The organism is Hymenobacter lapidarius (assembly GCF_001816145.1).
Lineage (GTDB): Bacteria > Bacteroidota > Bacteroidia > Cytophagales > Hymenobacteraceae > Hymenobacter > Hymenobacter lapidarius.
The window spans coordinates 1-57,671 of record NZ_MDZB01000068.1 but is presented as its reverse complement, the minus strand read 5'-3'; the positions used below and the strand labels follow the sequence as shown (position 1 = coordinate 57,671).

Below are 57,671 nucleotides of genomic sequence, written 5' to 3'. Positions count from 1 at the left end.
GGGCAAGTACTAGCCGAAGCGCGTGCGCTGCTGCACTGGGGCCGTGCCGAGGCCCGCCGGCAGGCAGAGGCGGGCGTGAGCGATTTGCTGCATACTTGGGAAGTGCTGGCGGCTACCCGAGAAGGCCTGCCCCTTGAGCAAGGCGGCGAAGTCAGCGCTGCCCTGGAGCTACTCACAGCCCACAGTGCCAAGGGCCTGGAATGGGAGCACGTGTGGGTACTGGGCTGCCAGCAAACCGCTTGGCGGCGCAAAGCCGCTGACCGGGGCTTCCGCCTGCCTCCCGTATTGGCACCAGCCACCGGCGACGCAGCCGACTGCGAAGAAGCCCGCCGCCTGTTTTTCGTGGCCCTGACTAGGGCGCAAGTGCAGCTAACCGTCTGCTGGGCCGCCCACGACGAGGCGGGCAAGGAACTGGTGCCATGCGAATTCGTGGCCGAGTTGGAGCAGGATGGACTGGTGGCAGCCGACGTAGTGGTAAGCCCTTCGGTACTGGACACTGCCCGTCGCACCCAGCTGGCCCCGCCGCCCCCGCCGGCCCCCGTGCCCGACTCGGTGCTGCTGGATGAGCTGCTGCTGGATTTTCGCCTCAGTGCCACTGTGCTCAATTCCTACCTGGCTTGCCCGCTGGCCTGCTACTACGAGCAGATTCTGCGGGTGCCCACGGCACACAACGAGGAGCTGCTGTTCGGCTCGGCCATACACCTGGCGCTGGAAGAATTTTTTCGGCAGGCCCAGCAGCCGGCCGCGGCTTTCGGCCCGGCCGAGGAACTGGTAGAGCTGTTTCGGCGGCACTTCAGCCGCGCCCGCTTTGAACTGCCTGGGCGGGTGTATCAGCGCCTGGCCCACGCGGGCCCCGAGTTGCTGCGCGACTGGTGGGCGCAGGCGCAGGCCTGCACCCGCCCCACGGCCGTGGTCGAGTACCGGGTGCGGGCCGAGCTGCCCGGTGGCCCGCGCCTGGTGGGGATGCTTGACCGCCTCGACCTGCACGACGATGGCCGTACCTGCGACGTGCTCGACTATAAAACCGGCAGCCCGGCCACCGCCAGCGAAAAGCTCGCCCGGCCCTCTCTGGTGCCGCTACAGCTACCCTAGCCGAATGGCAGGCCAACCCGGCCCTCCGGGGGGGCGACTACTGGCGGCAAGGCGTTTTCTACCGCCTGTTGCTGGCCCACGACCCCGACTACCGCTACGAGGTCGCCTCGGTCAGCTTCGACTACCTGCGGGCCGTGCGCGAGGCTGGCAAGCCGCCCCGCTTCGTGCGTCGCAAAATAGTAGCTTCTCCTGCTGATGAAGCCACTGTAGTGGCCCAAATCCGCGCCGTAGATGCGGCTATCCGCCGCCATGAGTTTGGCCCTGGCTGCGGCGAGTGCACGTGGTGCCGGCTGCGTGTTGGTAATTAGTTCAAGTTATTGAATCGCAGTTAATTGATTGACAAATGCCTTGTTTCTCAAGCGGGCGTTTGTTGCCCGGCTGCATGATGTTTAGCTTCATTCCTTCCTCTTTTTTATTTATGCCAGCTCGCTCAACCTCTTCTCATGCCACCTCACCGCCGGGCCCCACTCTGCTGGCTGACCCCGACGATGTGGCCGCACGGGTGGCACTAGCGTTGCGGCTGCTCGCCAAAGGGGTTTTGGAGCAGTTTCGGCGCAGCAGCCGAGAGGCCGCAGTGGTGGGGGTAGTGCGTCCCGAAGTCGGTGAGGATGTGCCGCTGGCGCTGCGCCAGGCCCAGGCGCATCTGGCAAGGCTGGCACTTGAAGCTGGCGAGGCCGACACGTTCAGTAGCGTGCATTTGCTGCTAACCAACTGCCAACGCCCACTTGCGGCGTGGGCGCCCACGGCGGTACGCACCTATGCGCCTGAAATAGAGCTTGTGCTTATCGACCCTGACTATCGGGTGCCTACTACCGAGTGCGAGATGTTAGCCGCTGCCTCTTTCGGCGGCATGGCCGACCTGGTAGAAAACCAATTGTATGCTGACTTGCGCGACGGGTTGGCCGAGTTGCCGGACGGGCTAGCGCAGGACCGCGCTTACACATTGGTGCGGCAGTTCATCGCTGAGCATCCGATGGCCACACGGGCCGAGCATAAGGAGTTGCGGCGAAGCCAGTGGCTGGGCGATGCGCTAGCTCGGCTGCTGGAGGTTGCTTACGAGCCGGCCCATGCCGCGGAGGCGGAGTCCGGCAGCCCGCGCTTGGTACCCCGCTGCGCCCACTGCAACGCCCGGTTAAGTCTGGCCGGCGAGTGCACGCTGGTTTCGTGCCGCTACCTGCACCCATTGCCCCGTGCCGGTACCCCAGTGCCTTTGGATTTGGCACTCATTGCCCGGCCTGCTCTGCTGAAATTTTGGGTTGACCCCGCCCAAGAAGAGCTGTATCTCTACCGTGCACTGCAACCGCTCTTCGCAGCCGGGCAGGTGCTGCTTTATCCTCACCAGGACCGCTGCGACGTTGCCGTAGGCGAGGAGTGGGGCATTGACGTGAAAGACCATCGCGACCCACTGCGGTTGGCGGCCTTGCTCAACGTCAGCATCGGCGGGCTGACTTATTATCCGGCCGGCCAACGCGTGCTGGCAATTGCCACCCGCCGAGCCGATACCCCCGGGTACCTACGCCGGTTGCGCCAGGCCCTGCGTCCCGATGTGCGGGCGCTGCTTCGAGTGCTCAGCATCAAGCAAACCATTACACTACTAAAGCGCTACGCCCGTGCCTGAACTGCTTTTCACTGCTGCCGCTATTGAAGGCGTCTCGCCGCAGCCTAGTTTGTGGCCTGGTCACCAGCGCATTCAGTGGGGCTGTGCCTTGGCTATGCTGTTAGGTGAAGCTACTCTGGCGCACCTGCCGCTATTGCTCAGCGGAGCACACGCGCCCCTGACTAGTGCTGCTGTGGTTGCCCATGCTGGGGCTGTGCGCCGGGCACGGGAGCTTGTAGGTGGCCTCGCGACCCGCCGGGCTGTGCAACGGGCAGCCTTTGCCCTCGCTCAGCACGCAGAAGACCTGGGCTACGATCCCTGCTTTCGGATTGATGCCGACACGCTGGCTTTTGAATTGGTAGAAGGACAGCAGGCCCGTGTGGTGCAAGCCTGGGCTACACTGCAAGCCCCGGCTACTCGTCCACTGCACGGCCTGACTAACGCTACCGGTCCCGACCTAGTAGCTCGCCCCGGCTCGGGGACCGAGGCGCCACCAATCCGTTTGCGACTGCCACGCCTGCCCCTTGCCGCCCCGCCGCAATACGACCTGATGCGCCAGCCCGCTCAAAACTTGCGCGTAACAATAGCTGGACTGGAGGCTACCGCTCGCATCCTCGATGAGTTGGACGCGGCCCCCGCAGCTACCTGGCCTCGCGAGCGCTGGCTGAGTAGGCTTCAGAATGTTATCCGCCTGCAAGCTTGCGAACCTGGCGGCCTCGTAGATACTGATACATTGGACCTGAGTGGCTTGCACCATCTCATCGGGTTGCCGGGGGCTGGTAAAACTACGCTCATTACCCTGTTGTGCGCTCACTTGGCTCGCGAGGATAAGCGGGTAGCCGTCTTCTTTACGAGTATCGAAACGGCCCGTGAGTACCTCGAGAAACTGCTGCGTTATGAAGTATCGGCAGCGTTGTTGATGGGGCGCTCTTCCGAAACCCACCAGCGCCATGCCAACCGCTTGGCTGAATTAATCGGGGCAGATAACCGGGACCGGGGTTTTGCCCGCACCCGGCCCGGAGCCGAATTGCTAGCTCAGACCTGCCCGCTGCCCGCCTTTGCTATCGATGAGGATACTGCTTGGCCTGCCTGGCCCAGCACTGCTGCCCCCTGCGAGCGGTTATTTGAAGCGGGTGATATGCAAACGCCCCACCTTTGTCCGCTTTGGAGCAATTGCGGACGGGTGCGTAATCAGCGCGAGTTGGTTACAGCACAGGTATGGTTGGGGCACGTGCGCAGCGCCGATACTCAGGTGCCCGCTCATGCCTGCGCCGAGAAGCTGACTTATTTCGAGCTAATCGGACAAACCTTTGACTTGGTGGTATTCGATGAGGTCGACGAGGCTCAGAAGTCGCTGGACGAGGTAGGCTCTCACCGCCTGCATCTGAGCGGCACTGATAACAGCGAGCACGTTCGCAGTCAAGCTGTAACTGGGCAGGTGCTGACCGGTCGCCGGTCGCTGCGTGACAGCCGCCAACTCATGCCCTACCAATCAATTAGTAATCTGTTTGAGCGGCATTTGCTGCGCTTTTATGACGAGGTGGGACGGCTATTGCCGCCGGTCGGTACTGAGCGTGGCCGACACGACGACCAAGCTGCTGCGCTGTTTGAACTATTAGAAAACCGGCCGCTGACGACAAACTACCTGGTGCGTTTGGCCTTGAGGCGGACACCCGAGCGAGTGAACAGCGCCGGGCGAAGTGCTCGTTATGCCTTTTGGGACAGTGCGCTCTATGCGGCGTTTTACAACGAGTCAGCTACCGGCTGGCTACGGGCTGCCGAGCTGGCCACCGACCTGCCCTTTGAATCAGTAGCTGACACCCAAAGCGCGTGGCTGGAGCTGCGGCAGGCGTTTGCCGATTATCTGCACGCTTTCCCGACGAATATTTACCTCACCGACGAGCTGACCCAGCTAACGGCTTGTTTTGCCCGGCTGGTAGCCCCGGCCCCGGCCGCCGAGCTAGATTCACTAGCGCGGGTGCTGGTGGCCGTAGGCTTTACGGTAGCTACTTACCAGCAGCTTAGTGGCATTACGCGTCCTCTAGTATTCGCGGGGCTACTGCCCCCGGAGGCCAGTCGCCACGAAGCCAGCGCCGCCCTGCAGCTGGCCGTGCCGCAGAGCCTGCTGGGCATATTCAGCAGCGTGCGTTTCGGCCGCTTGCCTGACGACAACGGCATTGTGCTGGACTACCTCATCCTCAACAGCGCTCCGCGTTTGCTGCTACACCGGTTGCAGGAGGGTCTGGCCAACCAAACAACGGCGCGGGCTAACGTGCTGCTGGCGTCGGCTACGTCATGGTTACCTGCCAGTCCGGCCTATCATGTGGCCGTGCCGCCAAGCTACGTGCTGCTGCCCCGGCAGCAGCAACAGGTGCAGCTACGGCTGCGCTGCCTGCCGCTGCAGGCACCAGGGCAGGTAAGCGCGGGGCAGGATACCCCGCCGGCCCTGACATTCAGCGGGGCCGGGCGCAACCAGTTGCCCAACCTGCGGGCGATGGTGCGCCAACTGGCCATCCGGCCCGCACCCGACCGATTTTCACTGCTGGAAAAAGCCACTGAGGCCCGGCGAACCCCAGCCCCTGGCCGCCGCTTGCGCAAATGCGCTTTAGTGGTGAATTCCTACGAGCAGGTGCTGGAAGTACTGCGCGAGCTGCGCCGGGCTAATTCACCATTGAGCAAGCAAACGCGAGGCGTGGTGCGCCACTGGCCCGAGGAGGCCGAGCTGCGCCAGCTGTGCGTATTGCGCGGCCAGGTAGAAGCGCTGGGCCACGAGGAAGATGTACTGGTAGTTGTATTTCCGCTACCCGCGCTGGGGAGGGGCATCAACATCGTCTTTCACCCAACCGACCCACAGGATGCCGATAGTGGCACCGCTGCCTTGGGCAGCGTGTACTTCCTGACCCGGCCGCACCCGGTGCTCAACGACCTTACTTTGATGCTCTCGCGAGTAGCCGAACAAACCCAGCAGTTTGATGCGCTGCGCTTTGAAGGGCAGCCGCTGGCTGACGTGGCCACCGCCTATGCGCAGCACCGCCGCGACCTGTTTCAAGATACCATGCAACTGCTTTCTCAGCCCATGCAGGCGAGTCGGTTGCCAGCCGCTTACCGCAAGGCCTTCGCTGCCAACCTTCTCATTCCGGTGCTTCAGACCATTGGGCGGGCCATCCGAGGCAGCCGGCCCGCCGACATCTACTTCGTGGATGCGGCCTGGGCTCCCAACAGTGCCAAGGGCCAGCCCGATACGGCCGGCAGCAGCGTGCTGGTAACCATGCGCGAGTTGCTGCGCGAATACATGCAAACTCCTGACCCACTAGCTCGCCAGATTCTGCACGCGCTATACGCCCCCTTTGCCGAGGCCTTCGAGCACCTGGATGGCCTGCTCTGCGGCCCGCCCGAAACTGACGCAGGCGATTCGGACAACTCGACTTATTTCTTCCTGGAAGACCAGGGCGATTTGGACTGATTATTCACCTTCATCCTCTTTTTCACCATGCCAACCCAATTTGCTACTCCCCCCGCTCGCGGAGGCAAGCCCACCGTGCGCTCGCCCTATCTGCTGGCGCTTACTTTTCCTGGGGCGTCGGCGCTCGATGCCCAGGCCCCCGTGTACCACGCCACCCGCGTGGAATGGACCCGCGAAGGCCGGGCGCAGTTGCTGCTGCTGCGCGATGGCATAGCCCGCCACGGCGAAGCTCGCCTGCCGCTGCGCGACCTGCGCCTGCGGTTGCAAGTGAACGACGCGCAGGTGCGACGCCTCGACCGGCGGCTTGGCTCAGGTGGCTCGGTACAGTATCAGCCCACGCTGCCACTGCTTTTTACTACCACAACTGCCGCAGCCGCCGCGGCCGCCGCCAATGCGGCTGTGCAGGTATGGGTGCGCGACACGGTGCGCCCCATGGGCGGGGCCAGTGACACCGTCTGCCAGGAGCTGCAGCGCCTGGCCGAGCTGGGCCAGGCCCTCACGGCCGTAGCGCACCCTGCCCGCGTTTTTGCCTGGGAGCACCACCCGCAAACCTTCGCGGCGTGGCCGCGCGAAAACTCGACTCAGTTTGCCGACTTAGCCGACTATGTGGCCGGATTGCTGGCCGGACGCGAGCTGTTTCCAGGGGCTGGCCCGCTACGGCAGGAATCTAGCGCGTCGCTCACTGCCAATACGGCGCGGCTGTTTACGGGTCCCATTCGCTTGGCGGCCGGGGCCAAGCGGGTGGAATGCTTCAGCCTGGGGCTGACAATAAGTGTGGAAACTTACCCCGGCCGACCGCTGCCGGTAGTGCAGATTAGGCCCGAAAAGCGGGTGTGGGCGACAAAGCCACGGGCGCACTTTAAGCGGGCCCTGAGTGGCTACGTGCTGCCGGTGGGGGAGAACCGGGCCCTGCGGTTTAGCGTGGAGAAGGACCTTGGGTTAGGGACGGACTACGCGGCCATCGCGCGACGCTACGGCCTGCCCCAGCACGGCCTGACGGCCGCTGAGCTGGCCCGCGACGGAGACTCGGGCACGGGCAGCTATGAGGAGGCCGAAGTGGTCATCACCCACCGCCACGGTCAAGGCGAGAGCTTTCCGGCGCAGGCTGGTCTGCCCGACCAAGACCGGGCCGACTGCTTCGCTAACGTGGTGCAGCAACTGGCAGCGGTTGGGTTTTCGCCTTGGACGGCCGTGACTGAAGTTCCTACCCCCAGCCGGGGCCAGGCCGATGCCGATGGCGCGTGGCGATTCTTCGACCCCAACCACACCAAGTCAAAAGGCTACGCAAAGAAACCGCTCGCTGACCAGCAGTTAGAGGACTTTCTGAATCGCAACAAGGCCGAAGCCTGGCAGCATCGGATGCGGGCGTCGACGGCCACTTATTACGGCGGCGTTTATCGACTCGTGTTGGGCTACCAAAGCGGGCAGCATCGTGCCGCCAACTACGTGCGTGAATTTTTGACGGTGGTGCTGGGAGCGGACACCGTAGACATCACGCTGCTGGCCCTGCCTGACGGCGTACACGGCCCTCGGGCTGTACTCGCCGAAAAGGATGCCAAAGCGGAGCAACGCGCTGCCGCTCGTGCCGAACACTGGCAACCGTTTATACAAGCGGTGCGGCAGCTTATGCCGGCTAGTCAACGGGCTGGCCACGCCAGCACACCAGCCACCGCGGGCGATTACCTGGACGGACTGCTTATCGTAGCCGCCGCCGAGTACCCCACGCCAACGGCCCCCGGCAAAGCCCCTAAAATCTTCCCTGATGACCGGGTGAACAAACGAGCAGCCCGCGTTACGCTCAACCGCGAGTTGGGCTTGCCAGTGCAATACTTGCTGCCCCCATTGCCGGCCAAACCGGCCGAAGAGGTAGATTGGATGGAGTTTCAGCAGCGGCTGGTGAATGCTTGGCGCGACGTGGCATGGAAGTTCATCGGCTACGTGCCCGAGCTGCGCACCAAGCTGCCCCAAACCCTGGTGGCAGCCGGCCCCAACCCATCCCCTGTGCTGTTGGGATTCGGGGTCGTGCGGGCTAATCGTACCGGCCTGCGGCAGAACGCTACCAGCTTCATCCCCTACGCTATTGAGTTGAATCCGTCGACAGGCGTTACTAGGGCCGCACTGCTGCTTACTAGTAACGGCCGGCCCCAGCCCGCCCAGTTGGAAGCACTGCCGCAAGCCATTCACCGCCTGACGGCCAACGGGGCCAGCTACCTCCAGGAAAAGGACAACTTCGACTCGGCGGCTCAGCAGCGCAAGCAGTACACGCAGCTTTTTATGCACGATATTATAGACCAAGCAGCCCGCGAGCACCCGGCATTGGTGGCGTTTTTCGACCAGCGTACCCTGGTGGGGGCCTGGGACTGGCTGAGCGACAAGCGCCTTGACCCTAGCGACGTGCTATTCCGGGAGAAGCTGGGTGGCCCAGCGATGCAGACCCAGCTCAACTGGCCCAACGTGGCGCTGGTACGCCTGCGGGGCGAACTGGCCCCCAAGGCGTTGCGCGAAGCCCCACAAACCCGACTGCTCGATGAAACGGGAGAAGCCCGCTTCGCTGCACGGCACTGCGAGGCTCAACTGCTGCATCTCACAGACACTGCCCACCCGCAACTGCATACCTACCTGTCATTTGGCAGTGACATGGATACAAGCCGCAAACGGGGAGCTAGTTGCTACCGCGAATTACGGGCCGAAAGTGGGACGGCCATCCGGCTGCACCGTAAGCGTTGGGGTACCCCCAACGGGCTAGAAATAACGGTGATTCAGAATGATAACGCTGCCGAAGCGGTGCGCTACGACCCGGCCCAACTGGCTGAGCTGGTAGAAACGCTGCGCTTTGGCCACGCCCACGCGCCGGGCTGGACGGCCCTGCCCGCCCCGCTGCATTTTGCGACCTTGCTCCGCCAGTATGTGCCCGACTACGAGTTGCCCGATGCGTCGGACGATGCCGATGAGACCGAGCAGGGTGACGAGGCCGAGTAGCTAACGAAAAATTAGTCCTTATTATCGGCCTGATAATGAGGACTAATTTTTTTGTTTCTCTGCAGTGTAGTCCTCTTTTTAATTGTAAAAAGTAGCTTCGTGTGCCGTGCAATGACCTGGCCCAGCCAGAGGCAACAACCCGTTCATTTTCTGCCTTAGCTGACCAGCCGTCAATGGGTGCAGCGCACTGATTTCATTATGAATTTCTACCAAGTTCTCAGCTCACCCCTCAAGCGTAAGTTGGCGCAGATGGCCATCGGCCAGGCCCGCACCAGTCTGCTGAAAGCCCTGCCTGCCCGGCACCCCGCCACGGGCCGCCCCTACGCTTGGAGTGCCTCTACGTTCAGCGCGATACTGGAGGGAGTTGTATGGTACGGAGGGCTTGAACAATCTAAAGTCGGCCGTATCATCCTCGATAGTTGGTACCAGCAGCAGAAAAGGTTGTGCAAGCAGGTGGCAGACGCCTTGCGAGTTGCGGGCTACCGGGTAGCCATTACGCCCAGCACCAAGCCCATGGCCAGCGCGCGCGTAGAGTTCTTGCGGGCGGAAGACATAACGGAGCGCGATGACAAACCCTTTTTTTACCCAGGGGGCCAGCCCGTGGCAGGTGAAGCCAGCGACGAGGAAGTGACCCTTATGGCGGCGTTGCTGGGCTGGTCGGCTTACGCCCCGGATGTGAGCCTAACGCAAAACCCTGATGCGGGCGAAGAAAGCGAAGACACTGGCGATACGGTGCAGGAGTCGGCGATGAGCTTGATGGAGGACGGGACCGATGCTGGAATGGAACCGGCCGAACCAGCTGAAACCCCGCCGTCAGCTTCGGGCGGCAAGGCCATTGACGAGTATTCGCATGAGCAACCAAGGGAAGATGTGACGCTCGCGGCTGGTTTGAATGTGTTAGCGCAAGCCGCCACTGTTCTGGCCGACCGGATTGACCAGTATTCCCATCAATTGCGGGCGGGCGAGTTGCCGGCAAGTTTTGAGCCGGCCGCAGCCGAACTGGCCACGTTGCAGCAGCGCTATGAAACATTAGCAACCCGTTTGCTAAGTGCTGCCGCGCCCCTGCTTACCGCTGGGGTAGTGCCGGCGGTGCCGGCAACTGCCTCCTTGACCTACTTGCAACTAGTGCATACTGAATGGCTGGATAATCAGCAAACTGCGCTGCATGCGCAAGTCCGCCAACAGGATGCGCTGGCTACGCTGGCGCAGGTCGGGCGCATTCGGCTTCAAACCGCTGCTGCATTTAAGCCGCTGGTGGATGTACAGGCCAACGCCTCGGCCCTCATGGCGGAAATCGAGGCGACTGCGTCCTCTGAAGAACACCCGGCTATTGCTGAATTACTAGCTGGAAGCCACCCGCTGGCGTTGCTGCTGCGACTGGCGGCCGACCCCGACGCGGCCCGGGCCGAGGAGGAGGAAGGCGAAGTGGCGCTGGCGCTGGGCGATGCCCTGCCTGGGGCATTGGTACTGGCACTGTTTCGGGGGCGTTTGTGCGTCAGCACAGCCGCCGACGCGACTGCCACCGTTCCGGTGCCGGAAACAGCAATACCGCCGGTTGACACCACCACACCCGTCTCGCCTGAGGTGGAGCTGCCGCCTTCCACTGCTGACGTGGTTGATGACGCAGCAGCTGGTTTCGAGGAGCAGCAGTTGCCCATAAGTGAAGCCGCTGCAGCTCCCTTGCCCGAGGTCATTCTACCCGCTACTTACCCACCGCAAGCTGTTTCACCGGCTGCGGTTTCATTACAGGAAGCACCAGCCGGTGAAACAGTGGTGAGGGAAAAGGCTGCCGAGGAAGTTGCTTCGTTGCCCTCTGTTCCGGCTGAAACAAATCTACCCGTTGCTGCTAAACAGGAAGCGGCAGGGGCGGAATGGAAGTGGCTGGCCGAAACCCAGTGGGACCTGCTCGACCAACGCCGGTTTGCCTTGGCCTGGCAGCTGACGGCCGCTGCCGCTCCCCCCATGCCCTTGGCCGGTGGGGCCACACCCTTGCTGGCGGTATGGGAATTGGAGTGCTTGGCCCTCGCGCAGGAAATAGGGCCCGTAACGACGGGCTTGCAGGCCGCCTACACGGCCGCGCTGGGCAGGAGTCTGGAAGACTCCGCTACTGCCGAGGAGTGGCCTTGCCAAGCGGTGCGCGTGGCGGCGGCCCTGCGGCCGGCCCTGCTGGCTCCTTCCAGCCAGGCGGCCCTGCTGCTTCAAAACGGCTTGGTGGGCTTGCCGCAATTCAACCAACTAAGCCAGTTGGTAGGGCAGCGCGACAGCCTGGAGCCGCTCCAGCCCGCTTTATTGCAGCAGTTCCAGTCAGACCAGCAGCGGGAGCAGGAAGGGGCCCGCCTGCACGCGGAGCTGCGGCAGTGGCGCACGGCGTCGCAGCACGCCGAGTTTCGCCACCGCAAGCACCATCCCATGACGGCCTTCTGGCGCCACAACTGGCACGCCAGCCAGCCCATTGGCAAGCTGGTGGGCGCGCTAGAGCAGGCTGGCCCGGACGCAGGCCGCCTGGCCCTGGTTCGCAAAATCCTGACTGATTTGGATGACGAAGCGCAACTGGAAAAAGGGCTGCGCGAAGCCAGCCTGCAACTGGAGCCCAACCGGCAAGCCTGGCCGTGGTTTAAGCTGCACGTGTCGCCGCTGCTGCGCCTAGGCCAGCGCTGGCTGATGCACCAGCAGCAGCGGCCCCAACCGGGCCGGCTGCATTACCAGGGAAGTCAGGACCAACAGTTCTGCCAAAAGCTTGGGCAGCTGCTCCCCCTGGCTCATGCCGAGCTAGCGGAGCACCGTCGCCGCGAAACCAGCAACAGCATGCTGGTAGCCCTTGACTTGCTGACGCAGGCATTAAACCAGCTGGATGAACTGTTGAAGGAAGGCGCTCCCGGCAATACGGCTGAGCCGACTCTTCATCAACTGACGGTGCTGCCTTTGCTGCGCACCTCGGTGCTACCATTGCTGCCAACGGGCGCCCTGGCGGGCAGCTCCGCCGACCAGTTGGCCGCGTTGCGTCAGGCTGCTGCCGAACCAGAGTTGTCGTGGGCTGATGCCTACCAACGGCAACTAAAGGCGGGTAACTTTCTGGCCTGCGCCCTGCTGCGGGGGTGGCCTTCGGCGCAGAAAGAACTGAGTGGCCCGGCCGAGCTGCCGCGCACCGCCTACCAAGCCGAATGGCGCTTGCAGGAGCCGCGCCTGCGCCACGCCATCAAGCTCGCCGAGCAGGCCCTTGAGGTGGGAGTACGCAAAGGCTACGTGGGCGAGCAACTACGCACCGCAGGGGTAATCCTGCTGGCGAAGCAGCACGACCAGTTGGCTAACAAGCTTCGGCTTGAAGAAGCCCCGCTTAGTTTCCCGTATTTGCACCAGCAACTTCATGAACTGCGGCAAGCAATAGAAGTCTCTCGGCAGCAAAGCGTGGAGTTGGTAGAGAAGGAATTGACCAGCCTGCTGGAGAAAGTGCCGGATTTTAGAAAGCAGGCGACCAAAGACCGGATAGACCAGGTTATCCGCGAAAGCTCCGTCAGCGTTGCCTACCATTACGTAGCGCAGCTTACGGCCAACGAAGACATTACCAAATCAGCAGTAGAAGCTTCCGAGCTTCAGATATTTCTCGACCGCCTGCCACCGCTCGAAAGCTCGGCGCTGGCGCAGCTGCCGGAGGACCACATAAACTCCCTGCTGAAAGGAGGCAAAATAGGTGGCCAGGACCTGGGGAAAGCCGACCAGAAGACCCGCGAACTGGCCAGCGATGCCATCACCGATTGGGAGCAGCTGCGGGCCAAGCGTCAGCTCAAGGACGAAGCTAATTACCAGGCCATTGTCCGGTTGTGTATGTTTCTGGGATTCCGGCGGCCGGTGCTCTCGGCGGTGCCTCGCACCATGCAGGCGGGCTACGAAGTGGTGGACATTGAGCAGATGTTTGTGTCTGGAAAAGACGAGTGTCCGATTGCCGCTTTTGCTTCGGAGGCCAAAGGGTCCTATCGGCTGCTGCTGGCCCGCACCCGCGTGAGCGAAGTAGATGAACTCTTCAACCAGGCCGAAGCAGCCAGCGAGACCGGTTTGGCGCGCCGGCCGATGCTGGTGTTATACTTCCACCCGCTGACGCTGGGGCAGCGCTACGACTTGGCCGGGCTAAGCCGCGAGAAGAAGCGCACCTTTCTGGTGCTGGACTCGCTGCTGCTACTTTACTTGGCCTCGGCGGGCTTGCAGCGGGCGCGGCTGCCGCTGTTCTTCCAGCTCACGCTGCCCTTCACGTATGTGAAGCCTTACATCACCGGCGGCGTCACGTTGCCGCCCGAAATGTTTTATGGACGCGAGGCGGAGAAACGGCAGCTGCTGAGTTCGTCGTCCGACTCGTCCTGCCTAGTGTACGGGGGACGGCAATTGGGTAAAACGGCCATTCTCCGCGATATTCAGCGCACGTATCACCAGCCTGAGAAGGGGCAGCTCGTTTTGTTTCTGGATATCCGACAGCTGGGCTTTGATGGTCATCCCATCGACGGCATTGTGCGGGAATTGGCCAAGCTGCTGCAACAGTTCGAGGTGGGCCAGCTAACCAAGGCCATGAGCAGCGGCAAAATGAAAATCAGCCGGCTGCTGGACTACGTGCGCCAGTGGCTGGAGGAGAACGAGCAGCATCGGCTGCTGCTGTTTTTGGATGAGGCTGACCAGTTCCTGAATCAGGACGCGGCCAAGCAGTTCGAGTACACGAACGCCTTCAAGACACTAATGGACAATACCGACCGGCGTTTTAAGGTAGTGTTTTCCGGTACGCACAACGTGCAGCGCACTTACCGGCTGCCTAACCAGCCGCTTTCGCAGCTCGGCACTGCCGTCTGCATCGGCCCACTTATTGCTCGCAACGAGGTGCGCCAGGCCGAAGCACTGGTGCGGCGGCCGCTCGAAAGCCTGGGCTTTGAGTTCGAGAAGGAGGAGTTGGTAACAGAAATTCTAGTGGAAACCAATTATTTCCCGAGCCTTATCCAAGTATTCTGCGACCGCCTGCTCACGCACCTTTACGCTACTTACTCATCGGAAACCGGCCAGCGGCCCCACTATCGCATCAACGAGTACGACATCAGCACGGCCTCGCACAAGGCCCGCGCCGACATCCGGGCCAAGTTTTTGCTGACGCTGGATTTGAACAATCGCTTCAAGCTACTGGCTTACCTGCTGGCTTCGCAGGACGTCATAGAAATGTACGGCGACTCGACCCAGGACGGCCTGACGGCCGCGCAGTTGCACGAGGCGGCCCGTGACTATTGGCCGGCGGCTTTTGGACCGCATAGTTCCGATGCGGAGTTTCAGGTATTGCTGGACGAAATAGTGGAGCTGAGCGTGGCTACCTACCTGCCGGCTTTGAATACCTATTACTTGCGCACCCCCAACCTGCGGCAGCTGTTGGGTACCCCAGCCGATGTGGAGCGCGAGCTGCAGGCTTTTGTGCATATGGCGGTGCCCGACGCCTACCAGGCCGACCTGGACCGCGACATTTACGGCGGACAGGACGATCCGAGGCGCCTGCCCGGCCCTTTTACCGCCGCGCAGTACGCCATCATCCGCACCAACGGGACCACCATTGTGCGGGGTACGGAAGCCGCGGGCCTGCTGCGGGTAGAGGATTTTCTGCGCAGCCAGCCCGACATCAACTGCCAATTGCTGAGGTTTGAGAATGACTTTTCACAGTGCCAACAGGAATTAGAAACAATTAAAGAGAACCGGCCCGCCTACAAGACTACGGTCGTGCTCGTTTGCCGCCGCTATGGCCTAGAGCTGGTCAAGTTCGCGGCCGACCTCACGCGCGGGCTGTCGTCGGAAACGAAACCCATGCACGTCGTTTTCCTGATGGACCCGTCCAAGCTGTTGAAGGTGTTGCGGGGCCAGCGGGAGGCCCTCGAAAGGCTGCGCGATTCTCGTGAAGCTCGCGTGTCGCTGATAGAGTTGCACCCCTGGCAGCCCCGGACCCTGAGTCAATGGCTGAAAGAGCAAGCCGAGGTACCAACCTATACGGCCCAGGTGCAGGCGCTCACCGGCGGCTGGTACGAGCCCTTGTTTTACTTTCTGGAGTGTCTGGCTCGGCAGCCCGACCGCGCGCCGGCCGGGGCCCTGGCTGAGCTGGAGCAGTACGTGCATGAGAGCCTGCCGCCCAGCAAGTGGGGCCTCGCGGCCGGCACGCCGGAAGAAGAAGTAATGCGCCTGTTGGCTGGGCTGAGTGAGCCCTTTACGCAGGCCCAGGTCGAGGAGTGGTTGCCGGAAATGCCGGCCCAAACCATTGCTCTGAGTTTGACTTGGGCCGAAGTGCTCGGCCTGGTGGTAGCCGCGCCGGTTCAGGGGGCCGTGCGGGCACAGGAATATCTAACGCAGGTGCTAAGGTGAGTATCCTCCTTCAGGGGCCGGGCAGTTGGTGGCAGCTGCCTGGCCCGCACCAGTTAGTGGAGGCCGTAGCCGACGACCTAGACCAGGGCAAATGCGTGGTGGTGCGCCTGCCCCAACATCTGCCTAACGGCTTTTACGAGGCTGTTACGCACCATTTGCAATGGCAGAGTGGCCGCGGCCAGCGCTGGCTGCGGCTGCCCGGCTCGCTGGTGGGCGAGGCCAGCGAGGAGCGAATACTGGCGTGGCTCTACGAACGTGTTGGCCTAGAAGCTGATGAGTACATTGCCGATAAAAGCATCGCACACCTGTGCGGCCAGCCTGCTTTTCAAGGTAATCGGTTTGTGCTGGAACAGCTGAGTGTTGAAGCTGCAGCCGGGTGGGGTCGTTTTCTGGCCGAGTATCAGTACGCGCTGAATGACCAGTCATACGTTGGCCGAAGCACATTCTTTTTGATTTTAGAAGGTGCCGTCACTACCCCAGTCCCATCGGCCAATACCAATCTGGCCGTTCACACCTACGGCCCACAAGTAGGCACCGATGACATTCGGTTGCTGCTCCGCTTCGTCCACCTTGGGTTTGGTCAGGCGGAGCCGGCTCTTAAATGCGAACTGCGCCAGTCCATTGTGGCTGCGCTGGCCTCGGCCGACCCGGTACTGGCCCACCAACTGGTTAGCAGGCCCTTCGCGGAGTTGTTGCAGCCGGCGGGTTTCCTGGCTGATTATGCCAGCCGCCGGAGCTGGCAGGTTGGCCCAGTGGCCTTGCCGCTGCCCGCGCCGCCGCTGGCGCTATGCCAGCAGTTGTGGACGACTGGTGGGTGGGTACACAACGCAGACCGGCCCTGCGTACACTCAGCGCTGCTGGCCTTGCATGGCCGTAGCGATTTGTTAGCTAGCCGCATCTGGGAGGGGCAACTTACGGTGTTACTGCCGTTTATTGAGCGCAAACGGCAAGTTCTTTTAGACCGATATAAAGATGATCTGTTGCGACTACTACCTCATACCAAACTGCTTGGACCACACAAGACAGTGGAAGTACAAGAAATAGCGGAGTTGGAATTGGGAGATTTATATTTCCTGCGGACTAAGCCCGAGTTGCGACGTCATGGGTATCATTTATCGCAAGAGCTATACTTGCTGTGGAAATGTCGTGTGGAACTTGCCCACCAGCGGGTAGTCGATGAGGTGACTATTGACGAGTTATTGGCGTTAAATTAGGTTAAATGCCCAATGGCAGGCAGCCAGCTACAGACGTATTGTGGATGCATTGCGTAAGGAGTACTAAAAAATAAATCATTGATAGTTAATGCATTAATAATAAAAAAAGCTTGCTCCCCTGTACGAATGAAGGCGTAAGGAGGAAGAGTGGAGAACTCAATAGTAAGAAAATCCGCTACGGTATAGGTAGGCCAAAAAGTCCTAGCCCAGCCTTTTCGAAGCCATCTTAGACCTTAGGGTCCCCTCCAGGGTCCCCCGGAAAACGAAAATGCCCTTCCTGATAGCAGGAAGGGCATTATTTGTAGTCCGTAGGGGAATCGAACCCCTGTTGGTAGAATGAAAATCTACTGTCCTAACCCCTAGACGAACGGACCGTTTTTTGTTTTGGTGATGCAAAGGTACGGCGGCTGGCTTTCCCTGCAAGTACTGGGGTGAAAAAAAGTGTATGTTGAAGCAAAGTGCGTTGTTTTTCAGGCGGAAAGATTTTTGTGGCCCCATACAAGGCCAGCTGTTCGCCTGTTTGAAGTGCCGTGTGGTTGCAGTTTCCGTAGCGGAAAGGGATAATATGGAGGCGTTCCGGGCCTGCAGGCGCCGATTGGTAGCGAAGCCGGGTTAGGCTGCTATCTTCGCACCGCGTTTTAACTGGGTGCCACATTGGCCACTCGTCACTACTTTTTCCTGTTTTAACAATGGCAAAAATTAAAGTCGCCATCAACGGTTTCGGCCGCATTGGCCGCCTCACTTTCAAGTCGCTGCTCAGCCGCGACAACGTGGAGATTGTCGCTATCAACGACTTGACCGACAATAAGACGTTGGCCCACTTGCTGAAATACGATTCCGTGCACGCCGTTTCGACGGCACCGTGAGCTACGACGAGGAAAGTCTCACCGTGAACGGTGTGAAAATCGCGGCCCTTGCCGAGCGCGACCCCAAGCTGCTCCCCTGGGGCAAAATGGGCGTAGACGTGGTGCTCGAGTCGACCGGCCGCTTCGTGGACGAAGCCGGTGCCGGCCAGCACATCACGGCTGGTGCCAAGAAGGTGGTGATTTCGGCCCCCGCTACGGGCAACATCCCCACCGTGGTGCTGGGTGTGAACGAAGACATCCTCACCGGTGCCGAAACCATCCTCAGCAACGCCAGCTGCACCACCAACTGCCTGGCCCCGATGGCCAAGGTGCTGGACGATGCCTTTGGCATTGAGAAAGGCTACATCACTACGGTACACGCCTACACCTCGGACCAGAACCTGCAGGATGCGCCCCACAAGGACCTGCGCCGCGCCCGCGCCGCCGCCTACAGCATCATCCCCACCAGCACCGGCGCCGCCAAGGCGGTGGGCCTGGTGCTGCCCCAGCTGAAGGGCAAGCTCGACGGCCTGGCCATGCGCGTGCCCATTCCAAATGGCTCGATGACCGACCTGACCGTGGTCCTGAAAAAGGAAGTGACCAAAGAGCAAATCAACGCGGCGCTGAAGGCTGCGGCCGAAGGCCCCCTGAAGGGCATCATCGAGTACACCACCGACCCGATTGTGAGCATCGACATCGTGGGCAACCCCCACAGCTGCATTTTCGACTCGGAGCTGACCTCAGCCAATGGCACGCTGGCCAAGGTTATCGGCTGGTACGACAACGAAACCGGCTACTCGACCCGCACGGCTGATTTGATTCAGAAGCTCGGCGAGCAAATGAACGGTTAACTGTTGCGTTCGTAAACTACGCCGCCTGCTTTGCCTTCTGGGGCCGAGTGGGCGGCTTTTTTGTTGCCCTCCCGCGCTGCATTAGCATCGGGGGCAATTTTTTCCTCATTCGCCTGGCGCCCACCGGGCGTTGCCCATGCCCAAAACCTGCTTCATCCTCAACCCCACGGCCGGCCCGAGCCAGCGGCACGACATGCCCGCGCTCATTGCCCAGCACTTCGGCACGCGGGAGCCCAACTACGAAATCCGGCTAACGGAACACGCGGGCCACGCCGTAGCGCTAGCCAAAATGGCCGCGGCCGAAGGGTTCCAAGTGGTGGCGGCCATTGGCGGCGATGGCACCGTGAACGAAGTGGGCCGGGGCTTGCTGGGCACCGCCGCGGCGCTGGGCATTGTGCCCCAGGGCTCGGGTAATGGCCTGGCACGCCACCTCAAGGTGCCGCTGAAGCTGCCCGCGGCCCTGCAGCGCCTCGCCACTCCCGACTTCAGCCGCATGGACGTGGGGGTGATAAACGGGCACCCGTTCTTTTGCACGGCCGGGTTGGGGTTTGATGCGCACGTGAGCCAGCACTTTGCCCAGGCCGGCTCGCGCGGCCTGAGCACCTACCTCCGCGTGACGCTGCGCGAGTACCGCAACTACCGCGCTGTGCCCATTCGTGCAGACCTGGACGGCCATGTGGAGGAAACCGACTGTTACGTGCTGGCTTTTGCCAACGCCTCGCAGTACGGCAACAACGCCTACATCGCGCCCCTGGCCGACCTGCGCGACGGCCTGCTCGACGTGTGCCTGATTGACGCCCTGCCCGTGGGCCGGGCCCTGAAGGTGAGCCTGGGCATGGTCCTCGGCAACCTGCCCCAATCCAAGGCGGCCGAATATTTTCGGGTGCCGCGGGCCCGGGTTACGGCGCAGGACCCCATCGGCTTTCACGTCGACGGCGACTACCTTGGGCACACCACCGAGTTTGAAATTGACCTCATGCCCCTGGCCCTGCACGTGGCCGTGTAGGGCGTTCATCCATTAAAACCACTCTAGTTTTCTGCTTTATGAAAGCCGACAAAAACCAACGGCAAGGCGTGGTGTATTCCACCAATCCCGAATTTGCCTACCAGTCTGATGAGCCGGCGGCAGCAGCCACCCTGCCCCCCCAGCAACAGCAGCTGCGCGTGCAGCTGGACAAAAAACAGCGCGGCGGCAAGCAAGTCACCCTCATCACCGGCTTCGTGGGGCCCGATGCCGACTTGCAGGCGCTGGGCAAGCTGCTCAAAACCAAGTGCGGCGTGGGCGGCAGCGCCAAAGAAGGGGAGGTGGTAGTGCAAGGTGACTTCCGCGACAAGGTGCTGGAAGTGCTGCTCAAAGAAGGCTACAAAGCCAAAAAAGCCGGCGGCTAATCACCACGGCTGGCTGCAGGCGCAACCATTTATTCTCCTTGTTTCACCTTTCGGGCATCTCAATGCTTCAATTTTCAGCTTTGCCGGAAACGGCTCCCCACGCTTCGGCCCTGCACAGCCAGGCCGAAAGCGGCGTTATCAGCGCGGTGCTGTGGCTGAAGCTGGGAATTGAAACGGTGGGGGCGCTCATCATTGCGCTGGGCATTCTCAGCGCGGGCTGGCTGTTGCTCAAGGCGTTGGCCAGGCGGCAAACGGCGGATTTTACCGCCATTCGGCTGACGCTGGCGCGGTATCTGGCGTTGGCGTTGGAGTTTCAATTGGGAGCCGATATCCTCTCCACGGCCATTGCGCCCAGCTGGGAGCAAATAGGGAAGCTCGGCGCCATTGCCGTTATCCGGACGGCGCTAAACTACTTCCTGTCGCGGGAAATGCGGGAGGAGCGGCCGAGAGTGAGCCACGAAGACAAAATAGTAGCGCGGGCTGAAAACTAGCCCCGAAGCCGCGCCCGGGCCTTTTCCACGTCTTCCGGGGTATCTATTCCGAACGCATCCAGCTCCGTCTCGGCGCACCGGATGCGGAAGCCGGCCTCCAGCCATCGCAGCTGCTCAAGGCTTTCGGCGGCTTCGAGGGGCGACACCGGTAGCTGGGTGAGCTGCTGGAGCACCGCCGGCTGGTAGGCATATAGGCCCAGGTGGCGCAGGTAGCGGTGGTGGGCGAGCCAGTCGGCCGGCGGGTACTGGCGCTGAAAGGGCAGGGGGTGGCGGCTGAAATATAGCGCCTCGCCCTGCTGGTTGAGTACCACTTTGGGCAGGTGCGGGCTGAACAATTCCTCTTCGGAAACCACAGCCTTCACCAAGGTGGCAATGGCCGGCGCGGTGGCCACATCGGCAAATAAATCGACAAGTGCGTTGATTTGCGCGGGGTGAATGAAGGGCTCATCGCCCTGAATGTTGACGATGCAATGCACCTCGGCAGGACTGCCCAGCTGCTGGAACGCTTCCCACAGCCGGTCGGTGCCGCTGGGGTGGTTGGGGCGAGTGAGTACTGCTTCGCCCCCGAAATCCTGCACGTGGCGTAAAATACGTTCGTCGTCGGTGGCCACTATCACCCGCGCCAGGTTGGCCAGCCGGGCCTGGGCCACCACCCGCTGAATCATGCTTCGTCCGCCCAGGTCAACCAGGGGTTTGCCCGGCAGGCGGGTAGAAGCGAAGCGGGCGGGAATGAGGCCGATGACCATAGCAAAGGTGTGGTAAGTAATAGCATCGGAAGTCCAATGCCGGCCCAAATAACGCAATAAGGGCGTGTTGGGGCCGTGGCCTTCCTGCGTTGCGAATGCAACGTAACTCCCGGCGGGGGCAGAATTTTGCCTATTTAATTAGATGTTTTTATTTGGCTGGAAGCGGCTTCACTACGGCCCCCGGCTGCTCGTAATTCTGCAAAAATCCCCGCCACAGTTCAAGGCCAAGTCCCGGCTTCCCTTGATTTTAAACGCATCGACGTCAATAGCCCAGCGGTTTTTGTGTTATTTTGTCTTTGCTGGCCATCAGGCAGCGTCTCCGGGCGGGGATGGTATGGATTTCGCAAGGTTGATTTTATGACTATAATTCTTTCGCTTCTAACCCTATTGGCAGTTGGCGGACCGGGTCCGGAAAACGGTAGCCGGCGCAGCTGGGCTCCCACCGACTCTATTGGGGTAGAAATACGGGGCGGCCAGCGCTTCGTGAAGCACCGCGTGGGGCCGGGCGAAACGCTGTCGGCGATTTCGCGCCGCTACCGCGTCACGCTGAGCCAGCTGCTGGCGGCCAACCCGCAGGTGAAAACCGGGCTGGCCGTGGGCCAGGTAGTGCTGGTGCCCCGGCCCGCAGCGGCCAAAGCGGCGACTGCTCCCCCAGCGGCGGCTAAAGCGTCGGCAGTAGCAGCAGCTCCCGCAGATGCAGTGCCCGCCCGCTACACCGTAGCCAAGGGCGAAACCCTTTTCGGCATTGCCCGCCGCTTTCAGCTGACGCCCGAGGAGCTGATTCTCCTCAACAAACTGCCCAGCAACGGTTCCGTGCGGGTAGGGCAGCAGTTGATACTGACGGCCGCCACTGGCGCTGCCGCGGCGGCCACCGCTGAGGAAGCCGCCCCCGCCCCCAAAGCAGCCGCGCCTGTGCCCGCTCCCGACAAGCCCGCTCAGATTGCAACCGTGACGCCCGCCGTGCCCGCCGAAGAAAAGGAAGAGGCTGCCCGGGAGGAACGTACTCCCACTCGAGCCAGCGAGGTACTGGCGCGGGTAGTGGAGAACGGCCTGGGCGCGCCCATCGACAAAAGCGTTACCGACAAGTACTTGGCCCTGCACAAAACGGCGGCCGTGGGCACCATCATGCAGGTGCGCAACAGCATGAACGGCCTGTCGGTGTACGTGCGGGTAATTGGCAAACTGCCCGACACCGGCGAGAACAACAACATTCTGGTGCGCCTCTCGCCCCGCGCCATGCAGAAGCTGGGCACGGCCGATTCCCGCTTCCGGGTCGAGACGAACTACATTCCGCAGTAGGCTGACCAGCGGAATTACCAAGGCAAAAAGAACGTCATGCTGAGCGCAGCCGAAGCATCTCTACTGCAATACTAAAATTGATTAGTTGCGCGGTAGAGATGCTTCGGCTGCGCTCAGCATGACGTTCTGTTTCCAGCCAAAACTTTTAAAAAACCTGTTTTGCCCGCCTTGAAAATCGCCCAAGTCCGCCGCCAGCTAGACGCCCAGTACGAGCGTTACAACCGTCCGGAATTCATTAAAAACGACCCTATCCAGATTCCGCACCGCTTCGCGCAGCGGCAGGATATTGAAATCAGCGCCTTGTTTGCGGCGCTGTTGGCCTGGGGGCAGCGGCCCACCATCATCAACAAATGCAACGAGCTGCTGCGCCGCATGGACGACGCGCCGCATCAGTTCATTACCCAGCACCAGGACGAGGATTTGAAGCGGCTGCTGGGCTTCTGCCACCGCACGTTCTGCGATACCGACCTGCTGTATTTCGTGCATTTCCTGCGCCATTGGTACGGGCAGCACGAGTCGTTGGAAACCGCGTTTCTGGAAGGCTCCACGCAGCGCGAGCGGCTGATGAATTTCCACAATACCTTCTTCAGCCTGCCCGATGCGCCCGGCCGCACCCGCAAGCACGTGGCCACGCCGGCCCGCAAATCGGCCTGCAAACGGGTGAATATGTACCTGCGCTGGCTGGTGCGCCGCGACGCCCACGGCGTAGATTTCGGCCTCTGGACCCGCCTTTCGATGGCTGATTTGATAATGCCCATCGACCTGCACGTGGAGCGTCAGGCCCGCCCGCTGGGCCTGCTCACCCGCAAACCGGTGGACTGGCAGGCCGCCGAGGAACTCACCGCCAACCTGCGCCTGCTGGATGCGAACGACCCCGTGAAATACGACTTCGCGCTGTTTGGGGCGGGCGTGGATAAACACTAATACAGACTGGAATGACGGCTTCGCGGAGAGATTTTGAACTGTCCATAATTTCCAGCCAGAGATTGGGGCTTCTGTTGTTGCTTATTCTGAGTGGAATTGTCTTAGTACTGATTACTTCCACACAAGTATTTGATTTCTTGGATAATTTCGGATTTTTGAATGATGCTGGGCGTTACACTCGAATGAGTGCCTTTTTTTGCCGATTGCAATTGGAGCTTACGGATTGTACCGGCTTATAGGAGCAATTGGTGGCGAGGCCGTTTTAGTTGTCGTGAGTCCTTCACAACTCTCGGTTCTTTACCATAAAACAGGAGAAGAAGTCTTGGTGCCGTATGAGAGCATCGTTTCATACGATTACAATGATTTCCGAGGGAATGCAAATTTGGGCTTCAAGCTGCAGGATGGAAACCGTTTCGGGCTTTCCATTAACTCCTATTTTCAGGATACCCGGAACTTCACAGAGATGGTTGCCGCATTTAAAGGAAGCTTTTATCACCACCAACATAATCAAGTCAGGAAAGGGGGGACGGCTGTTTAACTGCGTGGAAAACCATTTTTCGAAAGGTCTATTGCCTCCTTTGTCCTGGTGGGACTCCTTGTTGTGACAGCCGGTTTGACCCTTACAAGTTATGCCGGCACCAGTTCCGTACAATGGGGCCGCCTCATAGGACTGTATGGAACGCTGATTGCCTATTTAGGCGCTTGGATGCGGGCAAAGGACAAGCGTCGTGAATAGCCTATTTTCGTTGTACTCTGCGAATCTTTCCCGGCCCGCCTGCTGTTTACCTTCGCATTCCAACCTGATTATCGAAAGACTACTTTCTTGCTGTTACCCCAACACTTCGAACAAAAAATCGGCTTCACCACGCTCCGCGAGCAGCTTGAAGCCAACTGCCTGAGCGCCCTGGGCCGTCAATACGTGGCCCGTATGGAGTTCCAGCCCAGGCACGAGCCGCTGCTGAAGCTGCTGCAGCAGGCCGATGAATTCACCTTTCTGCTGCGCTCCGGCGCCGACTTCCCGGCCTCGCACTACTACGACCCCAAAGCCCACCTCAAGCGCGCCGCCCTGCCGGGGGCGTGCCTCGACGTGGCCGCGTTTTTTGAGGTGAAGATGAGCCTGCGTACCATCCGTCAGGCCCTCACCTTTTTCAGCGACGCCGATGCCAGCCTGTACCCCACGCTGCGCCTGCTGGGCATTGGCGTGCAGGTAGACCGGAATTTGCTGGCTGCCATGGACAAAGTGGTGGACGACGAGGGCGCCGTGCGCGACGACGCCAGCCCGCTGCTGCGCCAGATTCGGCAGGAGTTGATTGCCCGCCAGGGCCAGCTGCGCAAGCAGATTGCCGGCATCCTGCGTCACGCCAAAACCGAGGGCTGGATTCCCAGCGACGCCGAGCCCACCATTCGCGGCGGGCGGCTGGTGCTGCCGGTTATTGCCGAGCATAAGCGGAAGGTGAAAGGATTGATTCACGACGAATCGGCCTCGGGCCAAACAGTATACATCGAGCCGGAAGCCGTTTTTGAGCTCAACAACGACATCAAGGACCTCGACAATGCCTACCACCGCGAGCTGATTCGCATTCTCACGGCCCTCACCGACCAGCTGCGCCCGCACCTGCCGGACCTGCGCCGTGCGTATTCCTACCTGGGCCTCATTGACTTTATTCGGGCCAAAGCAAGACTGGCCGTTTCGCTCGACTGCCAGCTGCCCGTGCTGCACAACAAGCCGCTGCTGAAGTGGCACGGCGTGCGCCACCCGCTGCTGCAGCTGGCCTTTGCCCAGCACAAGCGCGATAGTGGGGACGCCCGCGAAGTGGTGCCGCTCGACCTGGAGCTGAACCACGAGCAGCGCATTCTGGTGATTTCGGGGCCCAACGCGGGCGGCAAGTCGGTGAGCCTGAAAACTGTGGGTCTGGTGCAGTTTATGCTGCAAATGGGCCTGCTCATCCCGTGCGCCGACAACTCCGAAGCGGGCGTGTTCGAGGATATTTTCCTGGACATCGGCGACGAGCAGAGTCTGGAAAATGACCTGAGTACGTATTCTTCGCACTTGCTGGCCATGAAGCAGTTTCTGCTGCTGGCGGGCAAAAAGAGCCTGGTGCTGATTGACGAATTCGGCACCGGCACCGAGCCCAGCCTGGGCGGCGCCATTGCCGAGGCCGTGCTTGAAGGACTCAACCGGGCGCGGGTGTACGGCGTGATTACCACGCACTACACCAACCTGAAAAATTTCGCTGAGCGCACGCCGCACCTTGTGAACGGCGCCATGCGCTACGACCCCGACAAGCTCCAGCCGCTCTATCGCCTGGAAGTGGGCAAGCCGGGCTCGTCGTTCGCCATCGAAATTGCCCGGAAAATCGGCCTGCCGAAGGAAGTAGTGGAGCGCGCCACCCAGCTGGTGGGCAAGGACAAAATCCGCTACGACCGCCTGCTCGAAGGCCTCGAAAAGGATAAGCTGGAGCTGGAAACCCGTACCGCCGAGGCTGCCAAAGCCGAAAAGCGCCTCAAGCGCGCCGCTCAGGAGTACACCGACCTCAAGCAGCACCTCGAAGACACGCGCCTCGAAACCCTGCGCACTGCCAAACAGCAGGCCAAAGCCCTGCTGGTGAACACCAACCAGCAAATCGAAGCCACGATTGGCGAAATCCGGCGCGGCAATGCCGAAAAGGAAACCAACAAAGCCGCCCGCGAAAAGCTGGAAACCTTCGTGCGCCAGGAGCTCCAGATTGAGCCGCCCAAGCCCAAAGCCACCCGCGAGCGCGCCGAGGCGGGCGACCTTCGCCCCGGCGACAAAGTGGCCTTGTTCGGCCAGGACGGGCACGGCGAAGTGGTGAGCGTGAAGGGCAACACCGCCGAAGTCATGTTCGGCGGCATGAAAACGCTCACCAAGCTCAGCCAGCTGGAGAAGCTGGGCCGGGCCGAAATCCGGGAGCGGGAGCTGGCCGCCAAGGCCAAAAGCGGCCGGCTCGGCGGCGGCGGCTCCGGCGGCGGCAACGGCATCAACATCACCGACCGCATGGCCGGCTTCAGCCCCACGCTGGACCTGCGCGGCGAACGCGCCGAAGATGCCCTCACCAAAACCATGAGCTTCGTGGACGACGCCGTGATGCTGGGCATGCCCGAAATCAAGTTCCTGCACGGCCGCGGCAACGGCGTGCTCCGCCAGGTGGTGCGCGACTACCTGCGCTCGCAGCGCGCCGTGGCCAGCGTGGCCGACGAGCACGCCGACCGCGGCGGCGACGGCGTGACCATTGCCGTGCTGAAGTAGCAAATGGAAACTGATTCTATCGAGGAAATAGGGATTGATGAACATGGCCGGTTATTCATCAGGCCATTAAATCATCATTTCCCTATGATTTGGCGCTCAGGTACCGAAGTCCATTGGGATGCGAAGCAGTTATTTCTCCACTCGCCGAAGCCGAGAGAATGGTCATATCTAGATTGGTATAAGCACATTATTTCAGTTGTTAAGGAAGGAGATGGTGGAAATTGTGAGCTTTGCCCAATAGGTAGCACATTATGGACTAACGTCCCTACAGAACTTCAGCGACAAATCTTGAATTCGCTAGAGGTATTGAGTTGAATCAATATCAGTTTAACAGTTTCTATAATCAAAAAAAGCGGTTCCTGATGCAGGAGCCGCCTTTTTTGGTGTCAGGTGGGAAGGACTACTCCACTACCACACGGCTCACCTGGGTAGCTTCGGGCGTGGTTACCTGCACCAGGTACAGGCCCGCCTTTAGGGCCGTGGCGTCGATGGTGAGGTCGGTGCCAGTCAGGGGCTGGGTCTGGGTCAGGACCACGCGGCCGGTGGCGTCGCGCAACACCACGGTGGCGGTGCGGGCGGCCGTGCTGGCCAGGTGCAGCTTGAAGCTGCCGCGGGTGGGGTTGGGGTACGCCTGCATGGTGCTGGCCTGCACGGTGCCGGTGCGGGTGGCCAGGGCCAGGCGGCACAACGTGAAGCCGGTGTTGGGCTGGGCCGCGATGCGGGCGGCGTATTCCTGGTAGTACTGGTTGGTGATGAGGTTGTCGTGGATAACCAGCGTGTTTTCGTCGTTCTCTATGTCGGCCGAGGCCGTCCAGTTGTGCGAGCCCACGAATACGGTGGGGTCCGACTGCGGTGCGCCGGCGTCCACAATCAGCGTTTTGTGGTGCATGATGCCCGGCAGCTTGTCGAGGAGGTAGCGGGTGCCCATGCCCGCCCGAATGGTGCGGAACACGAAGCCAGCCACGCCGCTGGTGTCGTTGGTAAGGCCATCGGAGCAGGCGGCGATGTTGCGCAGAGACACCTGCTCGGCCAGGGCGCGGCCAATGTCGGTGCGGGTCACCAGCATGGAGAGCACGTGCAGGTCGTTGTCGGCCGTGCGAATGGTCTCGATGAGGCGGGTATTCACGTTGTCGGTAGGCGAAAACCACGACTCCACCTTCTTGCCGCCAATGACGAGGTAGTGGGGCGTGTTGTCGGTCTTGCGCGACCCAAACAAGGCCGTGCCGGGCGTGGTGGTGGCGCTGCCCCACATTTCCTCAAACTCGATGGTGTACACGCGGGCCAGACTCTGGTCCTGCACCGCGATGGCGTTGTTGCGGTCGGTGCTGAGCTGGGCGGTGGTCCAGTTGGTCGAGCCCGTCCACACCACCGGCACGTTGGGGTTGGTGCTGTTGGCATCAATCACCACAAACTTGTTGTGCATGATGCTGGTGGTGTTCACCGTGCCGCCGGCGGGGCGAAACACGCGGGCAATGGCGGGGGTGAGGCCGGCAATGCTAAAGTTGGAGTTGTCGTCTTCGTAGATAACGCGCACCTTCACGCCGCGGGCGTGGGCCGCGTTCACGGCATTCAGAATGGTGACGCTGTTCCAGTTGTAGATGGTAATGTCCAGCGTCTGCTGGGCGCGGCCGATGTACTTGGCCAGGGTATCGGCAATGCTGCCGTTGGGCGTGTAGGTAGCTTTATTGTTGGGCAGCGCCAGCGTGTTGTCTACGGGTTGGGTGAAGTAGGTTTTCATGCGGCCCGACGAGAGCGAAGCCGTAATCATGGGGGTCACGCGCGACTCGGAGCGGCCGGTGGCGTTCACCGAAACCGCCTGCACGTAGTACACCGTGGCGGGCTGCAGGCCGGTGAGTACCACGCTGTGCTGGGTGCCGGTGCCGGCGGCATTCACCAGAAACGGCTGGCCGGCGGGCGGCGTGCTGCCAATGGGCACGGGCACGGTGGTGTAGCTAATCTGGGCGCTGCCGGGGTTTTGGGTGGTGAAATTCACCGTGAAGCCCGTGGTGCTGATGTTGGTGGGGGTGGGGGCCGAAGTCAGGTTGGGCGTGTTGCCCTGAATGAAGTCGCCGTAGGTGCGGTTCAGCATCTGGTAGCCGCCCGTGGTGGAGGTAGTTGTGGAAGCGTACTGGCTGATGATGCCCACCGCGTCGAAGGTGCCGGTTGGGCTGGGCTTGCCCACCAGGCCGTTGGGGCCAGTGGAGTTGGCGTTGACGTAGGTTACGAGCGCCGAATTGTTGTTCAGGCGGTAGGTGGTGTTGGCCGAGAAAGCCGTGACCAGCGCGCCGCCGGTGGTGTTCACCGACGTCAGGCCATTCAGCCGCACCAGCTGCCCTTCGTACTGCTCGGCGTAGGCGGCCGAGAAGTTGGCGGCAGTGAACACCACGGGCGCAGGCAGGGGGCGGTTGCCGGCCAGCACCGTTAACGAATTCACGGGGTCAATTTCGAGCAGGCCGCGGAACATTTTCAGCCCTCCGGTTACCAGAATGCTGTCGCCGGGCACCAGGCTGTTCACCGTAGTGGCCAGGGTTCCGGAGGTGGTGGTGTACACGCCAATGCCGGCCGTGCCATCCTGAATGTACCGGATGATGCTCACGCCAGAGCCCAGCTCCACGCCGTTGGTCACGATGCCGCGCACCGTCACGACGGGGCCCTGCACGTTGTTGGCGGTAGGGGCTTGGGCCCGCGCCGCCGCGATGGAAATAGAAGTTTGGGCCTTGGCGGCCTGCCACGAAGTAGCACAGGCCAACAACGCCAGAAGAGTAAATTTCTTCATAAACACAATATAAAGAGTGAGTGGAACAAGGCACGGGTAAGCAAGACTACAAAGATGCCGAATTAAGACCGAACCGATTGGACATGAGCAACTGCTGGTACTTCCCGGGAGCTGGGTTTTTGGTTACGCCCGCTGGGCATGATGGTGGGCGCTGTTTAAGTAGTAAAACAGAGTAGCCGTATTTTCCAGGCCGTCATGCCGAGCGAGCCGAGGCATCTCGCTCGTTTCGTTGGACGGTGCGAGCGCGATGCCTCGGCTGCGCTCGGCATGACGGCCTGGAAATTATGACAGCTGGCGCGGGGGAGATGCTTCGGCAAGCTCAGCATGACGTGCTGATAGATTTTGGCAACTCGCTGAACAGCACTACAAAATGTTGACTTCCGGGTGCAGCTCGATGCCAAACTGCTGGCTTACGGAGGAGATTATTTCCTGGGCTAATTGCCGCAGGTCGTTGCCGGTGGCACCGCCGTGGTGCACCAGCACCAGGGCCTGGCGGTCGTGCACGCCGTGGGTGCCTTCGCCGGGGCCGCGGCGCAGCCCTTTCCAGCCGGCCCGCTCAATGAGCCAGCCCGCGGGCACCTTTACGCCGCCGGGCACGGGGTAGCCGGGCAGGTCGGGGTGTTCGCCTTTGAGCTGGTCAAACTTGGCCTGCGACACCTCCGGATTCTTGAAGAACGAGCCGGCATTACCCACCTGCGCGGGGTCGGGTAGCTTGGAGCGGCGGATGTGCACCACGGCGCGGCTCACTTCCTGCGGCGTGGGTTCGCCTTCGATGCCCAGTTCGGCCAGGGTTTCGGCGATGGCGCCGTAGCGCACGTTGGGGGCGTACCCGGCGGGTTGGCCCAGGCGGTGCAGGCGCAGCGCCACGGCCGTAACCACGTACTGGTTTTTGAGCACGTTTTTGAACACGCTTTCGCGGTAGCCGAAGCCGCAGTCGGCCGCGCTGAACACCCGCACCTCGCCCGTGGCCAGCGCCAGGGCCTCCAGGTGGTCGAAGGTGTCGCGCAGCTCGGCTCCGTAGGCGCCGATGTTCTGGAGCGGGGCCGCGCCCACCGTGCCGGGTATGAGCGAGAGGTTTTCGATGCCGCTCAGGCCCTGGTCGAGGGCGTATTCCACGAGGCCGTGCCAGCTTTCGCCGGCGCGGCCCGCAGCAGGGCCGTGTTATCGGAGGCGTCCTCGCTGAGAATCTGCAGGCCGAAAATCTCGTTTTTGAGCACCACGCCGTCGAAGTCTTGGGTGAAGAGCAGGTTAGAGCCGCCGCCCAGAATGAGCTTCTCGGCGGCCTGCACCTGGGGAAGCTGCAGCAGCTGGCGCAGCTCATCGGCCGAGGCGAAGCGGGCAAAGTAGCGGGCCTGCACGTCGAGGCCAAAGGTGTTGTAGGAGCGGAGGGAGACGTTTTCTTCGAGGAGCAGCATCATGGCCGCAAAGGTAACGGACGATGCAGCCCGACGCGAGCCCTTTACCGCACGCGGTAGCCGCTCACGGCGTAGTGCAGCAGGTAGGCGTAGCAGGCCACCGGCACCAGAAACGCTACGCGCAGCCCACCGCCGTGGGTGGCCAGCCAGCCCATCAGCAGCGGTATCAGCGCGCCCCCCACAATGGCCATGATGAGGTAGGAAGAACCTTTTTTGGTGAAGGGGCCGAGCCCTTTGATGGCCAGCGGAAAAATTACCGGCCACATAATGGAGTTGCACAAGCCGCAGAGCACGATGAGCCAGAGCGAGGCCTCGCCGCGCAGCAAAATGGAGCCCAGCACCAGAAGCATGCCCGCGCCGCACACTCCTACCAGCAGGCGGCGGTCATTGAGCCGGCGCAGCAGCGGAATGCCCACGATGCGGCCCAGCATCAGCCCAAACCAGTAGGAGGCCACCAGTACCGCGCCCACGGCCGCCGTGAAGCCGTGCGTGGTATCAATGGGCAGCGGGGCTTGCCCGATGACGAGCAGGCCGTAGTTGGTTACCGCATTCAGGGACTGCACCAGGGTCTGGGTGAAGGGACTCAGCTGGGCAATCTGCTGCGACTGGCCGTAGCGAATGAGGAAGTCGCCTAGCCCTACTTCCACGCCCACGTAGAAAAAAATGGCCCCCACGCCCAGGACAAGGTGCCGAAAGTCGAGGGCCGAAGTCCGGCCTTCCAGCAAGGCGGCGTCGGCCTGCACGGTTTCCTCATCGGCCGGAATACTTTCGAGCTTGGGCAGGCGCACGATGAAAAAGAGCAGCGCCAGCGCCGCCAAAAAGCAAGCCAGCCCCAGGTAAGGCGTTTTGACCAAGGCCGCTTCCTGGGCCAGCCGCTGGCCCAAGGGCAGGGCCGCGAGCTGTTTCTTTAGCAGCTCGGCGCTGCCAAATAGCAGCAGCCCGCCCACCAGCGGCGAAAGGGTGCCGCCCAGGCCATTGGCCACGCCCACAATGCTGATGCGGCTGGCAGCCTGCCGGGCCGGCCCCAGCACCGAAACGTACGGGTTGGCCGCTACCTGCAGCAGCGTGATGCCCGCACCCAACAAGCTCAGGCCGGCCAGAAACAGACCGTAGGCCCGGGCTTCTGCCGCCGGCACAAACAGCAGCGCCCCGCCGGCCATAATCACCAGCCCCAGCACAATGCCCCGCTGGTAGCCAATGCGCTCTAGCACGTAGCCCGCGGGCAGCGACATCAGGAAATAGGCAATGAAAAACGCGAACGGTATCAGCGAGGACTGCAAATCCGTGAGCTGGCACACGTCCTTGAGGTAGGGCATGAGCACTCCGTTGAAGTTGGTGACGGCGCCGAAGAGGAAGAACAGCGTCGTCATCAGCACCATGGGGCCGGCGTAGGAGCGGGCGGGCGCGGCCGTGGCAACGGAGGAGGAGGAAGAAGGAGCGAGGGCCATAGGTGCGTAGCGCATGCTTTCGCTTGCGCCCAGTTGGAAGATGACGGGTTTGATGGCGCAAGCTAAAGCATGCGCTACACTTTCTGCCGACCTTTGCCGGACTATGCACCTTACCGCCACCACCCAATTCGGCCTGGAAGAACTGCTCGCCGACGAGCTCCACGCCCTCGGAGCCGACATCACGCACATCGGCAGCCGCGCCGTGGAGTTCATCGGCGACCACCGCCTGCTCTACGAAACCGCACTGTGGAGCCGGCTGTCCATGCGCCTGCTGCGGCCCTTCGCTGCGTTCCACGCCGCCGACGAAAAGGGGCTGTACCGCGAGGTGAGCCGCATCGACTGGCAGGATTTCATTGGCCCCGGCCAAACCTTCGCCATCACCTCGGTGGTGAACCGCTCCACCTTCGAGCACTCGCTGTTCGTGGCCCAGCTCACCAAGGACGCCATCGTGGACCAGTTCCGGGAGCGTACCGGCGAGCGCCCCAGCGTGGACACCCGCACCCCCGACGTCCGCCTGCACTTGCGCATGTCGGAAAACGACGTCATCCTGAGCCTTGACGCGGCCGGCGACTCCCTGCACCGCCGCGGCTACCGCCAGCATACCAACGAAGCCCCGCTGAACGAGGTGCTGGCCGCCGGCCTGGTGCTGCTCTCCGGCTGGAACGGCAAAACGCCGCTCATCGACCCGCTGTGCGGCTCGGCCACCATTCTCACCGAAGCCGGCCTCATCAGCCAGCGCATCGCGCCCGGCCTGTTCCACCAAGGCAAGTTTGGGTTTGAAAACTGGTACGATTTCGACCCCGAGCTCTGGAGCCAAGTGCGCGAGGAAGCCAAAGCCCAGCGCCTAGAAGAACCCCAGGCCTACCTCGCCGGCTCCGACCTCGACCCCAAGGTCATCGACATGGCCGCGGCCAACATCACGGCCGCCGGGCTGGAGGACTGCATCCGCCTCTCGGTGCGCGACGTGAAAGACGCCGTGGCCCCGGCCCAGCAGGAGCCCGGCATCGTGCTCACCAACCCGCCCTACGGCGAGCGGATAGGGGAGGAGGCCGAGATGGCCGCTCTGTATAAAACCATCGGGGATTCGCTGAAAACGAATTTTCAGGGGTACAATGCCTTTGTGTTTACCGGTAATCTGGAAGCGGCGAAGAGTATTGGGCTGAAGCCGGCGCGGCGCACTCCGCTGTTTAACGGGCCGATTGACTGCCGGCTGCTGAAGTATGAGTTGTACCGGGGGAGCCGGCGGGCGCCGTCACCTCACCCCCCGGCCCCCTCTCCCGCGGAGAGGGGGAGCCACGGCGGCGCGGACGAAAAAGAAAGCGGATGATGCAGTAAGTACAGTCGTCAGGCTCCCCCTCTCCGCAGGAGAGGGGGCCGGGGGGTGAGGTGACGGCAGCCGGCGTAACTTCCCAAAATGGAAACCCCGCGCGCCGTTTCCTCTGGACCCGAAGATGTTGCCAACTTCGTGTTCACCACCGAAGTGAATCCCTGGCGCAAGCATCTCAAAGATTTTGCCCGCCAAAACCGCAACCAGCCCACCGAGGCTGAAAACGTTTTGTGGCAGGCGCTGCGCAATTCCAAACTTGGCGTCCGCTTCCGCCGCCAACATGCTATTGATGGGTACATCGTGGATTTTTTCTGCACCCGCGCCTTCCTCATAATCGAACTCGACGGTGAAATTCACCTCGCTTCCGACCAAGCCGAATACGATACCGGCCGTACCTTCACGCTAACGGAATTAGGCTACCGCGAACTGCGTTTCACCAATCAATAAGTGCTAAATTACTTGGCCGAAGTCTTAGCCATCATCACCGACAATCTACACCTCACCCCACACCCCAACGGGTCGTCAGGCGCCCCCTCTCCGCAGGAGAGGGGGCCGGGGGGTGAGGTGACCCGCCCGAACATGCCCGAACTAGCCACCGCCCCGCCCATCATGCAAGCCGCCCGCCAGGCCCTGAAACGGTACTATGGCTACGACAACTTCCGCCCCATGCAGGGCGACATCATCCAGCACATTCTGGCCGGGAAAGACACCGTGGTGCTCATGCCCACCGGCGGCGGCAAGTCGGTTTGCTTTCAGATTCCGGCCGTGGTGTCGGAGGGCACGTGCATCGTGGTTTCGCCCCTCATTGCCCTGATGAAGGACCAGGTGGAAGCGCTGAAAGCCAACGGTATTGCGGCTGCCTACATCAACAGCAGCGTGGGCCAATCGGAGGCCAACGACATTGCCCGCGCCGCCACGGGCGGCTACCTCAAGCTGCTCTATGTTTCGCCCGAGAAGCTGCTAAGCGACGGCTTTCTGCAGTTTCTGACGCGGGTCAACATCAGTCTCTTTGCCATTGACGAGGCGCACTGTATTTCGAGCTGGGGCCACGATTTCCGGCCGGAGTACACGCAGCTGGGCCAACTGCGCACGCACTTCCCTAGCACGCCCATCATCGCCCTCACGGCCACGGCCGACCGCCTCACGCAGCGCGACATCAAAACCCAGCTCAACCTCGCCGAGCCCAAGGTTTTCCTGTCCAGCTTCGACCGGCCCAACATCAACCTGCTCGTGCGCCCCGGCCAGGACCGCATCAATTCGGTGCTCGACTACATTGCCCGCCACCCGCAGGACCCCGGCATCATCTACTGCCTTTCGCGCAAAACCTGCGAAACCGTAGCCCAGAAGCTCATTGCCAAGGGCATCAAGGCCGGCCACTACCACGCCGGCATGACGCCCCTGCAGCGCGGCAAGACCCAGGAAGCCTTTTTGCAGGACGACCTGCAGGTGATTGTGGCCACCATCGCCTTCGGCATGGGCATCGACAAGAGCAACGTGCGCTGGGTGATGCACTACAACCTGCCCAAAAACATCGAAGGCTATTACCAGGAAATCGGCCGGGCCGGGCGCGACGGCTCGCCCGCCACCGCCATCCTGTTCTACAGCTTCGCCGACGTGATGCAGATGCGCGAGATGGTGACCAAGGACGTGCCCGCGCGCCAGGCCCAGCTCAACACCGCCAAGCTGGAACGCATGCAGCAGTTTGCGGAAGCTGCCAGCTGCCGCCGCAAAATCCTGCTCAACTACTTCTCCGAAACCCTGCCGCAGGACTGCGGCAACTGCGACATCTGCCGCAACCCGCCCACGACTTTTGACGGGACGTTGATTGCCCAGAAAGCGCTGTCGGCGGTGTTCCGCAGCCGCGAGAAAGTTGCTATCAACCTGCTGATTGACATCCTGCGCGGCATGCGCAACCAAGCCGTGCTGCAAGGCGGCTACGACCAGATAAAAACCTATGGCGCGGGTTCCGATTTGCCCTACCTAGACTGGTACAGCTACGTGCACCAGATGCTGAACGACGGCCTGTTCTACATTGCCTACGAGGAAGGTTACGCCCTGAAAATCACCGAGCGCGGCCACGAAGTATTGAAAGGCCAGCTCAACCTGCCCCTCAAGAAATTTCAGCCCGCCGAGAAAGCCGAACGCCCCACCCGTGCCGGCAAGAAAGCGGCCAATGCCGCCGCCAGCACCGCCTTCGGCACGCCCGAGGCGCAGTTGTTCGACAAGTTGCGCAAGCTCCGCAAATCCATTGCCGACGAGCAGGGCGTGCCGCCCTACGTGGTGTTCAGCGACGCCACGCTCCAGGAAATGGCCACCGAACGCCCCGTGAACCGCGTGGGCATGTTGGGCATTTCGGGCGTGGGCATGAAGAAGTTCGAGACCTACGGCGAAAGCTTCATTCGCCTCATTCTGGAAGATGGCGGCGGGGCCGTGCCCTCCGATTCGGATAACATGTTCAGCGAGCCGCGCCCCCGCGTGGCCGTGGCCGAAAAGCCCGTGAGCGACTCCGAGGACGCCACCATCCAGTTCCACCAGATGGGCCTCACCCCGGAGGACATTTCCGAGCGCCGCGGCCTGGCCCTGAGCACCGTGAAAACGCACCTCTACAACGCCTACGCCAAGGGCCGCGAGCTGCGCATCCACGACTTCGCTTCCGACGCAGAGCTGGCCGAAATCTTCACCGCCCGCGCCCAACTCGGCGGCGACCCCACCTTGCGCGACCTGTTCGACCACCTGCGCGAGAAGTACGACTACTTCCAGCTGCGCATGGCGGCGTTGTACCACAAGCGCCTGCGCGGGCAGGGATAGGACCGATGAAAAGTTTCTTGCTGTTTGCGTTTTGTCTATCTCTTAGTCGCTTAACTTGCTCTGGACAATCCGTTAGCAAGGCGGATAGTCTGCAGTTGATGGCCGCAACTGATAAGTTTTTTGCACTTATAGACAATCCTGATAAGATTTTTTTTAAAGCAATGGCGGCTCCTAAAATACTTTGCCTCGGTTGTGAAGGAGCTTTCTCACCTGGACACAATTCCTATCATGTAAGTAGAAGCGAATTTTTTGAAAAATATTTGCGCACTTTTCAAAAGAATGAAAACGTTAGGCGGGCCCGTTTGAAAAAGGGTGTCAGCGTGATTTTTCAGAAGCAAGTGCCTGATTTTTTGCTGCTGATAACTACTTGGTTACCTAATGAATATGCTAAAGGTCACGAAGGTGCGCAAATTGGGCTTCACTTTATCAAGCGTGACGGTGACTTCTACTTTGCTGGTATAGAAAGCATCCCCTAAAAGGATTATAAAGGCTAAAGTGGTGGGCAGAAAATTATTAGCTAAGTGAATTAGTAACTTCGTGCTTGCGTTGCTAACTTCACCAGCCGAATCTGCGTTGAACCAAGCGCTATTCCCGGCTGCTGCCTCCCCGATGATTAATACTAACCTCAAGTTTTGCCGGCGTGAACTGGCCCTCACGCAGGCCCAGATGGCCGACAAGCTCGGCATCAAGCGCTCCCTGGTGGGCGCCTACGAAGAGGGCCGCGCCGAGCCCCGCCTCGCCACCCTCGTCAACATGTCCCGCCTGTTCGGCATCACGCTCGACCAGCTGGTAACCACCGACTTTAGCAAACGCAAGAACGCCAAAGCCATTGGGGCCATGCGCGCTCAGGAGCCCGTGGCCGCCAATGCCGACGATGACACCGACCCGCCCACCGCCCCCGCTGGCGGCAAGCTCCGCGTGCTGGCCTTCACCGTGGATAAGGACCAGAACGAGAACATCGAGCTGGTGCCCCAGAAAGCCGCTGCCGGCTACCTCAACGGCTACGCCGACCGTGAGTACCTGGAGGTGCTGCCCAAGTTCCGGCTGCCCATGCTCTCCCAAACCGGCACCTACCGGGCCTTCGAAATTGCCGGCGACTCCATGCTGCCCATCGCAAGCGGTACCGTTATCGTGGGGCGTTACGTGGAAGACTGGGCTACCGTGAAGGACGGTACGCCGTGCGTGGTGGTGAGCAGCAAGGACGGCATCGTGTTCAAGCGCGTGTTCAACAAGCTGCGTTCCGGCGCCATGTTTGTGCTGCACTCCGACAACCCCCACTTCACGCCCTACGACATCAACGTGGACGACGTGCTCGAAATATGGGAAGCCAAAAGCTACATCAGCAGCACCTTCCCCATTGCCGAGCTTTCGCTGGAGCTGGTAGCCAGCCTCGTGCTCGACCTGCAGCAGCAGGTGGCCCTTCTCAAAAAAGCCTGATAATTACGCGCTAAGTGTCAGATGGCAACCCCTTCCGTGCAAACGGAAGGGGTTTTCTGTGGTCGGGTGTTGCTTGGCTGGCGTTACGCCGGGCTGCTCTCCCAGTGCCCGGTCAAGCAAGATTGTGCGTTACAATAGTTAACAAAGGAGTGCGCGGGCCCGTATGCGGTGCACGCCAACCCTTACTGTTTTCGCTCCATGTTCAAGTACATTTCCGCCGCCGACCGCCACCATGCTGCTCCTGCCGCCTGGCTCAGCAGCTATTTCCTGTTCTCATTTGCCGATTATTTCGACCGTGACAACATGCATTTTGGCCCGCTGCGGGTGTTCAACGACGACAGTGTAGCGGCTCAGTCGGGCTTTCCACAGCATCCGCACTCGGAAATGGAAATTGTGACGCTGGTCCTGGAAGGCGAAATCACGCACCAGGACACGATGGGCAACAAAACGACCATCAAGGCCGGGGAGGTGCAGCGCATGACCGCCGGCACCGGCCTGGCCCATTCCGAGTTCAACCGCCAGGACGAGCCCCTGCAGTTGTACCAGCTGTGGTTTATTCCGGGCCAAAAAGGCCTAGCCCCCAGCTACGAGCAAAAAGACCTCGGCTTTATGAGTGGAAACAAAAACGAGCTGGTGCCGCTCGTGACCGGCCAAAAAGTGCTGGAAGACGTGGTGTATATGAATTCCAACAGCACGGTGTACTGGTCCAATCTTGACGAAGGCAATGAAATTGAGTTCAAGACATTCCCCATCCGCATGACTATGATTTACGTCAAGGAAGGCTCCATTTTTGTGAATGGCACCGAGTTGGGACCCAACGACCAGGCCCGCATGACCGACGACGACGTTGTGCACGTGCGCGCCACCAAAGACGCCCAGTTCATCCTCATCGACCTGCCCGCCAACGAGGCCAACTACTAGGGGTTATTCTCGTAGTTGTTCAATAAAAAAGGCCGGATACTATCCGGCCTTTTGTTGTCCCAGGGGTGCTAAAGAAGCACAAAGCAACTTGATGCAGGTGGATTAATCAGGCTTAAAAGTTGTAGGAAATGCCTGCCGAATAGCCAGTCGACTTGCCAATGTTGCGGCCCGCTACGTAGGTGCTGGCGCCCAGCACCACGCCCACGCCTTTGGCCAGGGGGCGGTAGAAACTGGCGCCCAGCCGGAGGAAATTGACGCGGGTGGAGGGGAAAAAGCCAGTGAAGCCTTCCTGCGAAATGTCGGTGCCGCCGTTCGATTCCTGAAACGAGGCGAAGCCTTCGATGTAGGTCTTGGGGCCGGCGTAGCCCACTTTGGCTTCGCCTACCAGGGCGTTGGGCACCAGGCCGGTGCGCAGGCTGTAGCCTACCTGGCCCGTGGCAAACACCCCGGAGCTGGTTTTAAGGTGGGTAACGCCCGAGGCCGTGTACTTGGTAGCCCGGTTGCCAATGGCGATGATGTAGCCGTAGCCAGTGTTTGTCTGGTAGTTGCTCATGGGAGTGCTGAAGCTCACCACGCCCAGTAAATCGATGATGCTGCCGCCAATTTCGCGGCTGTAGGACTTGAACTTGAGCAGGCCCGTGATGTCCTGCAGGCCCTGCCGCACGTTGGCGTAGCCCGCGTCGGGGTACAGCGCGTCCAGGTCGTTGATGACGGTGCTCATGGCCTTGCCCTTGGACTGGATGTAGGGCAGGCTCACAATAGCGTCAATCTTGTCGCTGAGGCCATACGTAGCGTAGAGGTTCACGGAATTGACGCGCACTTCCTGAAAAATGGGTACGCCGTCAATCTTATCGGGCGCCAGGTACACCGTTTCGTAGCGCTCCGTGGTGCCCGATACTACCACCGAGCCGTGGCCCTTGCCCGACATGAACCCGCTCACCAGGCTCTGGGCCTGCACCGATGAAGCCGTACCCGCCAATAAAACTGTTCCAAAAAGCAGTGCGGAAAATTTTTGCATAAAAAAGAGAATAAAAGAAAAGTAACAATTATGGGCACTCGGATTGAGTGCGAAACGCAATACCTGCGGGTGTTTTGTCCGGCAATTTACGGCTGAGATTAGGCTTCCGGATTTACCTTAGCGCAATCCAGGGGCACTATAAACACGTTTGTATTCAGGAGTTTGAGGCGAATGGATGGAATGTCTCGACAAACACAACTTTTTACCGGATGAAAAAATATTACCAATTGTCTGCCGCATTAGCGTTGAGCTTACTCGTACTGGGAGGCTGCGCAAAAAATGAAAAAGTTGACCCGTCTATCACAAATATTGCGGTCAGCAACCCCGATTTTCAAACCCTGGAAGATGCTGCTTTGCGCGGGGACGTGGCCGTGCTGCTCGGCAACAAAAACCCGAACGACCCCCAAGGCAACTACACTGTGTTTGCGCCCACCAACGAGGCGTTCGCGCGCCTGGGCCTGAACACCGCGCAGGACCTGACCGCGTTGCAGCAGCCGTTTCTGCGCAACACCTTGTTGTACCATGTCTTCAGTGGTTCGCTGCCCAGCAGTGGCCTCGCGTCCGGCACGTCCTCGCCCTCGGCGTTGGGGCCGCAGCGGCGCATCATTCGCCGGGCCGATGGCACCCTGTACGTCAACGGCTCCAAGATTCTGGCTACCGACGTGCGCGCCGCCAACGGCCTCATTCACCCCATCGACAAGGTGCTGCTCGCTACCGGCGCCGATGTGCTGAATTCGGCCCTGGCCCTGCAGAGCGCCAAGGTATTCGTGAAGCCTGAGCTGACCTTCCTGGTAGAGGCGGTGATATACGCCAACCTGACGGGCGCCCTCACGGGCTCGCCGGGCAGCGCGCCCCTCACCGTATTTGCCCCCACCAACCAGGCCTTCAAGGACCTGGGCGTGCTGCTGGGCGTGCCCCTCAACCAGCCCAGCGACATCCGCAAGCTGCCCGTGGCCACGGTGACCAAAGTGCTGCTCAACCACGTGGTGGGCGGCGCGCAGGGTGGCAAGTTCACCTCGGAGCTGCCCAACGGGAGCACGGTGGCCTCGGCCGGCGGCGACCCCGTAGCGTTCGGGGCTTTCAACAACGGCGTGCTCACCGTGAAAGGGGCCGGCAACGGGACGGCCGTGGCCAACATGGTGATTCCCGACGTGCAGTGCACCAACGGCGTGGTGCACGTCATCGACCGCGTGCTGCTGCCCTAGTGCAGGCTGGGGTTGTTATTTATGAATAGAAATGTTTCCCACAAATCGGTGGGGCATTTTAGTAAAGCGTTATGCTACAACGTGGCTTCGGTATTCTGGGGGTGTGGGCGTTGGGCAGTTGGCTGCTGGCCGTCGATGCCGTGGGGCAGACAGCCCCGGTGAATGGCCCGGAGCTGGCCGGCGTCTGGAAAGGGCCTTTGGCTATTCCCGGTGGCAGCCTGCCCATTCAGATTACTATCATTCGGCCAGGGGCTAATAAGCTGCTGGCTACCCTGGACTTATCGGCGAAGCGCCTGAACCGCATCCCGGCGTCGGTCACGTTTCGGGGCGACAGCGTGGTGTTTTTTTCGGCCGCTTCTGATTGTCGGTTTGTGTGCCTGCCCACCCCAGACGGGCAGGAGCTGCGCGGTACCTGGGCACAGCCCGGGCTGCGGGTGCCGCTGCGGCTGAGCCGGGTGGTGGGAGAGGCCCCGGCCACGTTTGCCGCCAGCAAGCCGGCCCTGGCCGCCACCACCTACCACACCGAACAGGTGAAAATAACCAGCCAGCCGGGCGATGTGCAGCTGGCGGGCTCCCTTAGCATTCCGGATGGCGTCGGGCCGTTTCCAGCGGTGCTGCTGCTTTCCGATATGGGCCGGCACGACCGCGACGCCCGCGTGGGAAACTACCGGTTTTTCGGAGACATGTCGCAGGTGCTGGCGCGCCAAGGCATTGCCGTGCTGCGCCTCGACGACCGGGGCGTGGGCCAGTCCAGCGGCGATGCCAGCCTGGCCACCTCCGCCGACCTGCTGCGTGACGCCCAGGCCGCCCTCACCTTTTTGCGAGTGCGCCCTAACATCGACCCGGCCCGCACGGGCCTGATTGGGCACGGGGAAGGCGGCAACATTGCCTTGCTGGCCGCTGCGCGGCCCGTGCCGCCCAGCTATGTGATAACCCTGGCCGCTTCGGGCCTGCCGGGGATGGACCTGCTGGCCAGCCAACCCGAGCCCGAAGCCAGCCCCGCCGATACCGCCCGGGCCGGCGCAGCGCGGCGCCAGGCCTGGGCCGAGGTGCTCGACAAAGCCGCCAAGCTCCGCACCAGTGGCTCCAACGCCGCGCAGGTGGAAACCTACATCACCCAGCAGCGCCTCAAATTCAAGAACGAGGAGCGCAAGCAGCAGGCCGCCACGCTTAAGTTCCGGCGGAACATGCTGGAGATAGTGCGGCAAACGGCCAACAATGACCAGGCGCAGGCCATTGTGGTGAACATGTTGCGTCAGCGCTACCCAAACCAGGACCCCGCCATTGCCCGCACCCGCGCCACCGAGCTCACCACGCCGTGGTCGCGCGACTACCTCCGGTTTGACCCCCAGGCTGCTCTGGCCGAGGTGCAGTGCCCCGTGCTGCTCCTCAACGGAACCGACGACCCGGAGGTCAACGCCGTGGCCAACCTGAGCGCCCTCGAAAAAGGCTTGAAAACAAACAAGCAGGTCGTGGCCCGCCGCTTGTCCAGCGTGAACCACTGGTTCCAAAAGCCAGCGGCGGAAATGCTACCAAACGCCAACGCCAACGTGGACCCCGTCATTTCCGGCGTCATGCTGGAAGCAGTACGCGACTGGGTTCTGCAGCAAACGGAAGTACAATAAAAACGCAATTACACAGCGTATCTGGGCCATAAAAGAGGGCGTCCCACTCAGTAGAACGCCCTCTTTTATGGCCCAAATGCCGGTTATTACATCGTGTACTTCCGGCCCTTATTTTGGGCTTTCAGATACGTCATCAGGGGCTGGAAGTAGTCGACCATGGCGCGGGCCGATAGGTCTTCGCCGGTTTTTTCTTTCAGTACCACGCGCCAGTCACGGCTGGAGCCGGGGCGCATGATGTCGCGCAGGAAGTCGCCCACTTCTTTGTTGCCGTAGTAGTTGGTGGCGTGCGGGTCCTGCTTGAGAATGTTTTTGGCAATGTGGTCGTGCAACTGGAACAGGATGACGTAGCTCAGCGCGTAGTCGTAGTACTGCGCGGGGTCGTCGTTGATGTGCGTTTTGGTGGCGGCATCCAGGTAGTTTTCGCCGCGGGCGGTGGGCGGCTCTATGCCCTGGTACTGCTTGCTCAGGGCCCACCACTTGGCGTTGAGCTGGTCGGCGGGCAGTTGGTCGCCGTAAAAGCTGTTTTCCCATTCGCTCATCACGCCGGAGGCGAAGGGGATGAACACCACGTAGCTCAGCGCCTCCTTGAGCAGCTGCTGGGTTTCATCGGTTTTAACTTTGGGGTCAATCAAACCCAGGCCCGCCAAAAAGGGCTTTTGCTTGGCGGCCAGGCCCATCATCGAACCAATGGCTTCGTGGTAAGCGCGGTTGGCGCCTTGGCGCAGCAGCGGCGGCACGTCGGGGTTGGTGTAGGTCTGGTAGTAGAAAATGTGGCCCAGCTCGTGGTGCGAGGTTTCGTACCATTCGGTGTTGGCCTCCACGCTCATCAGGCTGCGCAGGTCGTTGTTCAGGTCGAGATGCCAGGCTGAGGCGTGGTTGTTTTTCTTATACGCCGCGTCCTTAGGCAGCGGGTACAGGCTGCTCTTTTCGTAAAACGAGGCCGGCAACGCCGGAAAGCCCAGGCTCTGGTAGAACCGCTCGCCCTGCTGCACCTGCCACTCGGCTCCTTTTTTGGCCAGCACCGCGTCCAGATTCAAGCCTTTTACGTCCACCATTGAGCCCCAGTCCTGGCCCCAGCGGTTGGGCAGCCAGTGGGCGGGCAGGTAGTCGGGCACCTGCTTCACCTTGTATTTCCGGGCCAGCTCGTAGCGGGCGTAAGTGTGCAGTTCGCGGTAAAGCGGGCGCAGCTCGGTGTTGATTTTCCGCACCAGGGCCATCATTTCGTCCCGGCTCAGGCCACAGTCCGATGCCTGGTAGGTGAAGTAGTCGGGGTAGCTCAGGGCCTGCACGGTCTGGTTGCGCAGGTCGCGCAGGTTCAGCAGGCCGTCTTTCAGAGTGGGGCCAATGGCCTTGCTGGCCTCCCACACCGCTTGGCGCTTCTTGGGGTTGTTCTCGTTGCGGAGCAGCTCGTCGAGGTCGTTGGTGGTTACCGACTTTCCGGCGTACTTGTAATCAAAACCGTAGAGTTTTTCCGTCTGAGCCGCTTCGGCGCCGATGCGGCGCTTCACCACGTCGGCCACCGTTTGGGGGTTATTGGCAGCGTTATAGAGTGCTGTTTGTAGCTGCTTGACCTGGATTTCGGAGAGGTCGGCCTTGTGCTCGAGCAGCTCCCGTAGCTTCTGGATGTTGTCGGTGCTGCCCGTGAAGGCGGCCATGCGCTGGTTGGCGCGGGTGGTGGCACCGGCATTGGACGTGTCGCCGGGTACAATGTGGGTGTTCGAGCGCCATTCCGCTTCGCTGGAAGCCGTGTACAGCCGCACGTATTCGGCGTTGTAGGTGGTCAGGAACTGGTCGGCCTGGGCGCGGTAGTCGGGTGGGGCGGGGGCGGCCGGTACCGTGGTGGCTGCCGGGGCAGTGGCCACAGGCGTTTTTGCGGTGGGAGCGCAGGCCGCGAGCAAGGCTGCCGTGAGAATGGAAAGCAAGGGCGTTTTCATTCCGCAAATAAATGCGCTGGCGTCCGTTTGCCTTGACCCTGCCTTTGAAAGAGGCCATCCGACCAAGCCATTTCATGCTGACTGATAGCGTTGCATCAGGTCATAACGGGGCGTTCAACGGCGACAAGGTCCTTCGCTGCGCTCAGGATGACAGGGTTGCCTGGTCCAAATGGCACTCCTTGTACTTCTTGCCGCTGCCGCAGGGGCAGGGGGCGTTGCGGCCAAACTTACGGCGGCTGCGCAGCGTCTTAAGCCACTCGCGCGGGTCGGTGGCGTAGCGCAGGAAGCGCTTCTTGGGGTTTTGGCGGAAAGCCCGGCCCAGCAGCTCGTACAGCTCGGGGTGGTTTTCCTGCAGCTTTTCGGGCTTTTCGAAAAAGTACTCCGTCACCACCGCGAAAAACTCGGCCTCGTTGGTAGCGGCGTAGGGGTTGATTTCGGACTCGCCGGCCTCAATGGCCTCGATTTCGCGCTTCATCACGGCCGCCCAGGGCTGCAGCAATTCGGGCGGCAGCGCGGCCTTTGGCACGCCGTCGATTACGTCATCGGCCTCGTCCAGCATGTGCGCAAACTCGTGAATGCCGACGTTCTGGCGGTCCAGCCCGTCGCGAAAGCCCTGCTCCAGCGAAGCCTTCGATAGCCGCATGTAGTGCTGATTCTGGAAATTCTGCACTGAACCCAATAGCGTGCCTTCCAGCGGCTTCACTTCCTTGTCAGGATTACCTTCCAGCTTCCAGGCATCGGGCAAAATGAGGACCTCGCCCAAATTCCGGTACTCCCAATCGGGAAAGCCAAACACCGGAATGAGGGCCGAAGCGGCCACCAGCAGGCGCGTGGTGTCGTCCACTGCAGTTTGCACGCCGGTAATGCGCGTACTGGCCAGAAACACCTGCACCTGCTTCTCAAACCGGACCTTCTCGCTATTAGTCAGCGAGAGGTAGAATGCTACTCGCCCAGATAGAATCTGCCGCCAGGCATCTGGGAAATCTTCGGCCAAAGCAACCGTGCGCTGGCGGGAATCGGCAGTGGCGTAGCGGTAAAAAAGGTAGAAGATGGCGGCCAGCACGGCCAGGGAAATGATGTAAGGCATGCGCCGGTTAAACGGTCCTAGGGGCCAGAAGTTGGCTCAGGGCCGGACAGGTGCCTTCGGTTTAGTCACGTCCGGGTTGCGGCCCAGCCGATAGCCGGCACTCAGCCGGACCGCAAAATTGGAGCTGACAAAATTGCCTAAGTATTTTGAGAAACGGTTTTCTACACCGGAGTACATCTGGCCGTCGAGGCTTAGGGTAATGCGTTGGCTGCGCCAGCCTACGCTTAAATTGGGTGTAATTACTGGTACTCCAAAGACATCCTGGTCGGGACGCAGGAGCACCTGCACCCTGGCGTTCGTGCGGCCCGGCACCCACGCCGTATTAAGCTCGTAACCCAGGCCAACAAGCAATTGCTGCTCCTGCGGCAGCAAAAAGAAATAGCGCAGACCAAGTCGTGCAGTGCCCAGCCAGCCGTTGTAGTCGGTAATTCCAGCGGTGCCGGAGGGCGATAATACCAGCTCCCTGCTTCGAAAAGTGCTCAAGCTAAGCTCACTGTAAAAAGCGAAGGCGCGGCCGGGCTGCAGAATTTCCATGTAAAAACCCCCAAATGGGCGCACCCGGCAGTCGATGCACGACCCGTCAAGTTCCGAAGGATAACGGAGGCGGTTATAGCGCGTGCCCAGCAACACGCCACCCTGCCAGGCCACTGCCCGCCGTGGCATCGCCTGCTGAAGCCAGCTGCGACCCGGTTGCCGGCCGGGGCTGCAGGTTTCATTATAAGCCTGGGCTACGGTGGCCAATCCGTTGGCGGTAAAGGCGGCCGTTTGGGCAATGCTGCTAGCCACTGGGCAGTCCTTGAAGAAAACACTCAGCTGACCGCGGTAATTATTGCCTTCAACCACCGTCATGGTGCCATTTTCAGACTTGCGCATGTATTTCCGCGCACTCAAATCGAGCGTAGCACGGTCTGGACGCAGGAGCAGGTAATGGGTGCTGCCGGGGCGCACTACCCGCAACAGGGTGGCGGGGCCTTCCACCAGTACCTCGGCGAGCAGCGAATCAATTCTAACATCGGGCAGGCTACGGTTTGCGATACGTTCGAGCCGGGTGTCAGCCGCGTAGTCAATGGGTAGCGCCTCGTAGCGGAAGAAGCGGCCATTGGTAAAGCTAACCGCCCGCAGCTGGCGGGGTTTAAATATTTCCGCCGGGCTTGCCGGGGTGGGACGATACCGAATAAACGTGGGCGATTCTACCCAGAAACCGTTCTCAATTTCGCCTCGCAGCGTATCGCCGTTGGCGCGCACCAGCAGGCCGGGCTCGAAGGCCTGGGCGCAGGTGTCGAAAGAGCAAGAAAAAAGAAATGGTAGAAGTAGCAGTAAGCGTGGTATCATCAAGAACGAGTTTGTAGAACTACGAAAGTAGCGCCAAATGCTCCACCAGTTTCTGCCGCAGCAAGGCCACCAGGTGGCTATCCCCAAACTGGTACTTATCCGGAATGCGCAGCACCACCACGGGCTTGCCCCGCAACGCGTCCGCAAACTTCTCCTGGATTCTATCGGCGTGCCGGCGCTCCATCACAAAGATGATTTCGGCCCAGCCAATGTGGCCCGCCGTGACCCGCACCCGCGCGCCCGGCTCCGTACCGGCCGAGCGCGCTTCGTAGTGCAGGTGGTCATCAAACAGGCGCTCGGCCGTGAGGCTGCGCCACTTATTCTGGCTGCAGATAAACAACAGCTTCTGCGGTTCCGGCTCGGCTTCGGTCACTAGCGCACCAGGGCCACTTTTACTTTTTTGCCCTTCACTTTCGCGCCCTGCATCTTCTCCAGTACTTCTTCGGCCACCGCCTCGGGCACGGCCACGAAGCTGTAGTGGTCGAATACTTCGATGCGGCCCACGGAGTCGCGTTCCAGGCCACCCACGCTCACAAAGGCGCCCACCAGGTCGCCGGCGCTGATTTTCTCGCGCTTGCCCGCCGAAATATGCAGCGTCACCGTGCTTGGGCGCGGCGGCTTGGGCAGGGCGGTGGGCAAGGCAGGCGGTCGGATGCCGGCCCACTGCACCGAGGCAGCCGAGGGCCAGTTCTGGATTTTCTGCTGCTCGTAGGGCGTCACCAGCAAGTGGGCCGTGCCCACGGCGCCCGCCCGGGCGGTGCGGCCGGCGCGGTGCTGGAAGGTCTCGGCCTCGTGGGGCGGGTCGAACTGCACCACCGTGTCGAGCTCGTTCACGTCGAGGCCGCGGGCGGCTACGTCGGTGGCCACCAGCACGGTAGCCGAGCCGTTGCGCAGCTTCATCATGGATTTATCGCGCTCTGGCTGCAGCATTTTACCGTGCAGCGCCTCCGCGGCCAGGCCCCGGCCTTTCAGGAAGCGGGTCAGTTCCTCTACCCGGTCGCGGGTGTTGGCAAATACCAGCGAGCGGCCCGCGTCGGGCCGGGTGATGAGGTGGAACAGGGCGGCCGGCTTCTGGTCGGCGGCGTTCACCACGTGGCCGCGCAGCACCAGGCTCTCGGGCAGAGTGGTGGCATTGGAGCCGCCCACGTTCATCACGCGGGGCTTGGTGAGGTACTCGCGCACCAGCGTCAGCACCTTGTCGGGCATGGTGGCCGAGAACAGCAGCGTTTGCCGGCGCACCGGCAGGCGACTGATGATGGTGGCCATTTCTTCCTGAAAACCTAGCTCCAACAGCTTATCGGCTTCGTCCAGCACCAGCACTTTGAGGCGGTTGGGGATAATGGTGCGGCGCTCCAGGTGGTCGAGCATGCGGCCGGGCGTGGCCACTACTACTTGTGGGGTTTGCTGGAGGCCCTTCACCTCGTCGCGCATGGCGTGGCCGCCGTAGTAGCCGGCCACGCGCAGGTTGGGCACATGCTTGCCCAGGCGCTGGAGCGCGTCGCGCACCTGCAGCACCAGCTCGCGGGCAGGCACCAGCACAATGGCCTGCACCGTAGCCGAGGTTGGGTCTACCTGCTGCAGCACCGCGAGGCCGTAAGCGGCAGTTTTGCCCGAGCCCGTAGGTGCCTGGCCGGCCACGTCCTGGCCTTCGAGGGCGGGGGCCAGCACCAGCTGCTGTACCGCCGTGGGCTGGGTGAAATTTAGCTCGGCCACCCCGGCCAGCAGGGCGGGCGAGAGGGCGAAATCAGAAAATTGGAGGTCGGCTTTGGCAGCGGCGGGGCCTTGGGCGCCAGCGCCAGCGGCGGGGGAATCGGGAGTTTGCACCGCACAAAGGTAACGGATGCAGAAAGGGCAGGCCAAGCGGCAACTTGCCGCAGACGCGCGCCAGCCCAAGGAATCCGCAACTTACGTTTCCTAATACCCTTCTTCCCCTTCAGCCACGTTCACCAGGCGGTAGCGCACGGCAGTCTTTTTGGGCAAAATATCCAGTCCGATGCGGTGGGCGTAGGCCTTGGTGAAAGCCGCCCCAAAGTAGAATATCATGGCCGAGTAAAACACAAAGAGCAGCACCAGCACCAAGCTCGAGGCCGGCCCGTATACCGGTCCCAAATCCCGCGCCACCAGCAGCTGGCCCAGCACCACCTCGCCCAGGCTGATGAGCAGCGCCGTGAGCGCCGCCCCGCGCGTGACGGCCCGCCACGGCACCTTGGCCAAACTCAGCGTGCGAAACGTGACGCCAAACCACACCGCCAGAATGGCCCAGCCTATGGTGGCATTGATGGCCCGGACCAAGTAGTACACAAACGTGGCGTCGAAGTCCCGCACGGCGGTGGCGAACAGCCCCAGGGCCGCATCGGCCGCAAAGGCAATGAGGGACAGCAGCGCCGTAGCCACCAGAATGCCGCCCGACCGCACTCGTTCCGCCAGCGCCTGCGATACTTTGCCGGCGCCGCGTCGCGGCCGAATCTGCCAGAGCTGGTTGAGGGAGTGCTGAATGACGGTGAACAGCGTAGTAGCCACAAAAAGCAGAAACGCAAACCCCACCCACGTCACCAGGCGGCTGCGCTCCGGGTCGGCCACGTTCTGCACTATCTGGGCCACTAGCCCGGCCGCCGACGCCCCTAGCAAATCCCCGATTTTGGCCAGCAGCATCATGCGCACCAGCGAGGCCGGGTAAAGCGAGCTGAGCACCTGAATGAGGATGATGAGGATGGGCGGCAGCGCGAACGATGTGAAAAACGCGGTGGCCGCACCCAGTCGGAGCGGGTCGTTGGCGCCCAGCTCGCGGCCGGCGCGGTGCAGCAAAATGGGGAGCTCGCGCCACCAGGGTCCGGGCAACTCAGCGGGCGGGGTTACTTTTGTCATCAGCAAGAAAAGCCGGAGCGGCTGCCAGTAGCGTTGTGCTGTGGGCGGGCCGCGTCTGGCGAAGATAGGGGCCCCGGCTCCGGCCCTCCAATGCCCAGTCCCGCCATCCCGCCCGTTTCGGAAACTCCTGAAGTAGCAGCACCCGCGTCGCCTGCCAGCTGGTGGCGCCGGCGCGTGCTGGCCCCCCTGCTAAACGTGCTGCGCCAGGGCCTCTCGCCCGAGCAGCTGGCCCTGACCGTGGCGCTGGGCGTGGTCATCGGGGCCATTCCGCTGATGGGGGCCATCACCACGGTGGCCACGCTGGCGGCCCTGCGCCTGCGCCTGAACGTGGCCGCCCTGCAGCTCATCAGCCACCTCATGACGCCTCTGCAGCTGCTCATCATTATTCCGCTGCTGCGCCAAGGCGCCCGGCTGATGGGCAACACCCAGGAAAACGAGCTGACCCTGGAGCACATCCGGTACCTGTTTGCCAACGACTGGCGCGGGGCCCTGCAGTTGCTGTGGCGCGCCGAGGTAGGCGCCATGGTTATCTGGCTGCTCGGCTCGATTCCGGTGGTAGCCATTCTGTATTTCTCGCTGCGCCCGGCATTTCGACGGATGGCCAAACGCAGGGCTTTGCGCCAGCAAAGCCAATAACCGATAGTTCGGAACGGCTGCCGGATGGAAACGCGGCTGCCTAAAGTGCCAGCAGCGCCTCCGCCTGCTCACGCAGCAACAGCTCCGAAAGGTCGTGATTGAGCCCGTCTTCCGCGTTCAAATCCTGGTCGATAAAGGGCAGACGCACGCGCTGGGGCAGCACGGTTGTGCCCAGGTACATCAGAATATCAGACAGGTGCGTCATGGCGAGCAGACCACCCTGGCCGCCGCTGCTCAGTCCTATCAGGGCAGCTTTTTTACCTCTGATTCCGCCGGGGTACGGCAAGCCGTCAATAAACGCCTTGAGCACGCCGGGGAAGGACGCGTTGTATTCGGGGGTGATGATAACCAGCTTATCGCCGGCATCCAGCAAGCCCGCCAGTTTGTTGAACGCCGGATTGGTACCGGCGTTCTCGTACAGGGCCGACGCAATAAAGTCAGCCGGCAACTCGGCCAGGTCCAGAATCTGGCTTTCGGCATCAAGGGTAGTTAGCAGGCGGGTGTAGTAGGTCGCAACGCGCCGGGCGCGGGAATTGGGCCGGTTAGTGCCGACGAGGAGGGTTATCAAAACAGAGCAATAATTGTAAGAAGCAAGCAGACAACAGCAAACAACGGGTGAAGTTTACGGGCCAGCCGCCAAAGGGGCTATTCCGCGGCCATTTCGGCGGGCTCCGGGCGGGCCACCAGCCACGCCACCGCCGCCAAACACAGCGCAAACCACGCCCAGGGCAGCCGCAAATCCAGCCCCGAAAGCGCCCCGAAAACCACCGCCGTGGCAAAGCTGGCCCAGGCCTGAAAAGACTGGTTCAGCCCAAAAATACCGCCCCGGTTGGCCTCGGTAGTACGCCGGGCGCCAAAAAAAACTGCACGCTCAGAAACAGCCCCGTACTCACTAAAGAACTGGGTGAACATCTGGCACCTAAGCCCGGCCCATCCTAACCTCAGGGGTGGCCAATGGTGAGGCAGTGGAACAAAAAAAGCGCGACGGAGAACCGTCGCGCTTTCGGGTAGCCGAATACCGGGTTTCTAGGCCAGGTTATTCGAAGTAGCCTTGGCCGAGATGTACTCCCGGTTCAGGATGGCAATGTTTTCCAACGAAATGCCAACGGGGCATTCGGCGGCGCAGGAGCCGATGTTGGAGCAGGCGCCAAAGCCTTCCTTGTCCATCTGCGCAATCATGTTCTCAACCCGGGTTTTGCGCTCGGGCTTGCCCTGTGGCAACAGCGCCAGCTGCGACACCTTGGCCGAAACGAAGAGCATTGCCGAGGCATTCTTACAGGCGGCCACGCAGGCACCGCAGGCAATGCAGGTAGCAGCTTCAAAAGCGCGGTCTGCAATGTCTTTAGGAATAGCAATTTCGTTGCCGTCGGGCACACCGCCGGTGTTCACACTCACGTAGCCACCGGCCTGAATGATGCGGTCAAACGCCGAGCGGTCCACGCTTAGGTCCTTGTTCACCGGGAAGGCATTGGCACGCCAGGGCTCGATGGTGATGGTGTCGCCATCCGAGAACTTGCGCATGTGCAACTGGCAGGTGGTGGTACCCTTTTCGGGGCCGTGGCTGCGCCCGTTGATGAACAAGTCGCACGAGCCACAGATGCCCTCGCGGCAGTCGTGGTCGAAAGCCACCGGGTCCTGGCCGGCGTGCAGCAGGTCTTCGTTCAGCACGTCGAGCATTTCCAGGAAGGACATTTCGGGCGAAATATCCTTCACCTTGTACTCCACTATTTTCCCCTCGGTGGTGCGGTTGGGCTGCCGCCACACATTCAGGGTCAGGTTCATCGGTTTGGCGTTGGGATTGGAGCCGGCCATGTTTTTATGAGCTTCAAGCTGTCAGCCACAAGCTGCAAGCTTTTAATTTAGAAATTAATATTACTGAAACAACGCTTGTAGCTTGCGGCTTATGGCTTGCAGCTTATTTGTAGCTGCGCTGGGTCAGCTTCACGTTTTCAAACGTCAATTCTTCCTTATTGAGTTTCTCAGGCTGGTTCTCACCCTGATATTCCCAAGCCGCTACGTAGGCGAAGTTTTCGTCGTCGCGCAGAGCTTCGCCCTCCGGCGTCTGGTACTCTTCGCGGAAGTGACCGCCGCAGCTTTCGTTGCGGGCCAAGGCGTCGTCAATCATCAGCTCACCCAGTTCGATGAAGTCGGCCACGCGGCCGGCTTTTTCCAGGGTTTGGTTGAGTTCTTCGCCGGTGCCCGCCACGCGCACATCGCTCCAGAACTCTTTGCGCAAGCGCTGAATCTCGGTTTTGGCAAAGCGCAGGCCTTCGGCGTTGCGCGCCATGCCGCAGTACTCCCACATCACGTGGCCCAGGGCCTTGTGAAACTGGTCGGGGGTGCGGGTGCCTTTGATGGCCAGCAGCTGCTCCGTACGGGCTTGTACCCCGGCTTTGGCTTCGGCAAAGGCCGGGTGCTGGGTGTCAACCGGCTTGGGAGCCGTCGCCGCCAGGTAGTCGCCAATGGTGTAAGGAATCACAAAATAGCCGTCGGCCAAGCCCTGCATCAGGGCCGAAGCGCCGAGGCGGTTGGCGCCGTGGTCCGAGAAATTGCACTCACCGGTGGCGTAAAGGCCGGGAATGGTAGTTTGCAGGTTGTAGTCCACCCAGAGACCACCCATGGTGTAGTGCACCGCAGGGTATATGCGCATGGGCAGCTTGTAGGGGTCTTCATCGGTGATTTTCTCGTACATGGCAAACAGATTGCCGTACTTCTGGCTTACGCCGTCGGCCCCGATGCGCTGAATAATTTCGGCAAAGTCGAGATACACGGCCAGGCCAGTGGTTCCGACGCCACGGCCTTCGTCGCACATCTGCTTGGCGTTGCGCGAGGCCACGTCACGAGGCACCAGGTTACCGAAGGCCGGGTACTTGCGCTCCAGGAAATAATCCCGGTCGCCTTCGGCAATGTCCGTTGCTTTAATCTCGCCTTTGCGCAGGCGCTCGGCCGTTTCCACGGTTTTGGGCACCCACACGCGGCCGTCGTTGCGGAGCGACTCCGACATCAGCGTCAGTTTCGACTGGTAGTCGCCGCTCACGGGAATGCAGGTGGGGTGAATCTGGGTAAAGCAGGGGTTAGCGAAGTAAGCGCCCTTCTTGTGAGCGCGCCACGCTGCCGTAGTGTTGCAGTACTTGGCGTTGGTGCTCAGGTAAAACACGTTACCGTAGCCGCCGGTAGCCAACACTACTGCGTGAGCCGCGTGCGTCTCAATCTCGCCGGTAATCAGGTGGCGCGTCACGATGCCGCGGGCCTGACCGTCTACCGTCACCAAGTCCAGCATTTCGGAACGGGTGTAGAGCTTCACCTTGCCGTAGGCTACCTGCCGGCTCAAGGCCGAGTAGGCACCGAGCAGCAGCTGCTGGCCGGTCTGGCCGCGGGCGTAGAACGTGCGGCTTACCTGGGCACCACCAAAGGAGCGGTTGGCCAGCAGGCCGCCGTATTCGCGGGCGAAGGGCACGCCCTGGGCCACGCACTGGTCGATGATGTTGACCGATACCTGGGCGAGGCGGTACACGTTGGCTTCGCGGGCGCGGTAGTCACCACCTTTCACGGTGTCGTAGAACAGGCGGAACACGGAGTCGCCGTCGTTCTGGTAGTTTTTGGCTGCATTGATGCCACCCTGCGCGGCGATGGAGTGCGCGCGGCGGGGCGAATCGTGGTAGGTGAAGGCTTTTACGTTATAGCCCAGTTCTGCCAGCGAGGCAGCCGCCGACGAGCCGGCCAGGCCGGTGCCGACCACAATCACGTCGTATTTCCGCTTGTTGGCGGGGTTCACAAGCTTGACGTTGAACTTGTGCTTTTCCCATTTTTCGGCAAGGGGGCCTTCGGGGATTTTGGAATCCAACAGCATAGAGAAACGGAGTGAAGGAGTGACTACTGACCTATAGAACAACTGAGAGCCGCTGGTGTTGCCGCCCGGGCAATTATTCTACGGCGTTTAATCCAAACTTTTTTAGAAGGCCGAAGCCACGGACTGGATGAACGCCGGAACGTTCGAAACTACGTCGCCCCGCTCGTTGGTGAACAGGAAGAAGTACAGCGGCATGGAGGCAAAGCCCGCCGATACCACCACGGCGAAGACGTAGCCGGCGTACTTAATGAGCGGCATGTACTTGCGGTGGTTCAGGCCCAGGGTCTGGAAACCTGACCGGAAACCGTGCCAGAGGTGGTAGCCCAGGCTGATTTGCGCGGCTACGTAGAGCAGCACGTACCACCAGAGCTGGAACGACGAGACCACCGCCAAATACAGGTTGTCGTAGTCGGCCATCTCCAAGTCGGCCCCGCCCATTTTGGGCAGGTCGCCGGCAAAGCGGGCGCGCCAGAAGAAGTTGTAGAGGTGAACAATCAGGAAAATCAGGATGATGGTGCCCAAGATGCCCATGTTGCGGGAAGTCCACTCGCTGTTCTGCTCGGCTTTCCACTGCGCGTAGCCGTGGCCGCGGGCGGCCTTGTTGCGGCGCGTGAGGGCAAAGGCCTCGTAAATGTGGAAGCCGAAGCCCAATACCAAGCCCCACTCAATGGTGCGAATGATGGGGTTGGTGCCCATGAAATGGGAATACGCATTGAAGGCCGCGCCACCGTCGTGCTTGAATAACTGCAGGTTGCCGACTAGGTGAACTACCAGGAACGTGCACAGAAACAGTCCCGTAACGGACATTATTATCTTCCGGCCGATGCTGCTGGTTAAAGTTTTTGTTATCCAACTCATAAAGTAGCCAAACTGGGGAAGTGAAGAGGTATGTTTAAAGAGCTCAAAGGTAGGCTCCACCCGCTAACCGAACAACGCACCGCCCTTATTCATGCCCGGAAGCATACCGGGAGGACATTGGGCGACGTGATGAATCTATCCGCCGCGCGCATCGTTTACACGCACGGGCACGTTGCGTATAAGGTAACCCTTTGGGGTGGCTCAATGTTAGCCTGTTGCCGTTTTTTGGCTGGTGCCGCCCAGTGCCCAACCGTCCACCTTTTCTCGTTATTGTTTCTGTATGATACAGTCTACTCTATTTCGGGTCAGTGGCGTGGTGCGGGGGGCGCTAATGCTGGTGCTGCTCGCGGCGGCCATGGCGGTGGCCCCCACTTCGGCCTGGGCCACGCACATCCGGGCCGGCGACATTCGGGTAAGGCCCGATACGACGCTGCCGGTGAGCGGCCGGAACCCGCGCCGGGTATTTTTCAAGCTGACGCTTTATACCGACAACAGCTCGTCGGTGCTGGCTGATTTTGCCACGGTATTTTTTGGTGATGGGGTTTCGAGCTGCAAAGACGGGGTGCCGCGCCAGGGCGGGCGCCGGCCCATTCCGGGCAATACCGATACCAGTGTCAACGTCTATTATTTCGAGCACATTTACCCTTCCGCCGGCCAGTACACGGTGAGCTACATTGGGGAAAACCGCAATGATGCGCTGAACATGGACCGGCCGCTGGCCCAGACGTTCTACATCAGCACCACGTTTACTCTGGACCCGTCGCTGGGCGGCAACAGCTCGCCCATTCTCACAGCGCCTGCGGTTGACAAGGCCGGTGTGCGGCAGGTGTTTTTGCACAACCCCGCGGCTTTTGATGCCGATGGCGACTCGCTGGCTTTCCGGCTGCGCACCAGCCAGCAGGTAGCGGCCGGCATCGACGGTTCGGTGGGACCGCCTTGTGCCGGCGGCACCGGCGGTACCGGCAACAACCTACCCGTGCCCCAAACGGTGACCAATTTCCGCTATCCTAACGACCCGCTGATTACAGGCGGCGCCAACCCACCGGTGCAGGTGGCTTACGAGGGGCCGCCTCGCGGCATTCCCGACGCGCCGGCCATCTTTGTGCAGGACGTGAACACCGGGCAAATTACCTGGAATGCGCCGGTGGCCGTGGGCTTCTACAACGTGGCCATGGTGGTGGAGGAGTGGCGCCGCACGCCTGCCGGCCGCCGCAAAATAGGGGAGGTGATTCGCGACATGCAGATTATTGTCTCGGCAACCAGCAACCTGCGCCCCACCATCACCATTCCGGAAGACATCTGCGTGATTGCGGGCGAAACCGTGACGGGCCAGGTGTCGGCCGTGGACGGCGTGTCGCCGACCAGTCCCCAAACGGCGGTTGACCTGTTTGCTTACTCGGGCATTATTCCGCCCGCCACGTTTACCCAAACGGCCAAGGGGCCGCCCACGGCGCGCGGCACCTTTGTGTGGCAGACGCAGTGCAATAACGTGGCCCGGCTGCCCTACCTCGTGGTGTTCAAGGCCCAGGATACTCCCTCGCCCGTGACGGCGGCCAACCCGCCGCTCATCGACGAGAAAACCTGGCGCATTACCGTGATAGGGCCCGCGCCGCAGAACCTGCGCGCCACCAGCATCATTGGTACTTCGGCCACCGACCCCAACCGCGTGCGGCTCGACTGGAACCTGTACCAGTGCGCCAACGCGTCGCGCATTTTAATATACCGCAAGGTGAATCCGTCGGGCTTTGTGCCGGGGCCCTGCGAAACGGGTATTCCGGCCTCGGCAGGCTACACGTTTGTGGCCTCGGTGCCGGCTACTGCCATTACTTTCACCGACAGCAACACCACTGCCGGCGGCCAGAACCTGGGCCTGGAACGGGGCCAGAACTACTGCTACCGCATCTATGCTGATTTTCCCGGGCCCGCATTTGGGGCCAGTATTGCCTCGGCCGAGGCGTGCGCGGCTTTTCCCGGCGCGCCTACCCGTTTGGTGAAGGTGGACGTGGAGAATACCGGCACCGCCACCGGCCAGATTGGGGTGTGCTGGACGCGGCCCAAAGCCATTGGCGGCGACGGCGTGCCCAGCTACGTGCTGTCGCGCGGGGTGGGCCCGGCGCCCACGGCCTTCACCACCATTGCCACCATCACCACGCTGGCCGATACCTGCTTCACCGACACGGGCATCAACACCCAGGATTTGCAGTACACCTACAAGATTGAGTTTGTGCGCACCTTTCCCACGGGCAGCAACCAGCCGCCCGTGCGCGAAACGGCCCCCACGGCCAGCAGCGTTCGGACCACGGCCGTGCCCGCCAATGCCGCCGCCACCGCCGTAGCCGTGCGGTGGACCTACAACGTGCCTTGGGACAACACGACCCGGCCGGCCGTAATCTTCCGTCGCACCGGCAACACGGGGCCCTACGTGCGTCTCAACACGGCCCCCACCGGCGCCACCGGCGGCACCTACCTCGACAACGACCCCGCCCTGGTGAAGGGCCAGACCTATTGCTACTACGTCCGGACCGAGGGCCAGTACGCGCCCACCGGCTACCTCAGCTCCCTGCTCAACAAGAGCCAGGAGCAGTGCGCCGCCCTCATTGCCGCG

The 57,671-nt window shown here is 61.4% G+C and carries 42 protein-coding genes, 1 tRNA gene and 1 pseudogene (1 of these 44 running past the window's edge); 26 read left to right on the top strand and 18 right to left on the bottom strand.

Features of this window, described 5'->3' with window-relative positions; all coding sequences use genetic code 11:
* The 7 genes from BEN47_RS03915 to BEN47_RS03870 all read left to right on the top strand — a co-directional run.
* Positions 1–1,092, top strand: partial view of an ATP-dependent helicase gene (locus BEN47_RS03915; protein WP_070725313.1) — the 3' portion only. The gene continues 1,800 nt to the left of window position 1, outside the view; only the last 1,092 of its 2,892 coding nucleotides appear in the window; its start codon lies off the left edge, out of view; it ends in the stop codon at positions 1,090–1,092.
* A gap of 68 nt (positions 1,093–1,160) precedes the next feature.
* Positions 1,161–1,400: a hypothetical protein gene (locus BEN47_RS03910; protein WP_070725310.1), complete on the top strand. Its 240-nt coding sequence runs from the start codon at positions 1,161–1,163 to the stop codon at positions 1,398–1,400.
* A gap of 110 nt (positions 1,401–1,510) precedes the next feature.
* Positions 1,511–2,710 carry a restriction endonuclease-related protein gene (locus BEN47_RS03905; protein WP_125921480.1) on the top strand — a complete coding sequence of 400 codons (1,200 nt, stop codon included), beginning with the start codon at positions 1,511–1,513 and terminating at the stop codon, positions 2,708–2,710.
* Positions 2,703–6,152, top strand: coding sequence for a pPIWI_RE_Z domain-containing protein (locus BEN47_RS20780; protein WP_158010833.1), 3,450 nt, complete (start codon positions 2,703–2,705; stop codon positions 6,150–6,152). The genes BEN47_RS03905 and BEN47_RS20780 overlap by 8 nt, the downstream gene beginning before the upstream one ends.
* 27 nt (positions 6,153–6,179) lie before the next feature.
* Positions 6,180–9,131, top strand: a complete 2,952-nt coding sequence (locus BEN47_RS03880) for an RNaseH domain-containing protein (RefSeq protein WP_070725299.1) — start codon at positions 6,180–6,182, stop codon at positions 9,129–9,131.
* A 198-nt stretch (positions 9,132–9,329) separates the two neighbouring features.
* Positions 9,330–15,497, top strand: a complete 6,168-nt coding sequence (locus tag BEN47_RS03875; protein WP_125921478.1) for an AAA family ATPase — start codon at positions 9,330–9,332, stop codon at positions 15,495–15,497.
* Positions 15,494–16,711 carry a hypothetical protein gene (locus tag BEN47_RS03870; protein ID WP_070725296.1) on the top strand — a complete coding sequence of 406 codons (1,218 nt, stop codon included), beginning with the start codon at positions 15,494–15,496 and terminating at the stop codon, positions 16,709–16,711. Before BEN47_RS03875 ends, BEN47_RS03870 begins: the two co-directional genes overlap by 4 nt.
* A 302-nt stretch (positions 16,712–17,013) precedes the next feature.
* Here the strand turns inward: BEN47_RS03870 and BEN47_RS03865 are convergent.
* Positions 17,014–17,085: transfer RNA gene (locus BEN47_RS03865), tRNA-Glu, on the bottom strand.
* 315 nt (positions 17,086–17,400) lie between these two features.
* Between BEN47_RS03865 and gap the strand changes: the two are divergent.
* The 4 genes and pseudogenes from gap to BEN47_RS03845 all read left to right on the top strand — a co-directional run bounded on the left by gap (position 17,401) and on the right by BEN47_RS03845 (position 20,287).
* A pseudogene (gene gap, locus BEN47_RS03860) lies at positions 17,401–18,407 on the top strand (type I glyceraldehyde-3-phosphate dehydrogenase).
* 136 nt (positions 18,408–18,543) lie between these two features.
* A complete protein-coding gene (locus BEN47_RS03855) occupies positions 18,544–19,413 on the top strand; it encodes a diacylglycerol/lipid kinase family protein (protein WP_070725294.1) in 870 nt (289 codons plus the stop codon).
* A 38-nt stretch (positions 19,414–19,451) separates the two neighbouring features.
* Positions 19,452–19,796: a translation initiation factor gene (locus BEN47_RS03850; RefSeq protein ID WP_070725292.1), complete on the top strand. Its 345-nt coding sequence runs from the start codon at positions 19,452–19,454 to the stop codon at positions 19,794–19,796.
* Positions 19,797–19,858: 62 nt separating this feature from the next.
* Positions 19,859–20,287, top strand: coding sequence for a DUF1622 domain-containing protein (locus BEN47_RS03845; RefSeq protein ID WP_070725290.1), 429 nt, complete (start codon positions 19,859–19,861; stop codon positions 20,285–20,287).
* On the opposite strand, the gene kdsB is transcribed toward BEN47_RS03845, so the two are convergent.
* Complete coding sequence (gene kdsB, locus BEN47_RS03840; RefSeq protein ID WP_070725287.1) at positions 20,284–21,033, bottom strand: 3-deoxy-manno-octulosonate cytidylyltransferase; 750 nt, start codon at positions 21,031–21,033, stop codon at positions 20,284–20,286. The genes BEN47_RS03845 and kdsB overlap by 4 nt on opposite strands.
* A gap of 357 nt (positions 21,034–21,390) precedes the next feature.
* On the opposite strand from kdsB, the gene BEN47_RS03830 reads away from it, so the two are divergent.
* The 5 genes from BEN47_RS03830 (at position 21,391) to BEN47_RS22800 (ending at position 26,839) form a co-directional block, all read left to right on the top strand.
* Positions 21,391–22,332 carry a LysM peptidoglycan-binding domain-containing protein gene (locus BEN47_RS03830; protein ID WP_083322089.1) on the top strand — a complete coding sequence of 314 codons (942 nt, stop codon included), beginning with the start codon at positions 21,391–21,393 and terminating at the stop codon, positions 22,330–22,332.
* 168 nt (positions 22,333–22,500) lie between these two features.
* Positions 22,501–23,256, top strand: a complete 756-nt coding sequence (locus BEN47_RS03825) for a TIGR02757 family protein (protein ID WP_070725353.1) — start codon at positions 22,501–22,503, stop codon at positions 23,254–23,256.
* A 196-nt stretch (positions 23,257–23,452) separates the two neighbouring features.
* A complete protein-coding gene (locus tag BEN47_RS20775) occupies positions 23,453–23,794 on the top strand; it encodes a hypothetical protein (protein ID WP_125921477.1) in 342 nt (113 codons plus the stop codon).
* 285 nt (positions 23,795–24,079) lie between these two features.
* Positions 24,080–26,524: an endonuclease MutS2 gene (locus tag BEN47_RS03815; RefSeq protein WP_070725280.1), complete on the top strand. Its 2,445-nt coding sequence runs from the start codon at positions 24,080–24,082 to the stop codon at positions 26,522–26,524.
* A gap of 3 nt (positions 26,525–26,527) precedes the next feature.
* Positions 26,528–26,839, top strand: coding sequence for a hypothetical protein (locus tag BEN47_RS22800; protein ID WP_158010831.1), 312 nt, complete (start codon positions 26,528–26,530; stop codon positions 26,837–26,839).
* 85 nt (positions 26,840–26,924) lie between these two features.
* Here the strand turns inward: BEN47_RS22800 and BEN47_RS03810 are convergent, their stop codons facing one another.
* The 4 genes from BEN47_RS03810 to BEN47_RS03800 all read right to left on the bottom strand — a co-directional run bounded on the left by BEN47_RS03810 (position 26,925) and on the right by BEN47_RS03800 (position 32,178).
* Positions 26,925–29,300, bottom strand: a complete 2,376-nt coding sequence (locus BEN47_RS03810) for a phospholipase D-like domain-containing protein (protein ID WP_070725278.1) — start codon at positions 29,298–29,300, stop codon at positions 26,925–26,927.
* Between the two features lie 363 nt (positions 29,301–29,663).
* The gene (gene murB / locus BEN47_RS03805; protein ID WP_317039452.1) at positions 29,664–30,416 is read right to left on the bottom strand and encodes a UDP-N-acetylmuramate dehydrogenase; all 753 of its coding nucleotides are present in this window, start codon (positions 30,414–30,416) and stop codon (positions 29,664–29,666) included.
* Positions 30,389–30,718 carry a hypothetical protein gene (locus BEN47_RS22590; protein WP_317039451.1) on the bottom strand — a complete coding sequence of 110 codons (330 nt, stop codon included), beginning with the start codon at positions 30,716–30,718 and terminating at the stop codon, positions 30,389–30,391. Before BEN47_RS22590 ends, murB begins: the two co-directional genes overlap by 28 nt.
* A 41-nt stretch (positions 30,719–30,759) precedes the next feature.
* On the bottom strand, positions 30,760–32,178 hold the full coding sequence (locus BEN47_RS03800; RefSeq protein ID WP_083322088.1) for a sugar MFS transporter: 1,419 nt from the start codon (positions 32,176–32,178) through the stop codon (positions 30,760–30,762).
* Positions 32,179–32,266: 88 nt separating this feature from the next.
* Here BEN47_RS03800 and BEN47_RS03795 point away from each other — a divergent pair, with 88 nt between their 5' ends.
* From BEN47_RS03795 to BEN47_RS03770, 6 genes are all read left to right on the top strand, one after another.
* Entirely contained in the window at positions 32,267–33,490 is a 1,224-nt protein-coding gene (locus BEN47_RS03795; protein WP_094122999.1) for a THUMP domain-containing class I SAM-dependent RNA methyltransferase, read from the top strand.
* A gap of 87 nt (positions 33,491–33,577) precedes the next feature.
* Entirely contained in the window at positions 33,578–33,937 is a 360-nt protein-coding gene (locus BEN47_RS03790) for an endonuclease domain-containing protein (protein WP_083322087.1), read from the top strand.
* A 12-nt stretch (positions 33,938–33,949) separates the two neighbouring features.
* A complete protein-coding gene (recQ, locus tag BEN47_RS03785) occupies positions 33,950–36,298 on the top strand; it encodes a DNA helicase RecQ (RefSeq protein ID WP_317039450.1) in 2,349 nt (782 codons plus the stop codon).
* A gap of 98 nt (positions 36,299–36,396) precedes the next feature.
* Positions 36,397–36,774 (top strand): hypothetical protein, encoded by a 378-nt coding sequence (locus tag BEN47_RS20770; RefSeq protein ID WP_125921476.1) that lies wholly within the window; start codon positions 36,397–36,399, stop codon positions 36,772–36,774.
* A gap of 133 nt (positions 36,775–36,907) precedes the next feature.
* A complete protein-coding gene (locus BEN47_RS03775; protein WP_070725274.1) occupies positions 36,908–37,735 on the top strand; it encodes a LexA family transcriptional regulator in 828 nt (275 codons plus the stop codon).
* A gap of 198 nt (positions 37,736–37,933) precedes the next feature.
* Positions 37,934–38,656, top strand: coding sequence for a pirin family protein (locus tag BEN47_RS03770; protein ID WP_070725272.1), 723 nt, complete (start codon positions 37,934–37,936; stop codon positions 38,654–38,656).
* Between the two features lie 112 nt (positions 38,657–38,768).
* Here the strand turns inward: BEN47_RS03770 and BEN47_RS03765 are convergent, their stop codons facing one another.
* Entirely contained in the window at positions 38,769–39,674 is a 906-nt protein-coding gene (locus tag BEN47_RS03765; protein WP_070725269.1) for a hypothetical protein, read from the bottom strand.
* 365 nt (positions 39,675–40,039) lie between these two features.
* Between BEN47_RS03765 and BEN47_RS03760 the strand changes: the two genes are divergently transcribed.
* Both BEN47_RS03760 and BEN47_RS03755 read left to right on the top strand, forming a co-directional pair.
* On the top strand, positions 40,040–40,879 hold the full coding sequence (locus BEN47_RS03760; RefSeq protein ID WP_239691494.1) for a fasciclin domain-containing protein: 840 nt from the start codon (positions 40,040–40,042) through the stop codon (positions 40,877–40,879).
* A 71-nt stretch (positions 40,880–40,950) separates the two neighbouring features.
* On the top strand, positions 40,951–42,504 hold the full coding sequence (locus BEN47_RS03755; RefSeq protein ID WP_083322085.1) for an alpha/beta hydrolase family protein: 1,554 nt from the start codon (positions 40,951–40,953) through the stop codon (positions 42,502–42,504).
* Positions 42,505–42,590: 86 nt separating this feature from the next.
* On the opposite strand, the gene BEN47_RS03750 is transcribed toward BEN47_RS03755, so the two are convergent.
* From BEN47_RS03750 to BEN47_RS03725, 6 genes are all read right to left on the bottom strand, one after another.
* Positions 42,591–44,438, bottom strand: a complete 1,848-nt coding sequence (locus BEN47_RS03750; protein ID WP_070725264.1) for a M2 family metallopeptidase — start codon at positions 44,436–44,438, stop codon at positions 42,591–42,593.
* Between the two features lie 142 nt (positions 44,439–44,580).
* Complete coding sequence (locus tag BEN47_RS03745) at positions 44,581–45,525, bottom strand: M90 family metallopeptidase (RefSeq protein WP_070725262.1); 945 nt, start codon at positions 45,523–45,525, stop codon at positions 44,581–44,583.
* Between the two features lie 36 nt (positions 45,526–45,561).
* Positions 45,562–46,857 (bottom strand): hypothetical protein, encoded by a 1,296-nt coding sequence (locus tag BEN47_RS03740; RefSeq protein ID WP_070725259.1) that lies wholly within the window; start codon positions 46,855–46,857, stop codon positions 45,562–45,564.
* Between the two features lie 19 nt (positions 46,858–46,876).
* Positions 46,877–47,230 carry a low molecular weight protein tyrosine phosphatase family protein gene (locus BEN47_RS03735; RefSeq protein ID WP_070725257.1) on the bottom strand — a complete coding sequence of 118 codons (354 nt, stop codon included), beginning with the start codon at positions 47,228–47,230 and terminating at the stop codon, positions 46,877–46,879.
* Positions 47,230–48,681 (bottom strand): DEAD/DEAH box helicase, encoded by a 1,452-nt coding sequence (locus BEN47_RS03730; protein WP_158010829.1) that lies wholly within the window; start codon positions 48,679–48,681, stop codon positions 47,230–47,232. Before BEN47_RS03730 ends, BEN47_RS03735 begins: the two co-directional genes overlap by 1 nt.
* A 90-nt stretch (positions 48,682–48,771) precedes the next feature.
* A complete protein-coding gene (locus BEN47_RS03725) occupies positions 48,772–49,722 on the bottom strand; it encodes a YihY/virulence factor BrkB family protein (protein ID WP_083322083.1) in 951 nt (316 codons plus the stop codon).
* Between the two features lie 90 nt (positions 49,723–49,812).
* Here BEN47_RS03725 and BEN47_RS03720 point away from each other — a divergent pair, with 90 nt between their 5' ends.
* Positions 49,813–50,358, top strand: coding sequence for a DUF2062 domain-containing protein (locus tag BEN47_RS03720; RefSeq protein WP_083322082.1), 546 nt, complete (start codon positions 49,813–49,815; stop codon positions 50,356–50,358).
* A 40-nt stretch (positions 50,359–50,398) separates the two neighbouring features.
* Here the strand turns inward: BEN47_RS03720 and BEN47_RS03715 are convergent, their stop codons facing one another.
* From BEN47_RS03715 to BEN47_RS03695, 5 genes are all read right to left on the bottom strand, one after another.
* A complete protein-coding gene (locus tag BEN47_RS03715) occupies positions 50,399–50,926 on the bottom strand; it encodes an NADPH-dependent FMN reductase (protein WP_070725254.1) in 528 nt (175 codons plus the stop codon).
* Positions 50,927–51,003: 77 nt separating this feature from the next.
* Complete coding sequence (locus tag BEN47_RS03710; protein WP_070725252.1) at positions 51,004–51,270, bottom strand: hypothetical protein; 267 nt, start codon at positions 51,268–51,270, stop codon at positions 51,004–51,006.
* Between the two features lie 114 nt (positions 51,271–51,384).
* The gene (locus BEN47_RS03705) at positions 51,385–52,140 is read right to left on the bottom strand and encodes a succinate dehydrogenase/fumarate reductase iron-sulfur subunit (protein ID WP_070725341.1); all 756 of its coding nucleotides are present in this window, start codon (positions 52,138–52,140) and stop codon (positions 51,385–51,387) included.
* A 133-nt stretch (positions 52,141–52,273) separates the two neighbouring features.
* Entirely contained in the window at positions 52,274–54,208 is a 1,935-nt protein-coding gene (locus BEN47_RS03700; protein ID WP_070725250.1) for a fumarate reductase/succinate dehydrogenase flavoprotein subunit, read from the bottom strand.
* Between the two features lie 102 nt (positions 54,209–54,310).
* Positions 54,311–55,066 carry a succinate dehydrogenase cytochrome b subunit gene (locus BEN47_RS03695; protein WP_083322081.1) on the bottom strand — a complete coding sequence of 252 codons (756 nt, stop codon included), beginning with the start codon at positions 55,064–55,066 and terminating at the stop codon, positions 54,311–54,313.
* 280 nt (positions 55,067–55,346) lie between these two features.
* Here BEN47_RS03695 and BEN47_RS03690 point away from each other — a divergent pair.
* On the top strand, positions 55,347–57,671 hold a 2,325-nt coding region (locus tag BEN47_RS03690), incomplete at its 3' end, for a hypothetical protein (protein WP_125921475.1).

Excerpts from the sequence above, each read along its gene's own strand:
- BEN47_RS03905 (WP_125921480.1), top strand. The coding sequence starts at position 1,511 with ATGCCAGCTCGCTCAACCTCTTCTCATGCCACCTCACCGCCGGGCCCC.
- BEN47_RS03880 (WP_070725299.1), top strand. The coding sequence starts at position 6,180 with ATGCCAACCCAATTTGCTACTCCCCCCGCTCGCGGAGGCAAGCCCACC.
- BEN47_RS03875 (WP_125921478.1), top strand. The coding sequence starts at position 9,330 with ATGAATTTCTACCAAGTTCTCAGCTCACCCCTCAAGCGTAAGTTGGCG.
- BEN47_RS03855 (WP_070725294.1), top strand. The coding sequence starts at position 18,544 with ATGCCCAAAACCTGCTTCATCCTCAACCCCACGGCCGGCCCGAGCCAG.
- BEN47_RS03850 (WP_070725292.1), top strand. The coding sequence starts at position 19,452 with ATGAAAGCCGACAAAAACCAACGGCAAGGCGTGGTGTATTCCACCAAT.
- BEN47_RS03845 (WP_070725290.1), top strand. The coding sequence starts at position 19,859 with ATGCTTCAATTTTCAGCTTTGCCGGAAACGGCTCCCCACGCTTCGGCC.
- kdsB (WP_070725287.1), bottom strand. The coding sequence starts at position 21,033 with ATGGTCATCGGCCTCATTCCCGCCCGCTTCGCTTCTACCCGCCTGCCG.
- BEN47_RS03830 (WP_083322089.1), top strand. The coding sequence starts at position 21,391 with ATGACTATAATTCTTTCGCTTCTAACCCTATTGGCAGTTGGCGGACCG.
- BEN47_RS22800 (WP_158010831.1), top strand. The coding sequence starts at position 26,528 with ATGGAAACTGATTCTATCGAGGAAATAGGGATTGATGAACATGGCCGG.
- BEN47_RS03810 (WP_070725278.1), bottom strand. The coding sequence starts at position 29,300 with ATGAAGAAATTTACTCTTCTGGCGTTGTTGGCCTGTGCTACTTCGTGG.
- BEN47_RS22590 (WP_317039451.1), bottom strand. The coding sequence starts at position 30,718 with ATGATGCTGCTCCTCGAAGAAAACGTCTCCCTCCGCTCCTACAACACC.
- BEN47_RS03800 (WP_083322088.1), bottom strand. The coding sequence starts at position 32,178 with ATGCGCTACGCACCTATGGCCCTCGCTCCTTCTTCCTCCTCCTCCGTT.
- BEN47_RS03795 (WP_094122999.1), top strand. The coding sequence starts at position 32,267 with ATGCACCTTACCGCCACCACCCAATTCGGCCTGGAAGAACTGCTCGCC.
- BEN47_RS03790 (WP_083322087.1), top strand. The coding sequence starts at position 33,578 with ATGGAAACCCCGCGCGCCGTTTCCTCTGGACCCGAAGATGTTGCCAAC.
- BEN47_RS20770 (WP_125921476.1), top strand. The coding sequence starts at position 36,397 with ATGGCCGCAACTGATAAGTTTTTTGCACTTATAGACAATCCTGATAAG.
- BEN47_RS03775 (WP_070725274.1), top strand. The coding sequence starts at position 36,908 with ATGATTAATACTAACCTCAAGTTTTGCCGGCGTGAACTGGCCCTCACG.
- BEN47_RS03770 (WP_070725272.1), top strand. The coding sequence starts at position 37,934 with ATGTTCAAGTACATTTCCGCCGCCGACCGCCACCATGCTGCTCCTGCC.
- BEN47_RS03765 (WP_070725269.1), bottom strand. The coding sequence starts at position 39,674 with ATGCAAAAATTTTCCGCACTGCTTTTTGGAACAGTTTTATTGGCGGGT.
- BEN47_RS03755 (WP_083322085.1), top strand. The coding sequence starts at position 40,951 with ATGCTACAACGTGGCTTCGGTATTCTGGGGGTGTGGGCGTTGGGCAGT.
- BEN47_RS03750 (WP_070725264.1), bottom strand. The coding sequence starts at position 44,438 with ATGAAAACGCCCTTGCTTTCCATTCTCACGGCAGCCTTGCTCGCGGCC.
- BEN47_RS03745 (WP_070725262.1), bottom strand. The coding sequence starts at position 45,525 with ATGCCTTACATCATTTCCCTGGCCGTGCTGGCCGCCATCTTCTACCTT.
- BEN47_RS03740 (WP_070725259.1), bottom strand. The coding sequence starts at position 46,857 with ATGATACCACGCTTACTGCTACTTCTACCATTTCTTTTTTCTTGCTCT.
- BEN47_RS03725 (WP_083322083.1), bottom strand. The coding sequence starts at position 49,722 with ATGACAAAAGTAACCCCGCCCGCTGAGTTGCCCGGACCCTGGTGGCGC.
- BEN47_RS03720 (WP_083322082.1), top strand. The coding sequence starts at position 49,813 with ATGCCCAGTCCCGCCATCCCGCCCGTTTCGGAAACTCCTGAAGTAGCA.
- BEN47_RS03710 (WP_070725252.1), bottom strand. The coding sequence starts at position 51,270 with ATGTTCACCCAGTTCTTTAGTGAGTACGGGGCTGTTTCTGAGCGTGCA.
- BEN47_RS03705 (WP_070725341.1), bottom strand. The coding sequence starts at position 52,140 with ATGAACCTGACCCTGAATGTGTGGCGGCAGCCCAACCGCACCACCGAG.
- BEN47_RS03700 (WP_070725250.1), bottom strand. The coding sequence starts at position 54,208 with ATGCTGTTGGATTCCAAAATCCCCGAAGGCCCCCTTGCCGAAAAATGG.
- BEN47_RS03695 (WP_083322081.1), bottom strand. The coding sequence starts at position 55,066 with ATGAGTTGGATAACAAAAACTTTAACCAGCAGCATCGGCCGGAAGATA.